42 protein-coding genes, 8 tRNA genes and 1 riboswitch (1 of these 51 only partly in view) are annotated in these 53,397 nt (G+C 71.9%); of the genes, 23 read left to right on the forward strand and 27 right to left on the reverse strand.

The features are described 5' to 3' along the window. The 6 genes from ACIPPM_RS24350 to ACIPPM_RS24375 form a co-directional block, all read right to left on the reverse strand. Positions 1–368, reverse strand: the 5' end (the start) of a protein-coding gene (locus ACIPPM_RS24350; protein ID WP_401451363.1) for a histidine kinase. Its footprint begins 913 nt before the window's first position; 368 of the gene's 1,281 nt are visible here — the first part of the coding sequence; its start codon is at positions 366–368; its stop codon lies beyond the left edge, outside the window. A 41-nt stretch (positions 369–409) separates the two neighbouring features. Beyond that, positions 410–1,216 carry an ABC transporter permease gene (locus ACIPPM_RS24355; RefSeq protein WP_401451365.1) on the reverse strand — a complete coding sequence of 269 codons (807 nt, stop codon included), beginning with the start codon at positions 1,214–1,216 and terminating at the stop codon, positions 410–412. Further along, the gene (locus ACIPPM_RS24360; RefSeq protein ID WP_401451519.1) at positions 1,213–2,169 is read right to left on the reverse strand and encodes an ABC transporter ATP-binding protein; all 957 of its coding nucleotides are present in this window, start codon (positions 2,167–2,169) and stop codon (positions 1,213–1,215) included. Before ACIPPM_RS24360 ends, ACIPPM_RS24355 begins: the two co-directional genes overlap by 4 nt. A gap of 135 nt (positions 2,170–2,304) precedes the next feature. Then, positions 2,305–2,377: transfer RNA gene (locus ACIPPM_RS24365), tRNA-Gly, on the reverse strand. A 79-nt stretch (positions 2,378–2,456) separates the two neighbouring features. Next, positions 2,457–2,528, reverse strand: a tRNA-Gly gene (locus ACIPPM_RS24370). A 156-nt stretch (positions 2,529–2,684) separates the two neighbouring features. After that, positions 2,685–3,002 (reverse strand): Lsr2 family protein, encoded by a 318-nt coding sequence (locus ACIPPM_RS24375; RefSeq protein ID WP_389003337.1) that lies wholly within the window; start codon positions 3,000–3,002, stop codon positions 2,685–2,687. A 269-nt stretch (positions 3,003–3,271) separates the two neighbouring features. Here ACIPPM_RS24375 and purS point away from each other — a divergent pair, with 269 nt between their 5' ends. The 3 genes from purS to purL are packed head-to-tail and all read left to right on the forward strand — an operon-like array spanning position 3,272 to position 6,467. Next, on the forward strand, positions 3,272–3,535 hold the full coding sequence (gene purS / locus ACIPPM_RS24380; protein ID WP_401451367.1) for a phosphoribosylformylglycinamidine synthase subunit PurS: 264 nt from the start codon (positions 3,272–3,274) through the stop codon (positions 3,533–3,535). Further along, positions 3,532–4,212, forward strand: coding sequence for a phosphoribosylformylglycinamidine synthase subunit PurQ (gene purQ, locus ACIPPM_RS24385; RefSeq protein ID WP_401451369.1), 681 nt, complete (start codon positions 3,532–3,534; stop codon positions 4,210–4,212). Before purS ends, purQ begins: the two co-directional genes overlap by 4 nt. Continuing rightward, positions 4,209–6,467 (forward strand): phosphoribosylformylglycinamidine synthase subunit PurL, encoded by a 2,259-nt coding sequence (purL, locus tag ACIPPM_RS24390; RefSeq protein WP_401451371.1) that lies wholly within the window; start codon positions 4,209–4,211, stop codon positions 6,465–6,467. The genes purQ and purL overlap by 4 nt, the downstream gene beginning before the upstream one ends. 67 nt (positions 6,468–6,534) lie before the next feature. Here the strand turns inward: purL and ACIPPM_RS24395 are convergent, their stop codons facing one another. Continuing rightward, on the reverse strand, positions 6,535–8,001 hold the full coding sequence (locus tag ACIPPM_RS24395) for an MFS transporter (protein WP_401451373.1): 1,467 nt from the start codon (positions 7,999–8,001) through the stop codon (positions 6,535–6,537). A 96-nt stretch (positions 8,002–8,097) separates the two neighbouring features. On the opposite strand from ACIPPM_RS24395, the gene ACIPPM_RS24400 reads away from it, so the two are divergent. From ACIPPM_RS24400 to purM, 5 genes are all read left to right on the forward strand, one after another. Further along, positions 8,098–8,757: a TetR family transcriptional regulator gene (locus ACIPPM_RS24400; protein ID WP_401451375.1), complete on the forward strand. Its 660-nt coding sequence runs from the start codon at positions 8,098–8,100 to the stop codon at positions 8,755–8,757. Positions 8,758–8,767: 10 nt separating this feature from the next. Further along, entirely contained in the window at positions 8,768–9,523 is a 756-nt protein-coding gene (locus ACIPPM_RS24405) for a sterol carrier family protein (RefSeq protein ID WP_401451378.1), read from the forward strand. Positions 9,524–9,581: 58 nt separating this feature from the next. Continuing rightward, positions 9,582–10,022: an META domain-containing protein gene (locus tag ACIPPM_RS24410; RefSeq protein WP_401451381.1), complete on the forward strand. Its 441-nt coding sequence runs from the start codon at positions 9,582–9,584 to the stop codon at positions 10,020–10,022. A gap of 200 nt (positions 10,023–10,222) precedes the next feature. After that, complete coding sequence (gene purF / locus ACIPPM_RS24415; RefSeq protein WP_389003313.1) at positions 10,223–11,752, forward strand: amidophosphoribosyltransferase; 1,530 nt, start codon at positions 10,223–10,225, stop codon at positions 11,750–11,752. A gap of 44 nt (positions 11,753–11,796) precedes the next feature. Next, positions 11,797–12,867 (forward strand): phosphoribosylformylglycinamidine cyclo-ligase, encoded by a 1,071-nt coding sequence (gene purM, locus ACIPPM_RS24420; RefSeq protein ID WP_401451383.1) that lies wholly within the window; start codon positions 11,797–11,799, stop codon positions 12,865–12,867. A gap of 119 nt (positions 12,868–12,986) precedes the next feature. On the opposite strand, the gene ACIPPM_RS24425 is transcribed toward purM, so the two are convergent. Together ACIPPM_RS24425 and ACIPPM_RS24430 are read right to left on the reverse strand one after the other, a co-directional pair. Continuing rightward, entirely contained in the window at positions 12,987–13,235 is a 249-nt protein-coding gene (locus ACIPPM_RS24425; protein ID WP_389003307.1) for a DUF3073 domain-containing protein, read from the reverse strand. Between the two features lie 345 nt (positions 13,236–13,580). Then, a complete protein-coding gene (locus ACIPPM_RS24430; RefSeq protein WP_401451385.1) occupies positions 13,581–14,675 on the reverse strand; it encodes a Leu/Phe/Val dehydrogenase in 1,095 nt (364 codons plus the stop codon). A gap of 247 nt (positions 14,676–14,922) precedes the next feature. On the opposite strand from ACIPPM_RS24430, the gene ACIPPM_RS24435 reads away from it, so the two are divergent. Further along, positions 14,923–15,765, forward strand: coding sequence for a hypothetical protein (locus tag ACIPPM_RS24435; RefSeq protein WP_401451388.1), 843 nt, complete (start codon positions 14,923–14,925; stop codon positions 15,763–15,765). Between the two features lie 531 nt (positions 15,766–16,296). Beyond that, a complete protein-coding gene (gene bldC, locus ACIPPM_RS24440) occupies positions 16,297–16,503 on the forward strand; it encodes a developmental transcriptional regulator BldC (protein WP_003949541.1) in 207 nt (68 codons plus the stop codon). A 680-nt stretch (positions 16,504–17,183) separates the two neighbouring features. Here bldC and ACIPPM_RS24445 read toward each other — a convergent pair. From ACIPPM_RS24445 to ACIPPM_RS24480, 8 genes are all read right to left on the reverse strand, one after another. Continuing rightward, positions 17,184–17,258: transfer RNA gene (locus ACIPPM_RS24445), tRNA-Asp, on the reverse strand. 95 nt (positions 17,259–17,353) lie between these two features. Beyond that, positions 17,354–21,298 (reverse strand): ATP-dependent RNA helicase HrpA, encoded by a 3,945-nt coding sequence (gene hrpA / locus ACIPPM_RS24450; RefSeq protein ID WP_401451391.1) that lies wholly within the window; start codon positions 21,296–21,298, stop codon positions 17,354–17,356. Positions 21,299–21,400: 102 nt separating this feature from the next. After that, a complete protein-coding gene (locus ACIPPM_RS24455; protein WP_401451394.1) occupies positions 21,401–21,766 on the reverse strand; it encodes a hypothetical protein in 366 nt (121 codons plus the stop codon). Between the two features lie 145 nt (positions 21,767–21,911). After that, positions 21,912–21,985 (reverse strand) — tRNA-Phe (locus tag ACIPPM_RS24460). 24 nt (positions 21,986–22,009) lie between these two features. Further along, positions 22,010–22,084: transfer RNA gene (locus tag ACIPPM_RS24465), tRNA-Asp, on the reverse strand. 218 nt (positions 22,085–22,302) lie between these two features. Then, positions 22,303–22,378: transfer RNA gene (locus ACIPPM_RS24470), tRNA-Glu, on the reverse strand. Positions 22,379–22,501: 123 nt separating this feature from the next. Beyond that, complete coding sequence (locus ACIPPM_RS24475; protein WP_401451396.1) at positions 22,502–23,971, reverse strand: metallophosphoesterase; 1,470 nt, start codon at positions 23,969–23,971, stop codon at positions 22,502–22,504. 129 nt (positions 23,972–24,100) lie between these two features. Next, positions 24,101–24,451: a metallopeptidase family protein gene (locus ACIPPM_RS24480; protein WP_401451398.1), complete on the reverse strand. Its 351-nt coding sequence runs from the start codon at positions 24,449–24,451 to the stop codon at positions 24,101–24,103. A 132-nt stretch (positions 24,452–24,583) separates the two neighbouring features. On the opposite strand from ACIPPM_RS24480, the gene ACIPPM_RS24485 reads away from it, so the two are divergent. From ACIPPM_RS24485 to ACIPPM_RS24505, 5 genes are all read left to right on the forward strand, one after another. After that, positions 24,584–25,105, forward strand: coding sequence for a hypothetical protein (locus tag ACIPPM_RS24485; RefSeq protein ID WP_401451401.1), 522 nt, complete (start codon positions 24,584–24,586; stop codon positions 25,103–25,105). Positions 25,106–25,332: 227 nt separating this feature from the next. Beyond that, positions 25,333–27,438: a DEAD/DEAH box helicase gene (locus tag ACIPPM_RS24490; protein WP_401451404.1), complete on the forward strand. Its 2,106-nt coding sequence runs from the start codon at positions 25,333–25,335 to the stop codon at positions 27,436–27,438. Positions 27,439–27,573: 135 nt separating this feature from the next. Continuing rightward, positions 27,574–29,058, forward strand: a complete 1,485-nt coding sequence (locus ACIPPM_RS24495) for an amino acid permease (protein ID WP_401451406.1) — start codon at positions 27,574–27,576, stop codon at positions 29,056–29,058. A gap of 77 nt (positions 29,059–29,135) precedes the next feature. Next, positions 29,136–29,211, forward strand: a tRNA-Lys gene (locus ACIPPM_RS24500). 253 nt (positions 29,212–29,464) lie between these two features. Next, positions 29,465–29,605: a hypothetical protein gene (locus tag ACIPPM_RS24505; RefSeq protein ID WP_401451409.1), complete on the forward strand. Its 141-nt coding sequence runs from the start codon at positions 29,465–29,467 to the stop codon at positions 29,603–29,605. A gap of 22 nt (positions 29,606–29,627) precedes the next feature. Here the strand turns inward: ACIPPM_RS24505 and ACIPPM_RS24510 are convergent, their stop codons facing one another. Beyond that, a complete protein-coding gene (locus tag ACIPPM_RS24510) occupies positions 29,628–31,964 on the reverse strand; it encodes an N-acetylmuramoyl-L-alanine amidase (protein WP_401451411.1) in 2,337 nt (778 codons plus the stop codon). A gap of 171 nt (positions 31,965–32,135) precedes the next feature. Next, entirely contained in the window at positions 32,136–32,759 is a 624-nt protein-coding gene (locus ACIPPM_RS24515) for an SCO4225 family membrane protein (protein ID WP_401451413.1), read from the reverse strand. 156 nt (positions 32,760–32,915) lie between these two features. Between ACIPPM_RS24515 and ACIPPM_RS24520 the strand changes: the two genes are divergently transcribed. The 4 genes from ACIPPM_RS24520 (at position 32,916) to ACIPPM_RS24535 (ending at position 36,669) form a co-directional block, all read left to right on the forward strand. Then, on the forward strand, positions 32,916–34,049 hold the full coding sequence (locus ACIPPM_RS24520; RefSeq protein WP_401451416.1) for a dihydrofolate reductase family protein: 1,134 nt from the start codon (positions 32,916–32,918) through the stop codon (positions 34,047–34,049). Between the two features lie 65 nt (positions 34,050–34,114). After that, positions 34,115–34,188 (forward strand) — tRNA-Met (locus tag ACIPPM_RS24525). A 260-nt stretch (positions 34,189–34,448) separates the two neighbouring features. Continuing rightward, a riboswitch (cyclic di-AMP (ydaO/yuaA leader) is annotated at positions 34,449–34,617 on the forward strand. A 9-nt stretch (positions 34,618–34,626) separates the two neighbouring features. After that, complete coding sequence (locus tag ACIPPM_RS24530; RefSeq protein ID WP_401451418.1) at positions 34,627–35,652, forward strand: M23 family metallopeptidase; 1,026 nt, start codon at positions 34,627–34,629, stop codon at positions 35,650–35,652. A 69-nt stretch (positions 35,653–35,721) separates the two neighbouring features. Next, a complete protein-coding gene (locus ACIPPM_RS24535; RefSeq protein ID WP_401451420.1) occupies positions 35,722–36,669 on the forward strand; it encodes an aldo/keto reductase in 948 nt (315 codons plus the stop codon). A gap of 19 nt (positions 36,670–36,688) precedes the next feature. Here ACIPPM_RS24535 and ACIPPM_RS24540 read toward each other — a convergent pair whose 3' ends face one another. The 4 genes from ACIPPM_RS24540 to ACIPPM_RS24555 all read right to left on the reverse strand — a co-directional run bounded on the left by ACIPPM_RS24540 (position 36,689) and on the right by ACIPPM_RS24555 (position 41,675). Then, complete coding sequence (locus ACIPPM_RS24540; RefSeq protein WP_401451423.1) at positions 36,689–37,981, reverse strand: PrsW family intramembrane metalloprotease; 1,293 nt, start codon at positions 37,979–37,981, stop codon at positions 36,689–36,691. Positions 37,982–38,038: 57 nt separating this feature from the next. Then, positions 38,039–38,878 carry a tRNA (guanosine(46)-N7)-methyltransferase TrmB gene (gene trmB, locus ACIPPM_RS24545; protein ID WP_401451426.1) on the reverse strand — a complete coding sequence of 280 codons (840 nt, stop codon included), beginning with the start codon at positions 38,876–38,878 and terminating at the stop codon, positions 38,039–38,041. Positions 38,879–38,962: 84 nt separating this feature from the next. Next, positions 38,963–40,180 (reverse strand): L-2-hydroxyglutarate oxidase, encoded by a 1,218-nt coding sequence (gene lhgO / locus ACIPPM_RS24550; RefSeq protein ID WP_401451429.1) that lies wholly within the window; start codon positions 40,178–40,180, stop codon positions 38,963–38,965. Between the two features lie 70 nt (positions 40,181–40,250). After that, entirely contained in the window at positions 40,251–41,675 is a 1,425-nt protein-coding gene (locus ACIPPM_RS24555; RefSeq protein WP_393605280.1) for an MFS transporter, read from the reverse strand. A gap of 757 nt (positions 41,676–42,432) precedes the next feature. On the opposite strand from ACIPPM_RS24555, the gene ACIPPM_RS24560 reads away from it, so the two are divergent. Beyond that, positions 42,433–44,523, forward strand: coding sequence for an asparagine synthase-related protein (locus ACIPPM_RS24560; protein WP_401451432.1), 2,091 nt, complete (start codon positions 42,433–42,435; stop codon positions 44,521–44,523). Here ACIPPM_RS24560 and ACIPPM_RS24565 read toward each other — a convergent pair. Then, positions 44,520–46,487, reverse strand: a complete 1,968-nt coding sequence (locus ACIPPM_RS24565) for a sigma-70 family RNA polymerase sigma factor (protein WP_401451435.1) — start codon at positions 46,485–46,487, stop codon at positions 44,520–44,522. The genes ACIPPM_RS24560 and ACIPPM_RS24565 overlap by 4 nt on opposite strands. Before the next feature lie 181 nt (positions 46,488–46,668). Beyond that, positions 46,669–47,427 (reverse strand): TetR/AcrR family transcriptional regulator, encoded by a 759-nt coding sequence (locus tag ACIPPM_RS24570; protein ID WP_401451438.1) that lies wholly within the window; start codon positions 47,425–47,427, stop codon positions 46,669–46,671. A 317-nt stretch (positions 47,428–47,744) separates the two neighbouring features. Between ACIPPM_RS24570 and ACIPPM_RS24575 the strand changes: the two genes are divergently transcribed. Continuing rightward, positions 47,745–49,124 (forward strand): NAD(P)/FAD-dependent oxidoreductase, encoded by a 1,380-nt coding sequence (locus tag ACIPPM_RS24575; protein WP_401451441.1) that lies wholly within the window; start codon positions 47,745–47,747, stop codon positions 49,122–49,124. Positions 49,125–49,254: 130 nt separating this feature from the next. After that, positions 49,255–50,883, forward strand: coding sequence for a SpoIIE family protein phosphatase (locus tag ACIPPM_RS24580; RefSeq protein WP_401451443.1), 1,629 nt, complete (start codon positions 49,255–49,257; stop codon positions 50,881–50,883). A gap of 76 nt (positions 50,884–50,959) precedes the next feature. On the opposite strand, the gene ACIPPM_RS24585 is transcribed toward ACIPPM_RS24580, so the two are convergent. Beyond that, positions 50,960–52,222, reverse strand: a complete 1,263-nt coding sequence (locus tag ACIPPM_RS24585; RefSeq protein WP_401451521.1) for an MFS transporter — start codon at positions 52,220–52,222, stop codon at positions 50,960–50,962. Between the two features lie 135 nt (positions 52,223–52,357). On the opposite strand from ACIPPM_RS24585, the gene ACIPPM_RS24590 reads away from it, so the two are divergent. After that, on the forward strand, positions 52,358–52,906 hold the full coding sequence (locus ACIPPM_RS24590; RefSeq protein ID WP_389003213.1) for a MarR family winged helix-turn-helix transcriptional regulator: 549 nt from the start codon (positions 52,358–52,360) through the stop codon (positions 52,904–52,906). A gap of 299 nt (positions 52,907–53,205) precedes the next feature. On the opposite strand, the gene ACIPPM_RS24595 is transcribed toward ACIPPM_RS24590, so the two are convergent. After that, positions 53,206–53,397, reverse strand: a 192-nt coding sequence (locus ACIPPM_RS24595; RefSeq protein ID WP_401451445.1) for a hypothetical protein, incomplete at its 5' end; no start/stop codon positions are given.

Here is a 53,397-nt window from a genome sequence, read left to right on the forward strand (position 1 = left end):
GAGCCCGCGAAGAGCGTTCCCGTCCCCGTCGACGCGGCGTCGCCGTGCGGGCCGTGCTGGGCGACGGCGACGCTGGTCACCGCGACGGCGGCGGTGACGGCGGCCAGCGTCCACAGCAGCCGTACCGGCTGGGGGCGCAGGCCGCGCGTCCAGTCCAGTGACCGGGCCGCGGTCGCCGCGCAGACGGCGGCGTGCAGGCACACGAGCAGGACCAGCCAGGCTCCCTGGGCGCCCGGCAGATGCGAGAGGAGGGGAAGCCCGACCGACGCGACCTCGAGCACGGCGAAGACGTGGAACGACCACCGTGTGTACGTCTCGACCTTGGCCGGAGTGCTCTTCCGGCGCCACCAGCCGACCGGCCCGCGCATGTCCCGCCCCCCTTCGCCGGGCACCGTCGGCCCCGGCCGGTTCAGCGCCGTGGCTCCCACCGGAACCACCGCCGTACAGCAAACACGGCGACGCCCGTCCAGACCAGTGCGACGGTCACGGCCCGTAGGGCTTCGCCCGCGCCGAGGTCGCCGGTCCAGCCCGCGCGCACCAGGGTGATCACCGGGGTGAGCGGCAGCAGTTCGCAGAGGCGGGCCAGCCGGTCGGGGAAGAGTTCCAGCGGGATGGTGACACCGGAGCCGAGTGCCGAGAGGAGCACCAGGGGGACCGTGGTGAGCTGGGCGCTCTCGGCGGTCCGGGTCCAGACGGCGGTGAGCGCGGCGAGCGCGCCGCACATCACCATCCCCACGCCCACGCCGACCAGGGCGAGTTGGGGAGCGCGCGGGGCGGGGACGTGCAGCAGGGCCGTGCACGCGGCCGTCAGGACCGCGCACTGCGCGAGAGCGACACAGACGGCGGGCAGCGCGGCACCGGCGAGGATCTCGGCGTCCCGCGGCTCGCCGGTGCGCAGCCGCTTGAAGACGAGCTGTTCGCGCCGGGCGACGAACACGCCGACGAGGGTGGAGTAGACGGCGAACAGCAGCGAGAAGCCGATGGACGCGGGCACCATGACCAGGCCGACGGTGAGTCCCGCGTCCTTCAGGTCCATCTGCCCGACCCCCGAGCGCACGCTGAACGGCAGGACCAGCGGCACGAGCACGGTGGCGGCCAGGGTGCCCCGGTTCCGCGCGAACGAGGACAGCTCGGCGCGGGCGAGCGCGGCCATGCGGCCCGGCGAGGTGGTGCGTTCCGCGGCTGCGGTGCGCGAGGTGAGGTGCGTGCCGCTCATCGGGCGTACTCCTTCCGACCGGACCCGGAGGTCTCGCGTGCGATCTCGAGGAACGCCTCCTCGAGCGAGGCGGACCGGGCGTCCAGCCCGCGCAGTTCCACCCCCGCCCCGCGGGCCCACAGCAGCAACTCGGTGGTGGTGCGCTGCAGTTCGTGGGTGCGTAGCCGGATGGTCCGGGCGTCGACGTCGTGGCCGCAGGCGCCCATCTCGTGGAGCGGGGGCAGGTCGCCGGGGAACCAGCCCTCGGGCAGCCGGAAAGAGATGCTGGACGGGCGGTCCGCGGTCACCTCGGCCGGTGTGCCGGTGACGGCGATGGACCCCTCGTGCAGGATGGCGAGCCGGTCGGCGAGCCCTTCCGCCTCCTCCAGATAGTGCGTCGTGAGCAGCACGGTCGTGCCCGCGTCCCGCAGCGAGCGCACCAACTCCCAGGTGTCCCGGCGCCCTTCGGCGTCCAGTCCGGTCGTCGGCTCGTCCAGGAACAGCACCTCGGGGTCGCCGAGCAGCGCGAGTGCCAGGTCGAGCCGTCGCCGCTCGCCGCCGGACAGCTGCTTGACGCGTACGCCGCTCTTCCCGGCCAGGCCGACCCGCTCCAGCACCTCCGCTCCGGGCCGGGCCCCGCTGGTGCACCCCGCCCACATGCGGGCGGTCTCCGTGACGGTGAGGTCGGCCGGGAAGCCGCCCTCCTGGAGCATGACCCCGGTACGGGGGCGTACGGCGGCGCGCTCGCGGTGGGGATCGTGGCCGAACACCCGGACCCGGCCGCCCGCCGGACGGGCCAGCCCCTCCAGCAGCTCGACGGTCGACGTCTTGCCCGCGCCGTTGGTGCCGAGCAGGGCGAAGACCTCCCCGCGGGCCACGGAGAAGGTGATGCCCCGCACGGCCTCGAACCCGGTGCCGTAGACGCGCCACAGGTCGGTGACCTGGATCACGTGCTCTTGCTCGTCGCTGTCCATGCTGTCCATGAAGCCAGCGTCCCGGCGGCCCGGCCGGTCCGGCAGTGCGCGGTGTCATCGGTCGGCATGACAAATGTCAGCCCGGCGAGCGGGCATGAAAAAGGCCCCGGTCCGAAGACCGGGGCCTTTTCTCTGAGCGGACGACGAGGCTCGAACTCGCGACCTCAACCTTGGCAAGGTTGCGCTCTACCAACTGAGCTACGTCCGCACTGCTCCCGACCGGCTCCCACCGATCGGTGCGAGCACCAGCCTACCTGATCCAAAAGGATGGTCATGACCGGTGCCAGAGCGGGTGACAGGAATCGCACACTGCGCCTCCCCCCTGGAAGGGGGGTGTTCTACTACTGAACTACACCCGCACGCTCCGTGGGTTTCGGCCTTTCGGCCTCGCCCCTCGGCGTGTGCCAGACATTAGCCGATCAGCAGGGGGGTTGCGCAAGTCGGTTCCCCCCGAGGACAGGTGAACGACTCTCAGGGCCCGGGCTCCGGGGCCCTGAGGGGTCCGCCGTGCGGGCTCAGCGGGCCTCGCTGAACGCCTCGTAGACCTTCTTCGGGATACGGCCGCGCGCGGGGACCTCCATCTTGTTCGCCTGGGCCCAGGCGCGGATCGCCGCCGGGTCGGGGGCGACCTCGGTCTGCTTGTACGCCTTCCCGGACCGGGCGCGTTTGCGGCCGGCCTCCACGTAGGGCGCGAGCGCCTTGCGCAGTTTCTTGGCGTTGGTTTCGTTCAGGTCGATCTCGTACGACTTGCCGTCCAGTCCGAAGGCGATCGTTTCCGCCGCTTCCGAGCCGTCGATGTCGTCGAAGAGCGTGACCACGACTTTTTGCGCCACGGATATCGGTCCTTTCGTATCGGCTATCGCCAATTCATTTGTACAGTGCCCGGCAATAAAATGGGAAGCCCTACTGAATACGTCCGCGTGTCCCGGCTCAATAGGCATCACGGGTGGACCGCAGAACTTTCCCAGAAATTTTCATCACGGCAGGTGTTCGACACCCGATCGTGATGCGGGTCACGTAGAAACCTCCAACTCTACTCGCGTAGAAATTTTGTACGGGTAGTCTGAAGGAACCTGCTCAGCACCACACATCGGGAGTGCCAGTGGCACGCGTCGTAGTCGACGTCATGCTCAAGCCGGAGATCCTCGACCCCCAGGGCCAGGCGGTCCAGCGTGCGCTGCCGCGCCTGGGTTTCGCAGGGATCTCGGACGTCCGTCAGGGAAAGCGATTCGAGCTGGAAGTGGAGGGGCCGGTCGACGAGGCCGCCCTCGCCCGCATCCGTGATCTGGCGGAATCCTTCCTCGCCAACACCGTGATCGAAGACTTCACCGTGAAGGTGGAGGAAGTAGCGGGGGCCGCCGAGTGACCGCTCGTATTGGTGTCGTCACATTTCCGGGAAGCCTCGACGACCGTGACACCCGGCGCGCGATCACCCTCGCGGGCGCCGAACCGGTGGCTCTCTGGCACAAGGACAAGGACCTGAAGCAGGTCGACGCCGTGGTGCTGCCCGGCGGTTTCTCCTACGGCGACTATCTGCGCGCCGGGGCGATCTCCCGCTTCTCGCCCGTGATGGAGACCGTCATCGAGCAGGCGAAGGCCGGCCTTCCGGTCCTCGGTATCTGCAACGGCTTCCAGGTCCTCACTGAGGCGCATCTGCTGCCCGGCGGGATGCTCGGCAACGACCACCTCCACTTCATCTGCCGCGACCAGAAGCTGCGGGTGGAGAACGCGGAGACCTCCTGGACCGGCGACTACCGCCAGGGCCAGGAGATCCACATCCCGCTGAAGAACATGGACGGCCGGTACGTCGCCGACGCGTACACGCTCGACGAGCTGGAGGCGGAGGGCCGGGTGGTCTTCCGCTACCTGGACGTGAACCCCAACGGCTCGCTGCGCGACATCGCCGGCATCACCAACGAGGCCGGGAACGTCGTCGGCCTCATGCCGCACCCCGAGCACGCCGTCGAGCCGCTGATCGGAACCGGCCGCACCGACGGCCTCCCGTTCTTCACCTCGATCCTGAAGAAGCTGGTCAACGCATGAGCCGGACGCCTCTGGACACGGTCGACAACGCGGCCGCGACCCCCGACGTCGAGCTTCCCTGGGCCGAACTCGGCCTGAAGAAGGACGAGTACGAGCGCGTGGTCGAGATCCTCGGCCGCCGCCCGACCGGTGCCGAGCTCGCCATGTACTCGGTGATGTGGTCCGAGCACTGCTCGTACAAGTCCTCCAAGGTCCACCTGCGCCAGTTCGGCGAGAAGGCGCCCCACTCGGACGCCATGCTCGTCGGCATCGGTGAGAACGCCGGTGTGGTGGACGTCGGCCAGGGCTACGCCGTCACCTTCAAGGTCGAGTCGCACAACCACCCCTCCTACGTCGAGCCCTACCAGGGCGCGGCCACGGGCGTGGGCGGCATCGTGCGCGACATCATCGCCATGGGCGCCCGCCCGGTCGCGGTCGTGGACCCGCTGCGCTTCGGCGCCGCCGACCACCCCGACACCAAGCGGGTGCTGCCCGGCGTGGTCGCGGGCATCGGCGGCTACGGCAACTGTCTGGGCCTGCCCAACATCGGCGGCGAGGTCGTCTTCGACGCCTGCTACCAGGGCAACCCGCTGGTGAACGCCGGTGCCATCGGCGTCATGCGACACGAGGACATCCACCTCGCGAAGGCCTCCGGCACCGGCAACAAGGTCATCCTCTACGGCGCCCGGACCGGCGGCGACGGCATCGGCGGCGCCTCGATCCTGGCCTCCGAGACCTTCGACGACGCCAAGCCCTCCAAGCGCCCCGCGGTGCAGGTCGGCGACCCCTTCCAGGAGAAGCTCCTCATCGAGTGCACCCTGGAGGCGTTCAAGGAGAAGCTCGTCGTCGGCATCCAGGACCTCGGCGCGGCGGGCCTGTCCTGCGCGACGAGCGAGCTGGCCTCCAACGGCTCCGGCGGCATGCGCGTCACGCTCGACGACGTACCGCTGCGCGACTCCACGCTCTCGCCGGAGGAGATCCTCATGAGCGAGTCGCAGGAACGCATGTGCGCGGTGGTCGAGCCGGAGAAGGTCGACCGCTTCCTGGAGATCTGCGAGAAGTGGGACGTCATCGCCACCGTCATCGGTGAGGTCACCGACGGCGACCGGCTGGAGATCTTCTGGCACGGGGAGAAGATCGTCGACGTCGACCCGCGCACCGTCGCCCACGACGGCCCGGTCTACGAGCGTCCCTACGCCCGCCCCGACTGGCAGGACGCCCTCCAGGCCGACGACGCCAACAAGCTGCCCCGCCCGGCCACGCCCGAGGAACTGCGCGAGCAGGTCCTGAAGCTGGTCGCGTCGCCCAACCAGGCGTCGAAGAAGTGGATCACCTCGCAGTACGACCACTTCGTGCAGGGCAACACCGTCCTCGCGCAGCCGGAGGACTCCGGCATGATCCGCGTGGACGAGGAGACCGGCCTCGGCGTCGCCATCGCCACCGACGGTAACGGCCGCTACGCCAAGCTCGACCCGTACACGGGTGCGCAGCTGGCGCTGGCGGAGGCGTACCGGAACGTGGCCACGACCGGCGCGAAGCCCCTTGCGGTCTCCGACTGCCTGAACTTCGGTTCGCCCGAGGACCCGGCCGTGATGTGGCAGTTCGCGGAGGCCGTGCGCGGTCTGGCGGACGGCTGCCTCCAGCTCGGTACCCCGGTGACCGGCGGCAACGTCTCGCTGTACAACCAGACCGGCGAGGCGGCGATCCACCCGACCCCGGTGGTCGCGGTGCTCGGCGTCATCGACGACGTGGCCCGGCGCACCCCGGTCGCCTTCCAGGAGGAGGGCCAGCTCCTCTACCTGCTGGGCGACACCTCCGAGGAGTTCGGCGGCTCGGCCTGGTCGCAGGTCGTCCACGACCACCTCGGCGGGCTGCCCCCGAAGGTCGACCTGGAGCGGGAGCGGCTGCTCGCCGAGATCCTGATCTCCGCCTCCCGTGACGGCATGATCGACTCCGCGCACGACCTCTCCGACGGCGGTCTGATCCAGGCCGTGGTCGAGTCGGCGCTGCTCGGGGAGAAGGGCGCGCGGCTGATCGTCCCGGACGGTCTGGACGCGTTCACCTTCCTCCTCTCGGAGTCGGCGGGCCGCGCCCTCGTCGCCGTACCCCGCTCGGAGGAGCTGCGCTTCACCGACATGTGCGGCGCGCGGGGCCTCCCGGCCACCCGGATCGGTGTCGTCGACGGTGACTCGGTCGACATCCAGGGCGCGTTCACCCTGCCCCTGGCCGAGCTGCGCGAGGCGCACGAGAACACCATCCCGGCGCTGCTGGCATAGGCACCGGATGTGACGGACGAGGCCCCCCGCTTCCCGAGCGGGGGGCCTCGTGCTGCCCATGCCCTCGCTATGCCGGAACCGGCTCCCGCAGCACCGGCTCGCCCGGAACGGCCCGCCGCCTCGGCAGCCGCAGCGCCAGCAGCAGGCACACCAGCATGATCCCGGCGCCGCACAGGAACACCGTGTCGGTGGCGGAGACGTACGCGGTCATGCCCCGCACCCGGTCCGTACCCCGCAGCGCGGCCAGGGAGCCGACGTCGCCGGGGCCGTCGTAGAGGCGGCTGATCAGCGAGCCGAAGAGTGCGGCGCCGAGCGCGGTGCCGAGGGTCTGGAAGAAGCGGACGGCGGTGGTGGCCACCCCGAGCTGCCGCGCCGGGGCGGCGGCCTGCACCAGCTGGATGAGCTGGCCGAGGAGTTGCCCGAACCCGGCGCCGAGCAGCAGCAGGGCGCCGCGCACCTGCCAGAGCGAGGTGGTGGTGCCGGTGTCGGCCAGCAGGAGGAACGCGGCCAGGGTGACGGTCGCGCCGCTGATCACGAACGTCCGCTCGGACCAGCCGCGTGCGGTGAGCCGACCGGTGAGCAGGCCGACGGTCATGATGCCCACCGCCATCGGCACCAGGAACAGCCCCGCGGCGGAGCTGGGGACGGCGCGGACGAGCTGGAGGTAGATCAGCACGTAGTACGTCGCACCGGTCATGGCCAGCCCGATCAGGCCCTGGATGGCGAAGCCGAGGCGGAGTTCGGGCACCCGGAACATCGGCAGCGGCAGGATCGGCTCGGCCGCGCGGGCCTGGCGGACGAGCAGCAGCACGAGCGCGGCGACGCAGCCCAGGACCAGGCCGATGATCTGCGGCGAGGCCCACGCGTACTGCTTGCCGCCCCACTCGGTGGCCAGCAGCAGGGTGGTCGCGAAGCCCGCGGCGAGGGCGGCGCCGGGGAAGTCGATGGCGTGCGAGCGGGTGCCGCGCGGGAGCCTGAGGACGATCACGGCGGTGACCAGCGCGGCGACGCCGAGGGGCAGGTTGATGAGGAAGGCCCACCGCCAGCTCGCGTGCTGGGCGAGGAAGCCGCCGAGCCAGGGCCCGACCGCCATGCCGCCGCCCGCGACCACCCCGCCCGTGCCCGCGCCCTTGTTCCGCTCCGCGCCGGGCTCCCTGAGCTGCGCGATCACCACCATGGTGACGCTCATCAGGCCGCCCGCGCCGACGCCCTGCACCGCGCGGGACGCGATCAGCCAGCCCAGCGAAGGGGCCGCGCCGCACAGCGCCGAGCCGGTCAGGAAGGCGCCGAGCGCGCCGAGGAAGACGGGCTTGGCGCCGAGCGTGTCGCAGAGCTTTCCGTAGAGCGGCAGCATCGCGGCGGAGGCCAGGGAGAACGCGCTGACCAGCCAGGGAATCCTGGCGATGCCATGGGCCGGATCGAGGTCCCGGACGATCGGGACGGTCGCGGCGGACACGATCTGCAGGTCGAGGACGGCCAGGACGATCGTGACCAGGCAGACGAGCGTGGCGAGGCGGCGCTGGGTCGCAGTCATGAGCGACACCATGCCCGCTATTCATATACCGAGTCAATGTTTTATCTCGGCTCAAAGTTCATCTTGGCCTAAAGTTGGGCGCGGTAAGTTGGGCGCATGGCTGAGGCGATGGGGCTGCGCGAGCGCAAGAAGCTGCAGACGGGGCGACGAATCCACCGGGCCGCGATCGACCTGTTCGTGGAGCGGGGTTTCGAGAGCGTGTCCGTGCAGGAGATCGCGGATGCCGCCGAGGTCTCCAAGATGACCGTCTTCAACTACTTCCCCACCAAGGAAGACCTGGTCTTCAAGCCGATGGAGGAGCACTTCGCGGACGCCGCCCGCGCCGTGCGCGACCGGGCACCGGGCGAGTCGGCCGTGGCCGCCGTACGCAGGCAGTTCCTGGAGATGGTCGAGAACCGCGACCCCGCGATCGGCCTCAACCCCGAGCCGTTCGCCCGCCAGATCCGCCAACTGGTGCTCGCCACCCCGGTGCTGACCGAGCGCGCCCTCCTCGCCGCCCAGCGCGGTGCCCGGGAACTCACCGCGCTGCTGGCCGCCGAGACCGGCGACCTGATGCGGGCCACCGTCGCCGCCGCCACCCTCAGCGCCGCCCGCAACGCGCTGATCGAGGAGCACCACCGCCGGGTGGCCGAGGGCGAGAGCCTGGATCTGATCGTCGCCGAGGCGCCCGAGCGCGCCCGAGCCGCCTTCGACCTGATCGAGAGCGGCCTGCGGGGTTACGCCGTCCGGGAGTCCGGCGGTGCCGAGGGCGCATAGGCTCACCGCCATGCCCCCGGCCAAGAAGCGCCCCCGCAAGTACGACCCGCTCCGGACCCGTGCCGCCGTGCTCGCGCAGCTCGGGGCGGTGCGGGAGGCCGTGGAGGGCCTCGCCCCCGATCAACTCGCGCTGCCCACGCGGCGGGAGGGGATGACCGTGCGGGAGCTGGCCGCGCACGTCGCCGCGTCCGTCGTCGCCGTCCGGCAGGCGGTCGAGCGGCCGGCGAAGTTCAAGCAGACGTTGCCGCTCGCGGAGTGGCCGCTGCGCAGGGCCGTCGCCTTCACGCCGGTCCCGCTCGATCTCGGTGGCGCCGAGGACGATCTGCGCGCCCTGCTGGCCGACCACCCCGGCAGCCCGCTGGTGGACACCGGGGCCGGGGTGCTGCCGCTCAACGAGTACCTGGTCACCCGGGCCGTCGAGCTGGTCCTCGCCGCCGACGACCTGTCCGACGCCGTGCCCGGACTCGACGTGCCGCTGGACCGGCACGCGCTCGCCGCCGCGACCCGGCTGCTCGCGGACGCCCTCGCCGTGAAGGCGCCCGGCGGCTCCACCGAGGTACGGGTGCCGCCGTACGCGGTGGTGCAGTGCGTGGAGGGGGTCCGACACACACGGGGGACACCGCCCAACGTGGTCGAGACCGGCCCGCTCACCTGGGTCCGCCTCGCCACCGGCCGTCTGACCTGGGCGGACGCCGTCGAGCAGGCCGAGGTGAGCGCGAGCGGGGAACGCGCCGACCTCTCCGGACTGCTGCCACTCGGCCGATAGCGGGGAACCCCGGCGGTACCGCGCACGTCGAACCGGCATGGACCGGCACACGCAGCGCATGACACTGACCGTGGCCGCCGCGCTCGTACCGCTCGCGGTGGCCTGTGGGAACGACACCGCCGACCCCGGCAGCGGCTCGGTGGCCCCGCCGCCCAAGCTCACCGGCACCGACTGGCGGGTGGACAGCGTCACCGAGGGCGGCACCACGCACCGCGCCCCCGCGGCGGCCCGTATCCGCATCGGCGACGACGGCCGGGCGACCGGCAACCTCGGCTGCAACACGTTCTCCGCGCCCACCACCATCGACGACGGCCGGATCGACTTCGGCACCCTGCGCACGACCCGGATGGCGTGCGACGAACCCCGGATGACCTTCGAACGTGCCCTCACCCGCGCCCTGAACTCCGGCGCGCTCACGGCACGCACCGACGACGGCACCCTCACCCTCACCGCGGAGAAGGGAGCGCGCGTCCAGCTCACGCCGAGCGCCGCCAAATGATGTGCGACACCTCACTCGGGGCCGGGCCCCAGCGGCCCCACAAGCGTCGCCTGAGCCCCACGCACCCGCGACCCGCCTGACGCTCACCTCTCTGACCTGCACAAACGCAGAATCCACCAAAGTGATCGCGAGTCCGAGTTCGGCGAGGGCCACATATCCCCAATTCGGCCCAGCGGTCGGCCTCGCCTACACTCGACAACGTGCCACGTGGTGACGGTCGACTCAATCACGATCTGCTTCCCGGCGAAAAAGGCCCCCAGGACGCTTGCGGCGTCTTCGGGGTCTGGGCGCCCGGCGAAGAGGTCGCAAAGCTCGCGTACTTCGGGCTCTACGCCCTCCAGCACCGGGGCCAGGAATCCGCGGGTATCGCGGTCAGCAACGGCTCCCAGATCCTCGTCTTCAAGGACATGGGCCTGGTCTCCCAGGTCTTCGACGAAACCTCACTCGGTTCGCTCCAGGGTCATATCGCGGTCGGACACGCCCGCTACTCGACCACCGGCGCCTCCGTGTGGGAGAACGCCCAGCCGACGTTCCGCGCCACCGCGCACGGTTCGATCGCGCTCGGCCACAACGGCAACCTGGTCAACACCGCCCAGCTGGCGGAGATGGTCGCCGACCTGCCCAAGGACACCAACGGCCGCTCCACCCGCGTCGCGGCCACCAACGACACCGACCTGCTGACGGCACTCCTCGCCGCCCAGGTCGACGAGGACGGCAAGCCGCTGACCATCGAGGAGGCCGCGCACGCGGTGCTCCCGAAGGTCCAGGGCGCGTTCAGCCTCGTCTTCATGGACGAGCACACCCTCTACGCCGCCCGCGACCCGCAGGGCATCCGCCCGCTGGTCCTCGGCCGGCTGGAGCGCGGCTGGGTGGTCGCCTCCGAGTCCGCGGCCCTCGACATCTGCGGCGCGTCCTACGTCCGGGAGATCGAGCCGGGCGAGTTCATCGCCATCGACGAGAACGGCCTGCGCAGCTCCCGGTTCGCGGAAGCGAAGCCCAAGGGCTGTGTCTTCGAGTACGTGTACCTGGCCCGCCCGGACACCGACATCGCGGGCCGGAACGTCTACCTGTCCCGGGTGGAGATGGGCCGCCGCCTCGCCAAGGAGGCGCCCGCCGAGGCCGACCTGGTCATAGCGACCCCGGAGTCCGGCACCCCGGCCGCGATCGGCTACGCCGAGGCGTCCGGCATCCCCTTCGGCAACGGCCTGGTGAAGAACGCCTACGTCGGCCGGACCTTCATCCAGCCCTCGCAGACGATCCGCCAGCTCGGCATCCGGCTGAAGCTGAACCCGCTCAAGGAAGTCATCAAGGGCAAGCGCCTGGTCGTCGTGGACGACTCGATCGTGCGCGGCAACACCCAGCGGGCCCTGGTCCGCATGCTGCGCGAGGCGGGCGCCGCCGAGGTCCACATCCGGATCTCCTCGCCCCCGGTGAAGTGGCCCTGCTTCTTCGGCATCGACTTCGCCACCCGCGCCGAGCTGATCGCCAACGGCATGACGATCGAGGAGATCGGCACCAGCCTGGGCGCCGACTCGCTCGCGTACATCTCTATCGACGGCATGATCGAGGCGACCACCATCGCCAAGCCGAACCTGTGCCGGGCCTGCTTCGACGGCGAGTACCCGATGGACCTGCCCGACCCGGAGCTGCTCGGCAAGCAGCTGCTGGAGACCGAGCTGGCGGCCGGGACCGCCGCCACCGCCGCGGCCGACGCCATCCGGCGTCCCTGAGCCGCGCCGACCGAGCCGTACGACAGGAAAGTTGTCTTACAGTCATGTCCTCTGAGACCACGGGTGCCAGCTACGCGAGCGCGGGCGTCGACATCGAGGCGGGCGACCGCGCCGTCGAGCTGATGAAGGAATGGGTGCGCAAGACGCGCCGCCCCGAGGTCCTCGGCGGCATCGGCGGCTTCGCCGGCCTCTTCGACGCCTCCGCCCTCAAGCGCTACGAGCGCCCGCTGCTCGCCTCCGCCACGGACGGCGTCGGCACCAAGGTCGACATCGCGCGCCGCCTCGGCGTGTACGACACCATCGGGCACGACCTGGTCGCCATGGTCATGGACGACATCGTGGTGTGCGGCGCCGAGCCGCTGTTCATGACCGACTACATCTGCGTCGGCAAGGTCCACCCCGAGCGGGTCGCCGCGATCGTCAAGGGCATCGCGGAGGGCTGCGTGCTCGCCGGGTGCGCCCTGGTGGGCGGCGAGACCGCCGAGCACCCCGGCCTGCTCGGCCCGGACGACTTCGACGTCGCCGGTGCCGGTACCGGCGTGGTGGAGGCCGACCGGCTGCTGGGCCCCGACCGCATCCGCTCCGGCGACGTGGTGATCGCCATGGCGTCCTCCGGGCTTCACTCCAACGGGTACTCCCTGGTCCGTCACGTCCTGCTGGAGCGGGCCGGGCTGGCGCTGGAGAGCGAGATCGCGGAGCTGGGCCGGACGCTCGGCGAGGAGCTGCTGGAGCCCACGAAGATCTACTCGCTGGACTGCCTGGCGCTGACCCGCACCACCGAGGTGCACGCCTTCTCGCACATCACCGGCGGCGGCCTCGCGGCCAACCTGGCCCGGGTGATCCCGGACGGGCTGTACGCCACCGTGGACCGCTCCACCTGGACGCCGGGCGCGATCTTCGACCTGGTCGGCCGGACGGGCGACGTCGAGCGCCTGGAGCTGGAGAAGACCCTGAACATGGGCGTCGGCATGATGGCCGTCGTCCCGGCCGAGTCCGCCGAGGCGGCGCTGACCACGCTGGCCGACCGGGGCGTCGACGCCTGGGTGGCCGGCACGATCGCCGAGCGCGGCGAGCAGGAGACCGCGGCCGGGCTCGTCGGCGACTATCTGGTCTAAGCGGTGTCCAGCGGGGCCCAGCGGCGGGGGCCGCTCGGCCCCGGACAGCACAGAAGCCGGTCGGTGGCAGTGCCACCGACCGGTCTTCGGCTGCTCAATGCGACATGCTCAGTGCAAGGTCAAGCGCCGCGACGGTGCTGTGAGGGACCGTCGTCCTCGTCCTCGTCGTCCTCATAGAGGTCGGCGTAACGGGAGTAGAGGTCTTCCTCGTCGCCCTCATCGTCCTCGAACGGCTCGCTGTTCGGCGGCTCGTTCGAAGTCGATGCGCCCAGTTCACTGGCCAGACGCGACAGATCAGTCCCACCGCTGTTGTACTTCAGCTGGCGGGCGACCTTCGTCTGCTTGGCCTTGGCCCGGCCGCGCCCCATGGCTCGACCCCCTCGGTGACGGGGCTCAACGGCCCCAGAGTCTGACACGCGTTCATGATCCGAAACGGACTCCCCGTAGAGAGGCCGGTCCGTAGGGCTTCCACGGTACCTGAGCCCGCGCCCATACGGTACGTCGCCCGCAGCACGCGCGTGTGCACAGGACCCGCGAGGTGCCCTGTCCTCGCTGGTCAATGGCGATTTTAACCACTTATCGGGGTACGACCCGCCGACGGAAGTGACAGTTCTCTCCAAGTTGCCCCCGGCGGGTACCGCCGGGGGCCTCGGGCGCCCACCCGGACGCGGGGCGGGCAAGATCGCCGGGTCCATGTCTCCCCGGCGTGTCGGTCAGTGTGCGGCGCGCGCGTCGGCCATCCGCTGCTCGGCGATCCGGTCGGCCGCCGCGGCGGGCGGAACCCCGTCCGCCTTCGCACGTGCGAAGATCGCCAGCGTGGTGTCGAAGATCTTCGCGGCCTTCGCCCGGCACCGCTCGAAGTCGAAGCCGTGCAGCTCGTCGGCGACCTGGATGACCCCGCCCGCGTTCACCACGTAGTCCGGCGCGTAGAGGATGCCCCGGTCCTGGAGGTCCTTCTCCACCCCGGGGTGGGCGAGCTGGTTGTTGGCCGCGCCGCACACCACGGAGGCGGTCAGCACCGGCACCGTGTGGTCGTCCAGCGCCCCGCCCAGCGCGCAGGGAGCGTAGATGTCGAGCTCCTCCAGGCGGATCAGCGTCTCGGTGTCCGCGACCCGGCGCACGGCGGGGTGGGCCGCGACGATCCCGTCCACGGCCGCCGCGCGCACGTCGGTCACCACGACCTGGGCGCCCTCCGCCAGCAGGTGCCCGACCAGATGCCGGCCGACCTTGCCGACGCCCGCGATGCCGACCACGCGGTCCCGCAGCGAGGGGTCGCCCCACAGGTGCTGGGCCGAGGCACGCATGCCCTGGTAGACGCCGAACGCGGTGAGCACCGAGGAGTCGCCCGCGCCGCCCTGCTCCGGCGAGCGCCCGGTGGTCCAGCGGCACTCGCGGGCCACCACGTCCATGTCGGCGACATAGGTGCCGACGTCGCACGCGGTGACGTAGCGGCCGCCGAGCGAGGCGACCATGCGGCCGTAGGCGAGCAGCAGCTCCTCGGTGCGGTCCCGCGCCGGGTCGCCGATGATCACGGCCTTGCCGCCGCCGTGGTCGAGCCCGGCCATGGCGTTCTTGTACGACATCCCGCGCGCGAGCTGGAGGGCGTCGGCCACGGCCTCGGCCTCGCTCGGGTACGGGTGGAAGCGCGTGCCGCCGAGCGCGGGGCCCAGCGCGGTGGAGTGGATGGCGATGACGGCCTTCAGGCCGGTGGCGCGGTCCTGGCAGAGCACGACCTGCTCATGGCCGCCCTGGTCCGAGCGGAACAGGGTGTGCAGGACATCTGCGGTGACGCCGGTTACCTCGGTCACTGTGGTGACTCCTGTGTAAGAAGCGGCGGGCGGGGCCGGAGCCCCTGGGGTGCCCCCACACTTTTGGTGGCGGGGGAGGGTGGCGGGATGCTGCCACGCGGCCGTTGGGCCGCAAGGCTGAGAGTAGAGCCTGCGCCCGGCCCAGGACCGGCACCCGCCGAGGATCACCCGCAGGTGCGACGCGCTGGTGCGGCCGTGGCACGATTCGCGGTGGTTTCGAGGCGATCGGGATGGGGAGTGAGCAGGCGTGCCCAAGGTGTCCTCCGTGGTCGTCCCCTATGCCGCGTACCTGCGCGTGTACGAGCCGCTGGCCGCCTTCCCGGAGCCGGAGCGCGACCACTGGACCCGCTACGCCCGCCGCTCCGACCGCCCCACCTACCAGGACGAGCTGCGTCGCTCGCTGGCCGATCTGCTGCCCACCCCGCCGGTGCCGGTCCCGGTGCACGAGAGCGCCGACGCGTTCGTGCTGGAGCGGGACGGCGTGGTGTGCGTCTGCCCCTGGCGGACCCGGCTGCGCGGCTGGCAGGCGCTGGCGGGCCTCGGTGAGGAACTGCCCACCCCGGTGCTGGACGCGGTCCTCCCGCCCCTGGTGCGCGACCAGGCCGCCCAGGACTACGAGCGCTGGCTCGGGCACAACCCCGGCGCCCGCGCCTGGATTCGCGGCGCGACCTGGCAGATCCCGCTGAACTGGTTCGTGCTGGTCGCCGACGAGGAGCGACGCTTCGAGCCGCGCAGCGGCGAGACCCCGGCGATGCTGCGCTACCGCACGCCGATGGTGCAGGCCCGGCGCCGGGTGGCGCGGTCGCTGCGCACCCTCAGGGACACCGTCGAGGAGAGCCCGCTGATCGACGGCGTGCTGGACGTCGGCCGCTGGCTGGAGGAGTTTCACCCGCGCTCGGTGGTCGAGCTGGACTACGGCGGCCTGGTGCACGCGGTGCCGGGCCGGACGCTGGAGGAGGACCACTCCGCGGCGGACGTGGCCGAGGGCATCGACGCGCTGCGCCGGGGCGACGGAAGCGCCGCGAGCCTGGCCTACGGGCGGCTGGCGGCCCGCTGGCGGTCGGTGCGGGACCTGCGCTCGGCGAACTGAACCCCGCCCGAGTGACGCACGTCACGGTCGAAATGGGCTCGAACAGCGTACGGTCTACGGAACTTGGGTCGTTTGGCGGGGCGTTCGCCTCGAACCGGGCTTTTGCCTCATTGGGTGATGGACGGCACTTACACGGCCCTTGCGTCTCTTGCCACTCCTCGTGCCAAAATAGGACAAGGAGTCCGGGGAGGACTCTGTCTGCCCATCTGTGCTCCATTATGGGCGGATTCTCCGCATTGCACGCTTTGGTGGGTCTTGTGGCTCCCGATCGCCATGTGACTGATCGTCACGTCGGCGTGACTGTCCGCTATGGCATGGTCCATCGGCTTCCGTCGTGGATGAACACCTGGGAGGGCAATTCCATCGGTTTGGCCGACGCGGCTGGACAGATGGTGTAGTTGTAGTGCCGAGGACAAGCCGTTCGTCCTATAACCGACTCGACTCGCGTCCGCCATTTCGGGCAACGCGGGTCAAGGTGCAGAATTTAGAGGAAAGAACCGAGAAGGTTCGGTTCTCCCGAGGAGGCCGCTCATGACCGCTCGCACCCCTGATGCCGAGCCGCTGCTGACCCCGGCTGAGGTCGCCACCATGTTCCGTGTCGACCCCAAGACGGTCACGCGGTGGGCGAAGGCCGGCAAGCTCACGTCGATCCGCACGCTCGGCGGGCACCGCCGCTACCGCGAGGCGGAGGTCCGCGCACTGCTCGCGGGCATCCCGCAGCAGCGCAGCGAGGCCTGAACAACTGAATAACCGGGCAAAACGACCGGCCCCCCAACCGGCCGAAACGCCCAACCCCTAGCTCCACAACGACGCGGGCCTGCCCCAACAGGCCCCACGCCCACGCCGGACACGGTCCGGAGGCACGTGGCACCGAGTGCGTCTTAGGTCGCGCTGGACTCCGCCGGGTCCAGCGCGACCTTTTTTGTGCGCTCACGGGCGCCCGCGAGCCCCGCGTGAGCGGCCTTGTCGAAGTCCTTGTCGGAGTCTGGGGAGGGCTGTGGGAAGCCCCCCGCACCTGCTCCGGAAGCCCGGCGGGACGCCCTCGGGGAGAGTGCAATTGCACATATTAAATTGACCTGTTGTAGGTCGGCGGTAAAAACCTGAGTTCCAAAAACTCATGCCGTGACTCCCGTCACACCGCGAGACGCTTGTTGTCCCGCGCACAGGTGCGCTATTGGCGCTCTCCCGTCTCACCGTCCCCTGGGGGAACGGGTGTTGGGGCGGCGAACGGATGCGGTGCCGGCGGGGCGGGGCGGCCCTCAGGCGGGCGCTCAGGGGCGTACGCGTCCCACGCCGGGCCGATGGCCGCGTGCGCCGCCTCCGCAGGTCGCACAGGGCGCACGGGGCGCCCGCGGGTGCCTGCCGGTGCCTGGGAACGAGGAAGGGCCCCCGGAATCCGGGGGCCCTTCTCTTTACTGCGGTCCTGACGGGATTTGAACCCGCGGCCTCCACCTTGACAGGGTGGCGAGCACTCCAAACTGCTCCACAGGACCATCTGCTGCGGCGCTTCGTTTCTGCGTTGCGCTGCGAGAAGGACTGTACAGGAGTCCGGGTGTCCTGGTCGAACTCACCCAGCGCGTCCGCTCCGCTACGGTGCGGCGGCGTCGATCGCCTTCACGATCCGCTTGTCGGAGACCGGGTACGCCGTGCCCAGGGCGTGGGCGAAATAGCTGACCCGCAGCTCCTCCAGCATCCAGCGGATGTCCAGCACCGGCCGGGGCACCGGGCGTCCCTGGGGCAGCTGCTCCAGCAGCCAGGCGTACTCGTCCCGCATCTCGTGCACCTTCTGCATGCGGGTGGTGTCCCGCTGGACGCTGGTCGGCATCTGTTGCAGGCGCCGGTCGGCGGCCACCAGGTAGCGCATCAGATGCGGCAGCCGCGCGATGCCCGCCCACGTCACGAAGCCGGGCTTCACCAACGCGTCCAACTGCTGCCGTACGTCCGTCAGATTGGCCAGCAGCGTCGGGCTGGTGACCGACTTCAGCCGCCGTTCGCACGCCTGCCAGGCGGCCAGCACCTGCTGCGTCTGGCCCACCGCGCGCACGGTGGTGTCCACGATGTCGGCCCGCACCTTGTCGTAGAGCTTCCGGTACGACTCCTCGTCCCACACCGGGCCGCCGAAGTCCGCGATCAGCTTGTCGGCCGCCGCCATCGCGCAGTCGTCGAACAGCGCCTGCACCGAACCGTGCGGATTGGCGGACAGCGCGAGCTTCTGCGCGTTCGTCAGCTTCTCGGACGCGAACTTCGCCGGGTTCACCGGGATGTTGCGCAGGATCAGCCGTCGCACGCCCTTCCACATCGCCTCGGCCTGCTCCTCCTCGGTGTCGAAGAGCCGGACCGAGACCGTGTCGCCGTCGTCCACCAGCGCCGGGTACGCCTTCACCGGCTGCCCGGCCCGACGGGTCTCGAAGACCCGGCTGAGGGTGCCGATGCTCCAGTCGGTCAGGCCCGAGCGCTCCAGCGAGGGCCCGCCCTGCCGGGACGCGGTGGCGGCGGCCGCCTGCGAGATGGCCTCGCGGGCCTTCGGACGCAGCCGGAGCTTGAGCGCCTCCAGGTCCTTGTCCTCGGCCAGCTTGCGGCGCCGCTCGTCCACGATCCGGAAGGTGACCTTCAGATGGTCCGGCACCCTCGACCAGTCGAAGTCCTCGGCCTCGAAGGGCACGCCCACCATGCGCTTCAGCTCGCGCGCCATGGTCGTCGTCAGCGGCTCCTGGAGGGGCACCGCCCGCTGGAGGAACTTCTTGGCGTAGTTCGGCGCCGGGACGTAGTTGCGGCGGATCGGCTTGGGCAGCGAGCGGATCAGCTCGGTGACGACGTCCTCGCGCAGACCGGGGATCTGCCACTCGAAGCCCTCGTCGGTGACCTGGTTGAGCACCTGGAGCGGGATGTGCACGGTCACCCCGTCGGCGTCCGCACCCGGCTCGAACTGGTAGGTCACCCGGAACTTCAGCTCGCCCTGGCGCCAACTGTCGGGATAGTCGGCCTTGGTGACCGCCTCCGCCGACTCCCGGATGAGCATCTCCCGCTCGAAGTCCAGGTATTCCGGCTGCTCGTGCCGCTTGTGCTTCCACCAGGAGTCGAAGTGGGCGCCGGAGACGACGTGTTCGGGCACCCGCTGGTCGTAGAAGTCGAACAGCGTCTCGTCGTCCACGACGATGTCCCGGCGCCGCGCCCGGTGCTCCAGCTCCTCGACCTCGCTGAGCAGCTTGCGGTTGTCGGCGAAGAACTTGTGATGGGTGCGCCAGTCGCCCTCGACCAGGGCGTTGCGGATGAACAGCTCGCGGGAGATCTCGGGGTCGATCCGCCCGTAGTTCACCTTGCGCTGGGCGACGATCGGCACGCCGTACAGCGTCACCTTCTCGTACGCCATCACGGCCGCCTGGTCCTTCTCCCAGTGCGGCTCGCTGTACGTGCGCTTCAGCAGGTGCTCCGCGAGCGGCTCGACCCACTCGGGCTCGATCTTGGCGTTGACGCGGGCCCAGAGCCGGGAGGTCTCCACCAGCTCGGCGGACATCAGGAACTTCGGCTGCTTCTTGAACAGCGAGGAGCCGGGGAACACCGCGAACTTGGCGTTGCGGGCGCCCAGGTACTCGTTCTTGTTGCCGTCCTTCACGTCCTTCATCCCGACGTGGGAGAGCAGGCCCGCGAGGAGCGAGACATGGACGCGGTCGGCCGGGGCGTCCTCGTCGTTGAGGTGGATGTCCATCTGCTTGGCGACCGTGCGCAGCTGGAGGTAGATGTCCTGCCACTCGCGCACCCGCAGGAAGTTCAGGTACTCCTGCTTGCACATCCGGCGGAACGAGGAGGAGCCGCGCTCCTTCTGCTGCTCGCGCAGGTACCGCCACAGGTTGAGGTAGGCGAGGAAGTCGCTGGTCTCGTCGCGGAAGCGGGCGTGCTGCTGGTCGGCCTGGGTCTGCTTGTCGGCCGGGCGCTCGCGCGGGTCCTGGATGGAGAGCGCGGCGGCGATGACCATGACCTCGCGGACACAGCCGTTCTTGGCGGCCTCCAGCACCATCCGGGCCAGGCGCGGGTCGACGGGGAGCTGGGCGAGCTTGCGGCCGGTGTCGGTGAGCCGCCTGCGGGGGTCCTTCTGCGCGGGATCGAGGGCGTTGAGTTCCTGGAGGAGCTGGACGCCGTCGCGGATGTTGCGGTGGTCCGGCGGGTCGATGAAGGGGAACTTCTCGATCTCGCCGAGGCCGGCCGCGGTCATCTGCAGGATGACGGAGGCGAGGTTGGTGCGCAGGATCTCGGCGTCGGTGAACTCCGGCCGGGCGAGGAAGTCGTCCTCGCTGTACAGCCGGATGCAGATGCCGTCGGAGGTACGGCCGCAGCGGCCCTTGCGCTGGTTGGCGCTGGCCTGCGAGACCGGCTCGATGGGCAGCCGCTGGACCTTGGTGCGGTGGCTGTAGCGGCTGATCCGGGCGAAGCCGGGGTCGATCACGTACTTGATGCCGGGCACGGTCAGCGAGGTCTCGGCGACGTTGGTCGCCAGCACGATCCGGCGCCCGGTGTGCTGCTGGAACACCCGGTGCTGCTCGGCGTGCGAGAGGCGCGCGTACAGCGGCAGCACCTCGGTCGAGCGGAACTTCTTCTTCTCCAGCGCGTCCGCGGTGTCCCGGATCTCCCGCTCGCCGGAGAGGAAGACGAGGACGTCGCCGGGGCCCTCGGCCATCAGTTCCTCGACGGCGTCGGTGATCGCGGTGATCTGGTCCCGGTCGGCGTCGGTGGAGTCCTCCTCCAGCAGCGGCCGGTAGCGCACCTCCACCGGGTAGGTCCGTCCGCTGACCTCGATGATCGGGGCGTCGCCGAAGTGCCGGGAGAAGCGCTCCGGGTCGATGGTCGCCGAGGTGATGACGACCTTCAGGTCCGGCCGCTTGGGCAGCAGCTGGGCGAGGTAGCCGAGCAGGAAGTCGATGTTGAGGGACCGCTCGTGGGCCTCGTCGATGATGATCGTGTCGTAGGCCCGCAGCTCGCGGTCGTTCTGGATCTCCGCGAGCAGGATGCCGTCCGTCATCAGCTTGATGAAGGTGGCGTCCGGGTTCACCTGGTCGGTGAAGCGGACCTTCCAGCCGACGGTCTCGCCGAGCGGGGTCCGCAGCTCGTCGGCGACCCGCTCCGCGACGGTACGGGCGGCGATCCGGCGGGGCTGGGTGTGCCCGATCATCCCGCGCAGGCCCCGGCCCAGCTCCACGCAGATCTTCGGGATCTGCGTGGTCTTCCCGGACCCGGTCTCACCGGCCACGATGACGACCTGATGATCGCGGATGGCGGCCGCGATCTCGTCCTTCTTCTGGCTGACCGGGAGCTGCTGGGGATAGCTGACCGAGGGCACCCGGGAGCGCCGTTCGGTCATCCGGGACGCGGCCTTGTCGACCTCGCCCTCCAGCTCGGCCAGGACGGCGGCACGCGCCTCCGGCTTGCGGATCTTGCGTGCGCCTTCGAGCCTGCGCCCGAGCCGGTGCGCGTCACGCAGCGACAGCTCGGTCAGACGGGAGGCGAGAGACCCCAAGGCGGGGGCGGGATGCGTAGACATACGCGATCCAGGATCTCACCTCGGGGAAATACCGCGCGAACGAATTGACGGTGAGGGCGTCCTCGGCGGGCGGTTCCCTCACCGTCACACCTCGCCCGGTGTTCAGCAGGCGTTCTGTCCGGACCGGAATCCGGACCGGAAACCGCTCTTGAAGCCCTGCTGGTAGTCGCGGCGCGGGTCCTTCTTCACGTGCTCGTGGTGCGGGAACTGCCGCTGGCCGCCCCGGTTGTCATCGTCGTCGCAGCGGTTGCGGCCGTCGCGGAACCCTGCCTTGAAGCCGTCCCGGAACCCCCTCTGAAAGTCCTTGGGGGAAGACGGAGCTGAGGAGGGAGCCTTCGTCGTGCTCACCTGGCTCGGGACGGGTGCCGCTGAAGCGGTCTGCGAGAAGGCGACCGGTGCGAGGACGACGGCGGCGGCCATGAGGACCGAACTGAGGGCGGTCGTCCGTTTTCTGTTCTTGGCGCGCATTTGCGCCCCCTTGGGGTTAAATTCCCACGAATGGACCCGTTTAACTTTAGTCGCGGCCCTGACAGCCGCAACCGCGCGCAGGTCACACGAAAGCACCCCCTCCGAATGAATTCGAAGGGGGTGTCTGCCCTGGTGGGGGCGGTTGTGGCTGGGGCCGGGGTCGAACCGGCGACCTATCGCTTTTCAGGCGATCGCTCGTACCAACTGAGCTACCCAGCCACGAGGTTTCACGTGAAACCTCAGCGGTCCTGACGGGATTTGAACCCGCGGCCTCCACCTTGACAGGGTGGCGAGCACTCCAAACTGCTCCACAGGACCTTGCGCTGTACGACAGTGTCGCACAAGGTTGCGGGTCCTCCCAACGCGTTTCCCACCGGGGGTGAGGTGCGCATCTGTTGGGCTGACGTCGCTCGAGAAGCGTATCAGAGCAGGGGCGGTGCTCCGTACCGCGCTTCTCGACGGCGACCGGTGCCCCGACATGGGGAAACGCGAAAGCCCGCCCTGGATCAGGGCGGGCTTTCGCGACAAGTCTGTTGTGGTGCCCCCAACGGGATTCGAACCCGTGCTACCGCCTTGAAAGGGCGGCGTCCTAGGCCGCTAGACGATGAGGGCTATCGGCCCGCCTGGGCGCTTCGCAGCGCGTCGGGGACGTGTGAAGCATAGGGGATCGCGAGCGGTATGGGCAAAACCCTTCGCCGTGGACTCTTCGCCGCGGCGCGGGCGCCGGGCCGGGGTTCAGTGCTTCACCAGGTGCCGGCTGACCTCCGCCGTGGTCCGTCCGAGCCCGCCCAGCTTGATCGCGTCCCATGCCTGGAGCCGCCGGGTGTCCCGGTCCAGGTAGAGCACCGACGCCTCGATCGGCGCCGGGTACTGGCCTTCCACCGCGCGCAGTCCGCTGCCGCCGGTCGAGCCCTCGCGGCGCAGCCGGGTGCCCAGCGGAAGGATCTTCGTGCCCTGGGTGTGCAGATGGCCGCAGAGCACCAGCGGCACCGTGCCGTCGGTCCCGGCGGCGGCCACCGGCTCGTGCGCCACAGCGATGTCCACCGGCGTGCCCTTCGCCTTCTGGTCGCGCAGCGCAGAGGCGAGCCGGGCGCCCGCGAGCCGTTCCGCCGCGTCCCCGCCGGTCGCCTGGGAGCGGTCGGGGGTGAACTGGGGGTCGCCGGTGCCCGCGAAGCGCACCCCGGCGATCGTCTCGGCCCGGCCCTCGTCCAGCACGTGCGCGTTCTTGACGCCCTCCAGATAGCGCTGGGTGGCGCGCGAGTCGTGGTTGCCCCGGACCCACACGTACGGCACGCCGAGGTCCTTCACCGGATCGAGGAAGCCGTTCTCCGCCGAGGTGCCGTGGTCCATGGTGTCGCCGGAGTCGACGATCACATCGACCTTGTACTGGTCCACCAGCGAGCCGATGATCTTCCACGCGGCCGGGTTCAGGTGGATGTCGGAGACGTGCAGGACCCGGATCGTGGTCGGGTCGGGCTGGTAGGCGGGGAGCGTGGAGGCGACGTCGTACAGCTTGGTCACGTTGGTCACCAGCCGGGCCAGCTCCCGCTGGTAGACGTCGAAGTCGGTGACGATGCTGCGGGCGTTGCCCACCACGGACGGCGCCGAGGAGAGCAGCCCGGAGAACTTCGGCTCCAGTACCGACTTCGGGTTCCAGGTGGCCCACGCCGACACCCCGGAGGCCGCGAGCAGCGCCAGCGCGAGACCGCCCGCCGCCAGCGCGGGGCGCGGACGACGGTAGACGGCGAGGCCGAGCGCGGTCGCGCCGGTGACGACGGCCACGCAGGAGCGCACCGCGAGGTCGAGCGTGCCCCGCCGGACGTCACGGGCCACCTCGTCCTGGAGCCCGGACAGCCGCTCGGGGTGGTCGACCAGCGCCTGCGCGCGGGCCGGGTCGAGCTGGTCCACGTCGACGTCCAGCCGGACGGGTGAGACATGGCTGTCCAGGGTCAGCGCGCCGAGCGGGGAGACGTTGATCTTGGTGCCGCCGCTGAGCGAGGGCCGCAGGGCCATCGTGGTGTCCATCGGGCCGACCGGGGCCCGGACGTTGCCGACGACCAGCAGCCCCAGCCACGCCCCGACGAGCACGACACCCGTCAGGCCCAACGCCCGGAGCCACCGGCCGCCGCCCGTCCGGTGCGGCAGACGCCACCACTTCCGGTCGCGGGTCGGGTCCGGCACGGGAGCGGCGGGGAGTTCGGGCATTGGGGCCGTATGCCCGTACGAACGCCGGACCATGCGGGGCGCAGGGCCATGCGGGGCGCTCGACCATGCGGGCGCAGGGCCATGCGGGGCGCTCGACCATGCGGGCGCAGGGCCGTGCGGCGCCCCGGATCAGCCCCAGCCCAGTTCGTGCAGCCGGGCGTCCTCGATGCCGAAGTGGTGGGCGACCTCGTGGACGACGGTGACGGCCACCTCGTGGACCACCTCCTCGGCGGTCTCGCAGTACCGCAGGGTGGGGCCCATGTAGATGCTGATGCGGTCGGGGAGGACCCCGGCGTACCACTCGCCGCGCTCGGTGAGCGGGGTGCCCTCGTACAGGCCGAGCAGTTCGGGGTCGTCGGCGGCGGGCTCGTCCTCCACGAAGACGGCCACGTTGTCCATGACCCGCGTCAGTTCCGGCGGGATTCTGTCGAGGGCCTCGCTCACCAGCTCTTCGAACCTGTCGCGTGTCATCTGCAGCACACGGCCATTGTCGGGGACCGGCGCCCGGCAGGGGAGGTGTACGCGCGGGCGGGCCCGACGGGCGGCGTGTCCTCTTGCGGGCGCCGGGAGTTGGGCAGGGCGTTTCCGTTCCCCGCTTCGGAGGTGGCCGTCGTGCGCCGCTTGTACGTACCCGTCCGTCTGGTCGTCGCGGTGCTGGCCGTGGCCGCCGCCTCCGGCTGTGTGCGCGTCGGCGACGACGCGGGACCCGCCCGTACCCCGCACTCCGCCGCCCAGCGGGAGGGGGCGGACTCCGGGGGCGGGCCGGTGTCCGGGGGCGGTGGGGCCGGGGCGGACGAGGAGGACGAGGGCGGCGACGGCAAGCACGGGCACGGCGGCAAGAAGAAGCGGCACGGCGAGTCGGCCTCCGCCTCGGCGGACGAACGCGAGCCGGGCGAGAAGGGTTCGGCGGCACCGTCCGAGCCGGGGCAGACGGTGCGGCCCGGTGAGCCGGTGCCCTCGGGCGAGCCGACGCCGCCCCCGGTGACGTCCGAGCCGCCCGCGCCGCCCGCGTCGACCCCGCCGCCGCCGGCCACCGAGCCGCCGTCGGCCGAGCCGTCGTCGTCGGCCCACGAGGACCCCGCCCCGCAGCTCGGCGGACGGGTTCCGGTGCCCGCCGTACGGGTCGCGGTGTGAGGTCCCGGAGGGCGCCGGACCGGGGCTGACGAGCTGGTTTGCCTTGAGGGGTGGGGGGTGCGTATGGTGGTAGATCGTTTGATCCCATTTGCCCGGCGCCATCGCAGAGCGCGCCGTGTGGCGCGTACTCTCCTTTGCCGTGACGGACCGCATTGAGGCGGTTGTGTTGTGCGAATCACGGAGTTGACGGGCGCGTGCCGAGAGACTCCGGAAGGTTTCGCATTCGCATGTCCGTTTCCAGTTCTGACCAGTTCGTCGTGCCCGAGAGCCCCGAGGACGAGGTCGCTCTCGTCGACGAGACGAACGAGGTCACCGCTGTCGTCGAGGCCGACGACACCCCCCAGATCACCTTCGCCGACCTCGGTCTGCCCGAGGGCATCGTGCGCAAGCTCGCGCAGAACGGTGTCACCACCCCGTTCCCGATCCAGGCCGCGACCATCCCGGACGCCCTGGCCGGCAAGGACATCCTCGGCCGTGGCCGCACCGGCTCCGGCAAGACCCTCTCCTTCGGTCTGCCCACCCTGGCCACGCTGGCCGGTGGCCGCACCGAGAAGAAGCGCCCGCGCGCCATCATCCTGACGCCGACCCGCGAGCTGGCGATGCAGGTCGCCGACGCCCTCCAGCCCTACGGTGACGTGCTCGGCCTGAAGATGAAGGTCGTCTGCGGCGGCACCTCGATGGGCAACCAGATCTACGCCCTCGAGCGCGGCGTCGACATCCTCGTCGCCACCCCGGGCCGCCTGCGCGACATCATCAACCGCGGCGCCTGCTCGCTGGAGGACGTCCAGATCGCGGTCCTCGACGAGGCCGACCAGATGTCCGACCTGGGCTTCCTGCCCGAGGTCACCGAGCTGCTCGACCAGGTCCCGTCGGGCGGCCAGCGCATGCTGTTCTCCGCGACCATGGAGAACGAGATCTCCACGCTGGTCAAGCGCTACCTGAACAACCCGGTGACGCACGAGGTCGACAGCGCCCAGGGCAACGTCACGACCATGTCGCACCACATCCTCATCGTGAAGCCCAAGGACAAGGCGCCGGTCACCGCCGCGATCGCCTCCCGCAAGGGCCGCACGATCATCTTCGTCCGCACCCAGCTGGGCGCCGACCGCATCGCCGAGCAGCTCCGCGAGTCCGGCGTGAAGGCCGACGCGCTGCACGGCGGCATGACCCAGGGCGCCCGTACCCGGACGCTGGCCGACTTCAAGGACGGCTACGTCAACGCGCTCGTCGCCACCGACGTCGCCGCGCGCGGCATCCACGTCGACGGCATCGACCTGGTCCTCAACGTCGACCCGGCGGGCGACCACAAGGACTACCTGCACCGTTCCGGCCGTACCGCCCGCGCGGGCCGCTCCGGCACGGTCGTCTCGCTGTCCCTGCCGCACCAGCGCCGCCAGATCTTCCGGCTGATGGAGGACGCGGGCGTCGACGCCGCGCGCCACATCATCCAGGGGGCCGGCGCCTTCGAGCCGGAGGTCGCCGAGATCACCGGCGCCCGCTCCATGACCGAGGTGCAGGCCGAGTCCGCGGGCAACGCCGCGCAGCAGGCCGAGCGTGAGGTCGCCCAGCTGGTCAAGGAGCTGGAGCGCGCCCAGCGCCGCGCCGGTGAGCTGCGCGAGGACGCCGACCGCCTGGTGGCGCGGGTCGCCCGCGAGCGTGGCGAGGACCCCGAGGCCGCCGTGGCCGAGGCCCAGGCCGTGGCCGAGCAGGCCGTGGCCGAGGCGGCCGCCGAGACGGAGCGTCCGGCGGCCCGTGAGCCCGAGCGCGACGAGCGCCCGGCGGGCCGGGAGCGCCGCTCCTTCGACCGCGACCGTGGCGACCGCCGTGACGACCGTGGCGGTCGTAACTTCGAGCGTCGTGACGACCGTGGTGGCCGCTCCTTCGAGCGCCGCGACGACCGTGGCGGTTTCCGCCGTGACGACCGTGGTGGCGAGCGCCGTGACGACCGTGGTGGCCGTGGCTTCGAGCGTCGCGATGACCGCGGTGGCCGTGGCTTCGAGCGTCGTGACGACCGCGGTGGCCGTTCTTTCGAGCGTCGTGACGACCGTGGCGGCGAGCGCCGTGACGACCGTGGTGGCCGTGGCTTCGAGCGTCGTGACGACCGCGGTGGCCGCTCCTTCGAGCGCCGTGACGACCGCGGTGGCTTCCGCCGTGACGACCGTGGCGGTCACCGGGGCAGCGACCGTCCCTTCAACCGTGAGCGCCGCGACGACCGTCCGGGCTTCCGCTCCGGCGGCCATGACCGTCCCTCCGGCCGCCGTGACGACCACCGCGGCAACGGCTCCTCCTTCGGCCGCCGCGAGGACAAGCCCCGCTGGAAGCACAACGGCTGACCCCAGGTGAGCTGACGAAGGGCCCGTACGGAGTTGTCCGTACGGGCCCTTCCCGTATCCGACGCCTTCGCGCCCGGTGCTTTTCGGCCGCCGAGTGGCGCATGTCACGTCTGCGCCCAGGGAATTGCTGGGGGCATGACAGACGACACGAAAGCGAGCGCCGCCGGGCCCGTCCTGTCGGACGAGGAGCGGCTCGCCGAACTCGGTTACACCCAGGTCCTGGCCCGCCGGATGTCGGCGTTCTCCAACTACGCCGTCTCCTTCACGATCATCTCGGTGCTGTCCGGCTGCCTCACGCTGTACCTCTTCGGCATGGTCACCGGCGGCCCCGCCGTCATCACCTGGGGCTGGGTCGCGGTCGGCCTGATGACGCTGCTCGTCGGCCTGTCGATGGCCGAGATCTGCTCCGCCTACCCCACCTCGGCGGGCCTGTACTTCTGGGCGCACCGGCTGGCGCCCCCGCGCTCGGCGGCGGCCTGGGCGTGGTTCACCGGGTGGTTCAACGTGCTCGGCCAGGTGGCCGTGACGGCGGGCATCGACTTCGGCGCGGCGTCCTTCCTCGGCGCCTGGCTGAACCTCCAGTTCGGCTTCCGGGTGACGCCCGGCCGCACGGTCCTGCTCTTCGCCGCGATCCTGCTGCTGCACGGCCTGCTGAACACCTTCGGCGTGCGCATCGTCGCCCTGCTGAACAGCGTGAGCGTGTGGTGGCACGTGGGCGGTGTCGCCGTCATCGTCGGCGCGCTCGCCCTCCTGCCCGACCACCACCAGTCGGCGTCCTTCGTGTTCACCCACTTCGTCAACGAGACGGGCTGGGGCAGCGGCTTCTACGTCGTCCTGCTCGGCCTGCTCATGGCGCAGTACACCTTCACCGGGTACGACGCCTCCGCCCACATGACCGAGGAGACCCACGACGCGGCGACCGCGGGCCCCAAGGGCATCGTCCGCTCCATCTGGACCTCCTGGATCGCGGGCTTCGTCCTGCTGCTGGGCTTCACCTTCGCCATCCAGTCGTACGACGGCGCGCTGAACTCCCCGACCGGCGCGCCCCCGGCCCAGATCCTGCTGGACGCGCTCGGCGCCACCACCGGCAAGCTGCTCCTGCTCGTGGTGATCGGCGCCCAGCTCTTCTGCGGAATGGCCTCGGTGACGGCCAACAGCCGCATGATCTACGCCTTCTCGCGGGACGGCGCGCTCCCCTTCTCCCGCGTCTGGCACACGGTCAGCCCGCGCACCCGCACCCCGGTCGCGGCGGTCTGGCTGGCCGCCCTCGGCGCGCTCGCCCTGGGCCTGCCGTACCTCATCAACTCCACGGCGTACGCGGCCGTGACGTCCATCGCGGTGATCGGGCTCTACATCGCCTACGTCATCCCGACCCTGCTGCGCGTCCGCAAGGGCGCGGCCTTCCAGCGGGGGCCGTGGCATCTGGGCCGCTGGTCGCTCCCGATCGGCGTGGTCTCGGTCGCCTGGGTCGGCCTGATCACGGTGCTCTTCATGCTTCCCCAGGTCTCGCCGGTCACCTGGGAGACCTTCAACTACGCCCCGGTCGCCGTCCTCGTCGTCCTCGGCTCCGCCGCCACCTGGTGGCTCGCCTCCGCCCGCCACTGGTTCCTCCGCGACTGACCGACGCGGCCGTGTCCCCGATACCCGATCGGAGACACGGCCACCGCCAGCTATGCTCGGACAGGCAACACCGCCCCGGGCCCTTAGCTCAATTGGCAGAGCAGTGGACTTTTAATCCATTGGTTGTGGGTTCGAGTCCCACAGGGCCTACCAGAAGGACCTCAGCTCAACGCAGAGTCGAGCTGGGGTCCTTCCCGTTTTCTCCGGGCTCTTGATCGTCTGCCGGCCCGCTGCTGGCCCGCTGGCTCAACCGAAGCTCAACCGAAGTGCGGACCGAGTCGAGTCCATGAACGGGGTGTCGACTATGCCCGGCTGGAAGCCCTGCTCCGGCAGCGGATCCCGGAGGAGTTCGTCCGGGTTCGTCCTCTGGCTTCGGGACGAGGTGGTCCCGGCGGGGTCCGGCGTCGTGTTCAACACGGAGTGGGGGCTGGAGGCCGGGTTGGCGGACGCGGTCGTCCCCAATGCCACCCGGCCGCGTATCGCCGCAGCTTTCGTCGCGCACTTGGAGGAGACCGGGCAGCTGGACGGTCCCGCCTCATCCGAGTGACGGAGGAGGCGGGACCGATGGGCTACTTCAGGTACACGATCCCGTCCGTCGTGATCGTCGGGCGGCCCGTCGTCGCGCGGACCACGATCTTCAGGGTGTGCTTCGCGCTGGTGGGCCAGGTCTTGGTCCAGAGGGCGTTGCGGTAGGCCGTGGTGGTGGACTTGAGGTCGGCGGTGGTGACCTTCGTGCCGTCGACGTAGATGTCCGCCTGGCCGGAGGTCGAGGCCCGGGAGACCACCCAGGCGACGGAACGGCCGGTGAACGTCCAGGTCAGCGAGGCGTTCCGGGTGCTGCTGCCGAGGGATTTGCCGCCGAGGTAGCTGGACGAGGACTTGGTGGTCCACGTGCCGCTCTTCGTCGCCGAGGTCTCCTGGAGGATCACCGGGGTGCCCGAGACGGAGGCGGTGGCGGAGTTGCCGATGGTGTCGTACGCCCGCAGCGTCCAGGCCGTCGCCGTACCGGACTTGGCGGTCTGGGCCGCGCTGGTGACCGTCGGGCCGTAGGTCTGGGCAAGGGGCGCGGTGAGGCGGGTCTCCTTCAGGGCGACGTTGTCCGCGGCCTTCCAGCCGAGGGTGAGCGGGACGCCGGTGGTGTTGACCGTGCCGGTCCGCAGGGAGAGGTTCGGCTTGGTGGTGAAGGTGGGCGCAGTGGTGTCGGCGACGACCGTCCGCGCGGTGCTGATAGCCGTACGGCCGGACTGGTGCACCGCCTTGACCTGCACCTGGTGCTTCCCCGCCGCCAGGGTCAGCTTCGCGGAGGTCGCGCTGCCCGTGGTCTTCACGGCCGTCTTGCCGTCGACGAGCACCTCGTACGACGAGATCAGCGCGGCCGGGGTGGTGGCGGACCAGCTCACCGTGAGCGGGCCGTTGGTGTACGGGGTGGTGCCGACGACGGCCGTGCCGGTGACCGTGCCGAGGGTGAGGCCGGTGACGGGGCCCGCGGCCAGGGTGCGGACGGTGCCGAGCGCGTCGTAGAACGCGTCACCGGGGCACAGGGTGTTGTAGCCGTCGCGGTGGCCGTGGATCGCGGGGAGGGTCAGTTCCTCGCCCGGCTCCCAGGTCCGGCCCTTCAGGTTCTGCCCGCTGAGCGCGGTGGTGAGCTTGACGGTCGCGTCCGGCTGGACCCCGTACTGGCCCAGCTTCCACGCGGCGAGGCGCGCGACCGAGGCCATCGCCGCCATCGGGGGCGGGGCGTCCATGTAGGTACCGAGGACGGCGATGCCGGTGGTCTGCGAGTTGAAGCCGTACGCGTGCGCGCCCACGACCGGCAGGTCCACCCCGCCCTTGCGGCCCTCGTAGATCGTCCCGCACTTGTCGACGACGAAGTTGTAGCCGAGGTCCTTCCAGCCCAGCCCCGTCACGTCGTACGTGTAGACCTGGTTGATGATCGACGGCGCCTCGGCGCAGGTGTAGTCGTTGGTCGAGGCGGTGTGGTGGACCACCACCGCCTTGATCTTCCCGTCGATGTACGTCGGCGCCTCCGGGCTGATGGTCTCGTCCGCGTGCCACCCCGAGCGGGGGGTGATCGGCGGCCGGGGAACCGTGGAGGGCGGTGCGGTGGGGACGGTGACCGAGGGGGAGGGCGAGGCGGAGTCCGAGGGGGACGCCGAATCGGTGGACCCGGTGCTCTCGGACGCCGAGGGCGACTCGGCCGGCGGCTCCGAGGTCTCCTCCGGGGACGACTCGGACGCCGAGGGCCCGGCGCTGGTCTCCTCAGGCGACTCAGGCGACTCAGGCGACTCAGGCGACTCCGGCGGCGCGGGCTCGGTGGTGGTGGCCTCGGGCGGCTCCGGCGACTCGGCCGGGGGATCGGTCTCGGCCGAGTCCGCGGTGTCGTCGGGGTCGTCCACGGCGTAGGCGGCGGGCTCGGCGTCGGCGCCGGTGCTCTTCCCGCCCGAGGTGACCATGTCGAGGCGGAGCCCGGCGGGCAGCTTCGACGTGGTCCTGCCGTTGATCCGCGCCTCGACGCCGTCGGATAGCCCGACCCACGCGGGCTCGGTGCCGCCCCGCGAGGCGTTCTGCTCGCCCGCGCCCCGGTCGCTGTCCAGCAGCAGCCAGTCGGACCACTTACCGGACTTCACGGCCCGCGACCGCACCTCCACCTTGCCGACCAGCTTGGCGGAGGGCTTCTCCCAGCTGACCCCCAGCATGCTGAACGGCTCGGCGTCCCGCCGGGCGAGCGTGGCGGCCGTCCCGTCCCCCCGGACGTCCAGCGCGGCCGACCGCACCCGGTCCCGTATCGGGGCGGCGGCGTTCTTCTGGTCGTGCCCGGAGTTCCCGCCGCTCACCCCCTGGACGACCAGCGTCCCGCACACGGCCGCCGCGACGACCGCGCCCGTCCCCCACCAACGTGCTCTCATACCGGTTCGGATGCCTTTCCCTGCGGTGACTGGTCGCCGGATACTTCACCACTCCCCCCTCCCCAGGGGGATTTGGTGAAGAAGATGACCAAAGAGGCACCGTATCTGAAGCGGTCATGCCATCCCGTGGCTTATACAGTTTTTTCCTTGGTCCAAACCATTCCGTGGGTTTCAGCGCCGCAGGGCGCGCGCCAGCCGGCCGAGCAGCACGGCGTTGCCGAGACCGGCCAGGGCGGTACCGGCGGTGAAGACCACCAGGCTCGGCCAGCCGCTCTCCATGGGCCCCGACACCGTGATGGCGACGATGCTGAGCGGTGCCGTGGTCATGAGCGGCCAGATCCCGGCGAAACCGGGGTCGGGCGACAGGCACACGGCGTAGAGGAAGAAGCCGATCGCCGCCGCGACCACGGCGAGGTACCCGCGCGCGAGCCAGTTGTCCACGGCGGGCGCCAGCAGGGTCCGTACCCGCCGCCGGTCGGGCGCGCCGGCGGATCTGGAGGCGAGGGCGCCGAGGGCGGCCGCGTTCCCGAGGGCGCCCAGCAGGAGCAGCCCGACCCAGAACCCGGTGGCCAGCACCTCCACCACCAGGCCGCCCTCGGTGCCGGGACCGAAGGGGAACGCCATGCCCAGGAAGGAGAGCGGCGCGGTGAGCGTCATCGGGTCCAGTCCGAACTGGCCCTCGGGGAAGGCGAACATGGCCACGGCGGAGGCGGCGAGCACCGCGAGATAGCCCCGCGAGAGCCAGTTGCCGGTGGCGAGGGTGAAGAGGCGGCGGGGGCGGACGGCGTGCGGCATCGAGGTCTCCTTCTGTTCGGTGACCTCCACAGTGCGGCCGGGCCGCGCGCCCGGGGATGAGTAGCCGTACTCAACCGGCCTGGGCAGGGTGTACACCGGTACGGAGTACAAAGGGGCGCACGCCCGCAGAGCCAAGAGTCCGGAGAGAGCGCGTCGATGCCCTACCCCCATGTCCTGCTGTCCGCCGCCGTCTCGCTCGACGGGTACCTGGACGACACCGGCCCCGAGCGGCTGCTGCTGTCCAGCCCCGCCGATTTCGACCGGGTGGACGAGGTGCGGGCGTCGGTGGACGCGATCCTCGTGGGGGCCGGGACGATCCGGGCCGACAACCCCCGCCTCCTGGTCAACTCGCCCGAGCGGCGGGTCGCGCGCGTGGCCGGGGGGAAGGCGGAGTACCCGCTGAAGGTGACCGTGACCGGCTCCGGCGACCTCGACCCGGCCGCCAACTTCTGGCACACCGGCGGGGAGAAGGCCGTCTACACGACGGACGAGGGGGCGAAGCGCGCCGCGGGCCTCCTCGGGGACACCGCCGACGTCGTGCCGCTCGGCCCCGGCCTCGACTGGCGGGCGCTGCTGGCGCATCTGCACGACGTGCGCGGCGTACGGCGGCTGATGGTCGAGGGCGGCGGCACCGTGCACACCCAGCTCCTCCAGCAGGGCCTGGCCGACGAACTCCAGCTGGTCCTCGCCCCGCTCTTCGTCGGCGACCCGGCCGCCCCCCGCCTCTTCGGCCCCGGCGCCTACCAGGGCGGCCGACTGCGGCTGACCGACAGCCGCCGGATCGAGGACGTCGTCCTGATGCGCTACGAGCCCACCGCCCCCGGCACCGGCCCGCTGGACACCGCCGCCGACCGGCACTGGCTGCGCACCGCCTGCGAGCTGGCCGCGCTCTGCCCGCCGTCGGCCACGGCCTTCAGCGTCGGCGCGGTGGTCGTCGCGGCGGACGGCACCGAGCTGGCGCGCGGACACTCCCGTGAGGGCGGCGACCCGGTGGTCCACGCCGAGGAGGCGGCCCTCGCCAAGCTGGACCCCGCCGACCCACGGCTGCCCGGCGCCACCGTCTACAGCAGCCTGGAGCCCTGCGCCCACCGCGCCTCCCGGCCCGTACCGTGCGCCGGGCTGATCCTCGCGGCCGGGGTACGCCGGGTGGTCACCGCCTGGCGCGAGCCGGACACCTTCGTCACCGCGGCCGACGGCGCCGGAGTGCTCGGCGCCGGGGGCGTGGAGGTGGTGACCGTGCCCGAGTACGCCGCTCTCGCACAGTCGCCGAACGCTCACCTCGTGCTCTGAGGCCCACGTCACGGCAGCGTGTGTGCATCGGACCCCGCGGATGACGTATGCTTGAGACACAACGACGCGGGGTGGAGCAGCTCGGTAGCTCGCTGGGCTCATAACCCAGAGGTCGCAGGTTCAAATCCTGTCCCCGCTACTGAAGACTCAGGGCCGGAATCCAGTAAACGGATTCCGGCCCTGAGTGTTTTCCGGGACGGCTGGTGTTCGTGAGTCACCAGCAAAACTCCTGTGACTCCTGAAGCGTGGTCAACTCGCCCTGTTCGGGCCGTTCCTGACCGATACGCACCCCGCCAGATCGTCAAACGATCAAGCTGAACGGGCTTGGAATCCAGTGTGCGTGTCTATTAACGTTCGATAACGCAGTGCGGTCGTTACAGCCGTCAGCAGAGACGGCGCCGTGCGCACACGTCGAATCCCGCAAGGGAACCGGGGACCCACCATCATGGGGTGAATCGCGCCCCGATCCGCCGTGCACCACCCTCGGAGCACGTCGGGTTTACGCGCGTAGGAGACCTTCCTGCTCCGAACCCGTCAGCTAACCCGGTAGACGGAGGAGGGAAAGGAGTGCGCCCGCGTGGCGTCCAACCGGCCTGCCCCACAAGCCCCGTTCGCGCCGGACGCGAGTGAGCCCTTCGCCTATGGCGCCCCCCGTGCCGAGGACGGCGCGTGGGAGGAGTGGAACCCCACCGAGGAGTCCCTGCCAGCGGTACGCGGCCGTCACCGGGTGGCCAAGCAGCGCGGCGGCGGACTCGCCCGCAGCTCCACCGTCCTCGGCGTCGGCGTCATCGCCGCCGTCGGCGCGGGTGGCATGGCGAGCGCCAACACCGGCAAGCCGCCCGTGTCCATCGCCATGCCCGACCTGCCCTCCGTGGGCTCCCTGATCGACGGGCACCACGCGGAGGCGCCCGCCGCCTCCCTCGCCGGTGTCGCCACCGCCACGGCCACCGCCACCGACGACTCCACCGCCGACGCGGGCGAGGCGCTGCGCAGCCGGATCATGGCGCAGGCCGAGCGGCAGCAGAGCAAGGCCGACAGCCGGGCCACCGCGGCCGCCGTCGCCAAGGCCGACCAGCAGGCCGCCGAGGCCGCCGCCAAGGCCGCGAAGGAAGCCTCCGTGAAGGCCGCCGAGGCCAAGAAGAAGGCCGAGGCCGACGCGGAGAAGAAGGCCGAGGCGGCCCGACTGGCCACGCTGGCCAAGCAGTACACCCTGCCGACCTCCTCGTACACGATCACCTCGACCTTCGGGCAGGCCGGTTCGATGTGGTCCTCCGGGTACCACACCGGGCTCGACTTCGCCGCGCCCACCGGCACGCTGATCAAGGCGATCCACGGCGGCACCATCACCGAGGCCGGCTGGGCCGGGGCGTACGGCTACCGCACGATCCTCACCCTGGACGACGGCACCGAGCTCTGGTTCTGCCACCAGTCCTCGATCAGCGTCAGCGCCGGGCAGAAGGTCTCCACCGGCGAGGTCATCGGCCGCGTCGGCGCCACCGGCAACGTCACCGGGCCGCACCTCCACCTGGAGGTCCACCCCGACGGCCAGCCGACCGGCATCGACCCCGGCGCCTGGCTGCGCGGCAAGGGGCTCACTCCCTGAGCGGCACTCCCCCGAGCGAGTGACCCCGACCCGGAATGGACGGGGCCCGAGTGATCGTTGAGGAGAGACATGACTGCTTCTCCGCGCAAGCTCGGTTCCTCCACCCTCGAGGTCTTCCCGCTCGCCCTCGGCGGCAACGTCTTCGGCTGGACCGCCGACCGGGACACGTCCTTCGCCGTCCTCGACGCCTACCGCGCCGCGGGCGGCAACTTCATCGACACCGCCGACTCCTACTCGTCCTGGGCCGAGGGCAACAAGGGCGGCGAGTCCGAGACCCTCATCGGCGAGTGGACCAAGGCCCGCGGCAACCGCGACCAGGTCGTCATCGCCACCAAGGTCAGTCAGCACCCCGACTACCAGGGTCTGGGCGCCGCCAACATCAAGGCCGCCGCCGACGCCTCCCTGCGCCGCCTGGGCACCGACCACATCGACCTCTACTACACCCACTTCGACCAGCCCGAGGTGCCGGTCGAGGAGATCATCGGCGCGCTGGACGAGCTGGTGCGGGCGGGCAAGGTCCGCTACATCGGCGCCTCCAACATCAGCGCCGAGCGGCTGAAGGAGTCCCTGGACTTCTCCGACCGCGCGGGCCTGGCCCGCTACGTCGCCCTCCAGCCGCACTACAACCTGGTCTCCCGCGACACCTACGAGGGCCCGCTCCAGGACGTCGCCGCCCGCGAGGGCCTGTCGGCCGTCCCGTACTTCGCGCTCGCCTCCGGCTTCCTCACCGGCAAGTACCGGCCCGGTACGACCGTCGACAGCGCCCGCGCCGGTTCGGCCGCCAAGCACCTCGACTCCGAGCGCGGGCAGAAGGTGCTGGCGGCCCTGGACGAGGTCGCCGCCGCCCATGACACCGCCGTCGCCACCGTCGCCCTGGCCTGGCTCGCCGCCCAGCCCACGGTCGCCGCGCCCATCGCCTCGGCCCGCACGGTCGACCAGCTCCCGGCCCTGGTGGACGTCGCCGAGCTGACGCTGACCCCGGCGGAACTGGACCGGCTGACGGCCGCTTCGGCCTGACCCGGCCGCCGATCCCGCCCTACGTGCGGTACGGGTTGTACCCCGCGTAGGGCGGCGCCGGATGCCCGTACCGCTGCCAGTACGGGACCGGGGCGGGCGGCGGGGCCGTGACGCGGGCCGCGTACTCCAGGGCCGGGCGGGAGGAGTCCCGGCGCTGCCACAGCGCGGCCAGCAGTTCGCGTTCCCGCGCGGCGAACTCGGTGCCCACGCGGCCCGCGCGGGCGCGGTGGCGCAGCAGCGCCAGTTCGGTGGCGTCGGACTCGTAGCGGACCACGGCGCGCGCGGCCGGGCGGCCGCCGAAGCAGCGGCGGGCGTGGTCGCGGGCCAGCCGACGGGCGCGCAGCGAGCCCAGGGCGAACGGCTCGGCGGGGCCCAGCCACCCGGCGTACACGTAGACGGGCAGTTCCTCGCGGGCCACCCGCAGTTCGCGCTGCCGGGACCGGATCAGCAGCCAGGCCAGCAGACCGAAGGCGGGGGCCATGAAACCGCCGTACACGACGAGGAAGCCGAACTGGCCGAAGGCGGCCGAGCCGTTCCACAGGGCGTGCAGGCCCATGGCGAGGAGCAGCCCGCCCACCGGGAACAGCACCCGGAGCACCGGCCGCCGCCGTCGGCCGGGCAGCGCGGCCAGGCCGAAGCCGATGCCCGTGCACACGGTGAACAGGGGATGCGCGAACGGCGACATCACGGCGCGCACGAAGAAGGTCGCGGCGGTCACGGAGACGAACCCCGAGGTGCCGATGGACTGGTCGGTGCCGAAGGCGTTGCCCAGATAGAGGATGTTCTCGGTGAACGCGAACCCGGTCGCGGTCACCCCGGCTATCGCGGCCCCGCCGACCGGCCCGGTGAAGTCCCGTCTGCGGAAGACGAACACCAGCAGGACGGCGGCGGCCTTCGCGGACTCCTCCACCACCGGCGCGATCACCGTCGCGCCGAGCGTGTCGGCGCCGGAGGGGTTCGCGGTGGTGGTGGCGATCCATTGGGTGGCGAAGCTGTTGGCGACGATGGCGATCAGTGCCGCCGCACAGGCGCCCCACGCGAACGCGAAGAGCAGGTTCCGCCAGGGCCCGGGGCGTACCCGGTCCAGCCAGCGGAACGCGGCTATCAGCCAGGGCACCGGCACCACGGCGAGCCCCAGCCCGACGAGGAAACCCTCCGTACCGGTCTGCCTGCGCACCAGCGCCAGGATCACCAGCCCGGACAGCGCCAGCAGCGCGATCAGCGACCCGTGCCGCACCCACTGCCGCCGCCACCAGGGCGGCCGGGGGCCTTCGCCGGTGGGGTGGGGCGGGTACGCGGAACTGATGGCCACAGCATCGACCCTAACGGTGACCGGGCCGGACGGCCTCGGGCTTTACGCCCCGCTGAGCTACGGGTTCTCGTGCGGTACGCGGCGGAACAGCAGGTCGTTCACCACATGGCCCTTGTCCAGGCCCTGGCCCTCGAACCGGGTCAGCGGCCGGAACGCGGGGCGCGGGGCGAACCCGCCGTCCGCGTGGGTGTTCGCGAAGTCCGGGTGCGCGTCGAGCACCTCGAGCATCTGCTCGGCGTACGGCTCCCAGTCGGTCGCGCAGTGCACGGTCGCGCCGGGCGCCAGCCGGGTCGCGGCCAGGGTCAGGAACTCGGGCTGGATCAGCCGCCGCTTGTGGTGCCGCTTCTTCGGCCAGGGGTCGGGGAAGTAGACGCGGAGCCCGTCGAGGGAGTCGGGGGTGAGCATCTCCCGCAGCAGGATGATCGCGTCGCCGTTGCCGACCCGGACGTTGGACAGTCCGCCCTGCTCGGCGAGGTTCAGCAGATTGCCCTGGCCGGGGGTGTGCACGTCCACGGCGAGGATGTTGGTGTCCGGGTCGGCCGCCGCCATCTGCGCGGTGGCCTCGCCCATGCCGAAGCCGATCTCCAGCACGACCGGGTTGGCGTTGCCGAACAGCTCCGCCAGGTCGATGACCCGCTGCCCGTCGATGTCCAGCCCCCACTGCGCCCACAGCCGGGCCAGCGCGTCGGCCTGGCCGGTGGTGACCCGGCTGCGGCGGGGCTGGAAGCTGCGGATGCGCCGCTCGAAGTGCGATCCGGCCGGGTCGGGCCGCGGGCCGTCCGGGAACCGGGGCTCGCCCTTGCTCCGGGAGGTCCGGGCGGACGGTCCGGGCGCCGGGGTGTGCGGCGCGGCGTCGGCGGGCCGGGTGGCTTCGGGGGTGTTCACGGAGTCAGACACAGTGGCTCCGATTTTAGGCGCTCCGAGCAGCGGGCCCCTGCCGTGGACGGGGGTGCGCTCGGTCACGGGGGCCGGAAGCGACGCTCACAGCGCCCGCAGCATCTCCAGCGTGCGGCGGCTCACCTCGCGCCCGATCGGCAGGGACGCCGTGGCCGCCGGGGACGGGGCGTTGAGTACGTGCACCGCGCGGGCGCCCTCGCGGATGAGGAAGTCGTCGACCAGGGTGCCGTCCCGCGTCACCGCCTGCGCGCGCACTCCGGCCGGTGCCCGCACCAGGTCCCGCTCCTCCACACCGGGCACCAGACGGCGCACCGCGTCCAGGAAGGCGGGCTTGGACACCGACCGGCGCAGCTCGCCCGCGCCGTACCGCCAGTGTCTGCGGGCCAGGGCCCACGCGCCGGGCCAGCTCGCGGTGCCCGCCAGCTCGCGCGGGCGGACCACGCCCCAGCCGTACCCCTCGCGGGCGAGCGCCGGGACCGCGTTGGGGCCGACGTGCACGCCCCCGTCGAGGCCCTTGGTGAGGTGGACGCCGAGGAAGGGAAACGCCGGGTCGGGCACCGGATAGACCAGGCCGCGCACCAGCTCGGGGCGGGCCAGCTCGTAGTACTCGCCCCGGAACGGCACGATCCGTACGCCCGGCTCGTCGCCGGTGAGGCGGGCCAGGTCGTCGCAGTACAGCCCCGCGCAGTTCACCAGGACGCGGGCGCGGACCACCTGCCCGGCCGAGGTCAGCACCGCCACGCCGCGCTCGGGGCGCCGGTCCACCCGGACGACCCGCGAGCCGTACCGGATCTCGGCGCCCGAGGCGCGGGCCAGCTGCCGGGCGACGGCCGTGAAGTCGCAGACGCCGGTCGTGCCGACGTGGATCGCGGCCAGACCGCGCACCTCCGGCTCGTACTCGGCGATCTGGGCGCCGCCCAGCTCACGGACCGGGATGCCGTTCTCCCGGCCGCGCTGCACCAGGGCGTGCAGCCGGGGCAGCTCGGCGCGGTCGGTGGCGACGATCAGCTTGCCGGTGACGGAGTGGTCGATGCCGTACTCCGCGCAGAACTTGATCATCTCGGCGGCGCCGCGCACCGCGTACCGCGCCTTGAGCGAGCCCGGCCGGTAGTAGATGCCGCTGTGCACGACCCCGCTGTTGCGGCCCGTCTGGTGGCGGGCCGGGCCGGGCTCCTTCTCCAGCACGGTGACCCGCGTGCCGGGCGCGGCGCGCGTCAGGGCGTACGCCGTCGACAGCCCGACGATGCCGCCACCGACCACCAGCACATCGCAGTCGTACGCGTCCGCCCGCACCTGCACCACCTCCCGACCTCGATAGTGCACTGCGCCACTGACAACGCCTTCAAACCGCGCCAGCGAACCCTTGTGCCATCTAGGCGGGTGCCATCAGCAGCGGGCGGGCCCGTTCGCGGAGCTCCACCACCCGCGGCTCGTCGCCGTAGGGCTCCAGGCGGTGCAGGAGGTCCTTGACGTACTCGGTGGTGCGCGCGGAGGAGATGCGGCCCGCCACCTCGACCGCCCGTACGCCCTGCTCGCAGGCGGCGTCCAGGTTGCCCGACTCCAGCTCGGCCACCGCGGAGACCACCAGGCGCAGCCCGTGCGAGCGGACGAATTCCTCGGTCGGCTTGGACAGCGCCTGCTCGGTGAAGCGGCGGACCTGGCGGGGTGCCTTGAGGTCGCGGTAGCACTCGGCGGCGTCGGCGGCGAAGCGGTCGTAGCCGTAGAAGCCGAGCCAGGTCGGGTCGCTGTCGCCCTCGCGGGACCGCTCCAGCCAGCCCTCGGACGACTTCAGGGCGGCGCCCGCCGCGTGCGCGTCGCCCGCGCGCGCGTGGGCCCGCGCCTCGACCAGCCGGAAGAAGCTCATCGTGCGCGCGGTGGCCAGCCCCCGGTTCCGCTCCAGCGCCGCCTGCGCGAGGTCCACGCCCTCGTCGCCGAAGCCCCGGTAGGTCGCCTGGAGGGACATGGAGGCGAGGACGTAGCCGCCGAGCGGGACGTCGGCCGCCGCGCGGGCCAGCCGGAGCGCCTGGATGTAGTACCGCTGGGCCGCCTCCTGCTGGCCGGTGTCGAAGGCCATCCAGCCCGCCAGCCGGGTCAGTTCGGCCCCCGCGCCGAACAGGGCGCGGCCCACCTCGTCGGAGTAGGAGCCGAGCAGCAGCGGAGCCGCCTCCACCCGCAGGCACTCCGGCACCATGGACGAACGCCAGTCACCGCCCCCGTACTTGGAGTCCCAGCGCCGGGCGTCCTCGGCGGCCTCCCGGAGCTTCTGCACATCGCTGTGGCCGACTTTGATCGGTGCGGAGGCGCCCTCGGCGGAGTTCGCCTCCCGCTCGACCGAACTGTCGGCGGGGGTTATCAGCCATCGGGAAGCGGGCGTCGCGTAGGCGCTCACGGCGAACGACCCGGCCAGCGACTGCCAGATCCCGCCCGACCCGGCACGGCGTCCGGCGAGGTCCAGGCGGTACAGGTCGGTCGCCGAGCGCACCGCCTGCCCCACGTCGCGCGGGAAGGCGAGACCCACCTCGGGCGCGGGGTCGGCGTCGGCGAGGCCGATCTCGTGCAGCGGCACCGGCCGGCCGAGCTTCTGCCCGATCGCGGCCGCGATCAGATGCGGCGCCGCACCCTGCGGCACCATCCCCTTCGACACCCAGCGCGCGACCGAGGTCTTGTCGTAGCGAAGGGTCAGACCCCGTTGCGCGCCCAGGTCGTTGACCCGGCGCGCGAGGCCCGCGTTGCTGATTCCCGCGAGGGCGAGAACGGTGCCGAGTTTCTCGTTCGGCCCGCGTTGCTCCCTGGACATGCGCCACCCCTCGACACAGACGGCTGCCCCGCTGGCATAACCGCGCGGCATTCGTAAACACAGCGTAGTTCGCCGCATCCCAAGCGTTAAGGGGCATTGTTCCGGATGGCGTGATTGCGGTCCGTACGGGAGTACGGCCCTGTACGCACCGTGCACGGAGCGTCGCGGCGTGCCCCCACGCGTGTGGCCGTGCGCCTGTCCGTGCGCTCTTCTCCGGCCACCGGGGGAGCGGTTCCATGGCTCTGCGTGGGTCGGCCCGCTGTACTTGAGTCCAGTGGGCTGGGGGACGCCGCCGCCTACATCCCCGCGGGCGGCGGACCGGTCCGGGAGGCGACGCCCGCCTCCCGGGCCGTGCGCGCTCGCCGGGCCGCCGTGCGTTCCGCAGGGCCTGTACGGAGCGTGCTCAAATCCTGTGCCCTGTCGCCAATTTGGCCGAAAACAGCCGTCGTTCCGCTTCCGTCATTCCCGTTCCCACCACGGCACTTGAGGGCGCGAAGGGCGTTCCGGGGGAGTGAAGCGGGGCGCATTCGCATCGCTCCCGCTTCTCATCCGTCGTGGACGGCGCGGGAGTTCATCCTGCCCGCCGTACCCCGTCGTATCCCGGCGGCGCGTCGGGTCCTGCCGTGTTTCCTGCTGATTTCCCTCGATTTTCCCTCGATCGAAGGCGGCGCCACCACCCTTCCCCGGCGCGTTCTTCATGGCAGCATGGGTCCGGTTCGTGCGGTGCACTGGTGGTCCACAGCCTGTGGAGGCGTCGATGCGGTGGTTGGTGGGGTGGAGCAGCACCGCCGCGCGCGCCCTCGGCGCCGCCGACTCCGCGGGCGCCACCGGGTACGAGGGCGAGACCCTGCGCCCCGTCGGCTCCCACCTCCTGTGGGGCGACCCCGACCCGCTGTGGGCCGTCGGCGACTGGCGCCCCGACGAGGTCCGCGTGGTCCACGCCGACGCGCAGAACCGCATCGCCGTCCTCGGCATCTGCGGCGCCTCCGACGAGGAGCTGCGGCGCGGTCTGTTCACCGCCCGCGGCGGCGCCCTGCGCCATCTCACCGCCTGGCCGGGCAGCTACACCGCCGTCGTCCAGGCCGGCCGGCGCATCACGGTCTGCGGCGACCTCGCGGGCGCCCGCCCGGTCTTCCACGCTCCCTGGGACGGCGGCACCGCCTTCGCCACCGCCGCCCTCCCGCTCGCCGACCTCACCGAGGCCAACCTCGACTTCGGCCACCTCGCCGCCCTCCTCGCCGCCCCCGAGGTACCGGCCGCGCTGCGCGACACCACCCCCTACGAGGGCGTGCGCCGCGTCGCGCCGGGCCACGCGCTGGTGCTGCGCGCCGGAGCACGCGAGATCGTCGGCTACGAGCCGGTCGCCTCCCTCGCCGTCGCCGCGGCACCCGTCGACCCCGACCGCGCGGTGGACGCCGTACGGGACGCCCTGGTGGAAGCCGTACGGGTCCGGCTCGCCGCCCCCCGGCACGTCCCCGGACTCGACCCCGGCCCGGTGCCCGGCATGGGCCCGGCCGAACGGCGGGCGGCCCGCGGCATGCCGGTGCCCGGCATCGGCGCCGACCTCTCCGGCGGCCCCGCCTCCGGCACCCTGGCCCTGCTCGCCGCCGGACTCCCCGGCAGACCCGGCACCCTCCTCGGACACGGCACCGGCGCGGGCGAACGCCTCCTCGCCGTCACCTTCAACGACCTGGCCGTCGGCGGCCGCGAGGCCGAGGTCGAGCGCGCCGGAGCCCTCGCCGCCAACCCCCGCCTGCACCACGTGGTCGTCACCGGCGCCGAGGACACCCTCCCCTACGCCGACCTCGACGGCCCCCTCACCGACGAACCCGGCCCCTCCCTGATCACCGCCGCCCGGCACCGCGCCCGGCTCGCGGCGGGCAGCGCCGACCACTTCACCGGCCACGGCGCCCGCCAGGTGCTGGACGCCCACCCGGCCCGCCTGGCCGACCTGCTGCTGGACCGCCAGCGGCGCCACCTGGTCCGCCCGGTCGCCGCCCTCACCCGCGCCGACGGCTCGGTCCTGGTCCCCGCCCGGGTGTACGGCGCCGCCCGGCGACTGTCCCGTACCCCGTACCGCACCGGTCTGGAGGCGCTGGCCGAGCGGCTGATGCGGCGGCGGTTCGACGAGCCCAAGGGGCCGGTCGGTGCCTCGCTCGCCGCGCTGGCCTGGGCGAGACCCGGTCCGGCCGCCCGGTGGCTCACGGGGGAGGCGCTGGCCGAAGTGTCGGCTCTGCTCCAGACCGGCGCCGACCGGGCGGCCGGCGGGCCCGGACAGAGACCCGGCGAGTTCCGCGCCCGTACCGTCCTCGCCCGGCACGCGGCCGACCTCCGCGTCCTCGAACAGGCCGCCGAGGTCCGCTCCCAGCGGCTGCACGCCCCCTTCCTCGACAACCAGGTCGTCCGGGCCTGCCGCGACCTCCCCGAGGCCCTGCGCGTCAAACCCGGTGCCCGTTCCGCCGTCCTGCGCACGGTGCTGGAGGGCGCCGGGGTCACCGACCTCCCGCCCGGCTGGGGCACCCCGTCCCACGCCTCCTCGGCCGCCGCCGCCCGCGCGGGCCTGCGGCTGGCCGCCGACTCCCTGGTCGACCTCTTCGACACCCCGCTGCTCGCGGACGCCGGTCTGGTCGAGGCCCGCGTGGTCCGCAAGGCCCTGCGGGAAGCCGCCTCCGGCGAACCCCTCCCGCTGGACGGCCTCGCCGAACTCGTCTCCCTGGAGATCTGGCTGGGCCGCCTCCTGGCCCGCCGGGGCACCTGCTGGACCGGCACCCCGGCCCGCGCCCGCGCCGTCCCGTCGGGCATCGCCCCGCAGCGGGGGGCGCTGCGGGCGGGAGCCCGCCCCAGCTAACCGCAGCTGAAGCGGGACTTGGCCCAGTCCGCCAACGCGGTCTGGTCGAAGGCGGTGCCGCGGGGCTCCACCACCAGTCGTACCGTCTTCCGCCCGGCCAGGTTCACATGGACCGGTACCGCCGGGTCGCCGCCGGACACCGTGCCGGACCGCCAGAGGCGGACGCCGTCCGCGTACACCGCGAAGGCGACCTTGCCGAGGCCCAGCGTCATGTCGTCCACGCCGACCAGCGCGTCATAGGCGGTGCACTCGCGGTTGAGGTCGACGGTCACCGAGGAGTCGCCGCGCACCGTGACACCGGGGGAGTAGCGCTCCCCGCCGATCGACATGCCGTACCGCTGCCACACCCAGCTGCTCTCGCCGAGCCGGACCTCGGGCTCGGAGCCGTCGCCGGTGAGGTCGTAGCTCAGCTCGCTCAGCTCGTAGGACCGGGGCGGGGGCGGCGGAGGGGTGGGGGTCGGGGTCGGCGTGGGGGTCGGCTTCGGGGGTGTGGGGGTGGGCGTGGGCGTCGGGGTCGGCCTCGGCTTGGGCGTCGGCTTCGGGGCCGGAGTCGGGGTGGGCTTGGGGGGCGGCGTCGGCTTCGGCTTCGGTGCGGGCTTCTCCGCCACCGGGACGACGGGGGCGGGCGCGGGGGGAGCGGGCGGAGCGGGCGGCTTCGGCGCGGGCTCCTGCTTCTTGGCCGGTGGGGGCGCGGGCGGCGGGGTCTGCTGGATCACCGGGGCGGACGGGGAGGGCTCCGCGATCTCCTTGGCCGGTTGGCTGTCGTTCACCAGTGCCAGGGCCACCACGGCGGCGGCCACCGCGACCACACCGGTGGCGATCCCCGCCTTCACCGGCGCGCCCAGCCCCTCCGAGGCCGCGCCACCGCCCGCCGCACCGCCACCGGTGGACCCGGTCGCGGCAGCGGCGGCACCCGCGGCGCCCACGCCTGCGCCACCGGCGATGACACCGAGCGCCTTGGCGTACCCGGCGGCGCCGAACCAGCCGATGACCGCGATCGGAACGACGGCCGGGATGCCCCCGGCGACTTCCTCGATCTGCGCCGCCGCCAGACGGCACTTGGCGCACTCCTCCAGGTGCTTGCGCAGCCCGCGTTCCGCCCGGACGCGCAGCTTGCGACGCGCGTAGCTCCCGAGCTGGTCGGCGTAGCGCGCGCACTCCTCGTCGTTCACCAGGGTCGCGCTGACGTGCGCCTGGAGGTACGCCTGCTTCAGCCCCTCGCGCGCCCGACTGGCCAGCACCCGCGTGCCGTTGGCGTCGAGCCCGAACAGCACGGCCACCTCGCTGGGCGACTCGTCCTCCACCTCGGTGTGCCAGAGCACCGCCTGCCAGCGCTCGGGCAGCGAGCGGAACGCCTGCATCGCCAGGGTCTGCTCGGCCTCGTGCATCGCGCGTACGTCGGCCCCCAGATCGGCGCCGAAGGCACCCAGGGGTCCGGTGTCGTCGGCCACCTCGGCCGCCCTGGCCGCCTGCTGGGCGAACACCGCGAAGTCGTCGACGAGTTGCTCGCGCTTGGCGGACTGAGTCCAGTGCGCGGCGACCCGGCGCACCGAGGTCAGCAGATAGGCGCGCACCGCGTACTCGGGGCCCGAACCGCCGCGCACCGCCTGCAGCATGCGGGCGAACACCTCGGCGGTGAGGTCGTCGGCGGTGTGCCCGTCCCGGCAGCAGGTACGCGCGTAGCGTCGCACCGCGTCCGCGTGCCGCCGGTACAGCTCCTCGTATGCCGAGTCGTCCCCGGCGCGCATCCGCTCGATCAGCTCGCCGTCGGCGGGAGGCGCGTCCGGCGGGGGCGGCAGCGCACTGCCCTCGCGCTGGGCCGGGAGACTCGCCCCGGCCCGCTCACCGCCGCCGCCCGACGCACCCCGGCCGCCCTGGCTCGGCACCTGCGGAGAGGTCAGTCCCCCGGCCTCCGCGTCACCGCCACCGTCGGCGCGCGCGCCGTCCCACCCGTCAACGCCCATCGTGTAAAGCCCCCGACACCGGCACAGCCCAATCCTTTACGGGCTCAGCGTGCCATAGCCGTATTCATCACCGGTCCACTCGTCCGACCCGTCACTCATCCGAGCGGAAGTTTCACCAACCACCCGCAAACAGTTCCGAACAAGCGGCCCCAGTACGGGGGTTGAGCGTGCCGATGCTCCGCTACGCGGGCCGGGACCGCAGTCCCTCCAGCAGGATGTCCAGCAGCCGGGCGGAGGCGGCCGCCTGCTGCGCCGCGTCCGGCAGCGCGGGCGCCGCCGTGGCGATCACCAGCAGCACGTCCGACACCGACACGTCGGCCCGCAGCTCACCGGCCGCCCGCGCCCGCTCCACCAGCTGACCGACCACGTCCAGCAGCGCCGCCGTACCCGGCTCGCCGCCCGCGCGGTCCCCGTCCACCAGCCGCAGTTCCCCGGCACCCGCCTGGGAACGCTGCTGCGGCACCCGCGCCTCCTCGGCCACGGGGGCGACAGACGGCACGGAGGGCACGGAGGTGACGGGCGCGGGGCTCTCCTCCGCGACACCCACCCGCAGCACCTGCGGCGGCAGCAGCCGACCCGCGCCGGACGCCACCGAGGTGCGCAGGAAGCGGGAGAGCGCCGACCACGGCTCGTCCTCCTGCCCGAGCGCGGTCCGCGCCTGCTCGGTCAGCCGCGCGGTCTCCTCCTCGGCGATCCGCCGCACCAGCACGTCCTTGCTGGGGAACCGCCGGTACACCGTGCCCACACCGACCCGCGCCCGCCGCGCCACGTCCTCCATCGGCGCGCCGTACCCCAGCTCGCCGAACACCTCACGCGCCGCCCTCAGCACGTGCTCCAGATTGCGCTGCGCGTCCACCCGCAGCGGCGCCGCGCGCCCGCCGCCCGTCCGTCCGGCCGACGCGAGGGGCGCCGCTGACCAGTGCGTGTCCTGAACATGCATGTCTTCCCCCGGTAATGACGTCTCCCCCCGGAGACTCCCCGCCATTGATTCCGAAAGCGCGGAAACTGGCGCCGGTCCTGAGCGGGCCCCCATCCGGCGGCCCTCTCGACGACCCTCCCGCACCCCGTCGACACAGCAACATAGTTGAGCGGGAGTCAATTCAGAAGGGGTAGGTTCCGCACAGTGCGCCCCTCGATCGGAGTACGAGCCATTTATGTCCGGATTCCGCGCCCCCGCCCCTCCCGCGTCCAGCCCCGCCTCCGGTCACACAAATTGCCGAGGCTGTGGACAAACAACAGCGCCGGGTGCGTCATGGGATGGTGAAGGAACGCGCGCGCATCCTGGTCGTCGGCGGGGGCCACGTCGGCATGTACACCGCCCTGCGTCTCCAGCGGAAACTGAAACGGCAGCTCAGACAGGGTGACGTCGAGATCACCGTGGTCAGCCCCGACCCCTATATGACGTATCAGCCGTTCCTTCCCGAGGCGGCCGCCGGCTCGATCTCCCCGCGCCATGTCGTCGTACCCCTGCGCCGCGTCCTGCCCGACTGCCGCGTCGTCATCGGTGAGATCACCGCCGTCGACCACGCCGTACGCACCGCCGCCGTCACCACCCTCGCCACCGAGCGGCACGGCCGCGCCGCCGAACTCATCGGCTACGACGAACTCGTCCTCGCCCCCGGCTCCGTCTCCCGCACCCTGCCCGTCCCCGGCCTCGCCGAGCACGCCATCGGCTTCAAGACCGTCGAGGAGGCCATCGGACTGCGCAACCACGTCATCGAGCAGATGGACATCGCCTCCTCCACCCGCGACCCCGCCCTGCGCGACGCCGCCCTCACCTTCGTCTTCGTCGGCGGCGGCTACGCCGGGGTGGAGGCCCTCGGCGAACTCGAGGACATGGCCCGCTACGCCGCCCGCTACTACCCCAACCTCCGCGCCGAGGACATGAAGTGGGTCCTGGTCGAGGCCACCGACCGCGTCCTCCCCGAGGTCGGCCCCGAGCTGGGCCGCCACACCGTCACCCAGCTCCGCCGCCGCAACATCCAGGTGCTGCTGAACACCCGCCTGGAATCCTGCGCCGACCGCGTCGCCGTCCTCAGCGACGGCCGCCGCTTCCCCACCCGCACCGTCGTCTGGACCGCGGGCGTCAAACCCCACCCGGTGCTCGCCGCCACCGACCTCCCCCTCGACCCGCGCGGCAGGCTCCGCTGCACCGCCGAACTCGCCGTCGAGGGCACCGAGCACGCCTGGGCCGCGGGCGACGCCGCCGCCGTACCCGACGTCACCGCCACCGGGCCCGGCGCCACCACCGCGCCCAACGCCCAGCACGCGCTGCGCCAGGCCAGGGTCCTCGGCGACAACATCGTGCACACCCTGCGCGGCGAACCCCTGCGCACCTACGCCCACCGGCAGCTCGGCTCCGTCGCCTCCCTCGGCCTGCACCAAGGCGTCGCCCAGGTGTACGGGCGCAGGCTCACCGGCCGCCCCGCCTGGCTGCTGCACCGCGCCTACCACCTCAGCCGCCTGCCCACCGTCAACCGCAAGGCCCGCGTCCTCGCCGAATGGACCCTCGCCGGACTCTTCAAACGGGAGATCGTCTCCCTCGGGTCACTCGAACACCCACGGGCCGAGTTCGAACTCGCGGCCGGTGGAAAGCCCCCACGGCGGCACCCGGACCCCCCGAAGGGGTCGTCCTGACCGGAGCCGGGAACTCCCCGGCCCGTACGGGCGTCTGACGGATGTCGCCGCGGACGGCCACCTGCCAGACTGCTCCACATCCTCGGACGGGCAACAGCCCGCCCTCAGCACACGCGAGGCTTTCCCCACTGTGAACTTCACGCGCTGGAGCGCCCGGCTCCCCGGAACGCAGCGCCGCGCCGCAGCGCGGACCGAGCAGCCGGTCCCCCCGGACCGGCGGAGCGAGAACCCGGTGCCCGCCGCCCGCGCCGGACACCCCGCCTCCGCCGTCGACGAACTGCCCGCCCGCGAGGTCCTCGACCGCGTCCCGGCCCTCGTCGCCCTGGTCCACGGCCCCGACCACCGCCTCGCCCACGTCAACACCGCCTACGCCGCCGCCTTCGGCCCCCGCGCCCCCGGCACCCCGGCCCGCGACACCCTCCCCGAACTCGCCGAGCTTGGCCTCCTCCCCCTCCTCGACCAGGTGCTGCGCAGCGGCAGACCCCGCACCCTGAAGTCCCGCAAGGCCGTCGACGGCCGCTCCTACACCTTCACCTGCACCCCGGTCACCGGCCACGGCGACCGCGACGCGGGCGTACTCGTCTTCGCCACCGACGTCACCGACCACGCCGAGGCCGCCGAACGCCTGCGCGCCAGCGAACGCACCCAGCGCCAGACCGCCGTCACCCTCCAGCGCTCCCTGCTCCCCCAGGACCTCGAGGAACCCGACGACCTGCGCGTGGCCGCCACCTACCAGCCCGGCGGCACCGAGGCCGCGGTCGGCGGCGACTGGTACGACGTCATCACCCTCGGCGGCGGCCGCACCGCCCTCGTCATCGGCGACGTCATGGGCCGGGGCGTGCGCGCCGCCGCCGTCATGGGCCAGCTCCGCACCGCCGTCCGCGCCTACGCCCGCCTCGACCTCCCCCCGCACGAGGTCCTCCAGCTCCTCGACGGCCTCGCCGTGGAGATCGACGCCAACCAGATCGCCACCTGCGTCTACGCCGTCCACGACCCCAACGAGGGCCGCCTCGTCTACGCCTCCGCCGGACATCTGCCGATCCTCGTCCGCGACGAGAACGGCGAGGTCCTGCGCGCCGACGAACCCACCGGCCCCCCGCTGGGCACCGGCGGCTGGGTCCACTCCTCCGGCTCCGTCCCCCTCGGCCCCGGCGCCACCGCCGTCCTCTACACGGACGGCCTGGTCGAACGGCGCGACCAGGACCTGGACGAGGGCATCGCCGCCCTGGCCCGCGCCCTCTCCGGTGCCACCGGCACCCCGCAGGTCGTCTGCGACCGCCTGGTCCGCTCGGCAGGCGTCACCGCCGACCACGACGACGACGTGGCCGTCCTCGTCCTCCAGCACCCCCACCGCACCGGCCCCGCCGCCGACCTCTTCCGCAACGCGGCCCTGGACCTCCTCGGCGGCGTCGAGGCGGCCCCGCGCGCCCGCGCCTTCGCCTCCGGCGTGCTCACCAGCTGGCGCTTCCCCACCGAACTGCACGACCTCGGCGTCCTGGCCACCAGCGAGCTGGTCGCCAACTCCCTCCAGCACGGCACCCCGCCCATGCGACTGAGGCTGCGCCGCACCGACCGCCGCCTGACCATCGAGGTCACCGACGGCGACGACCACCTGCCGCGCCGCCGCCGCGCCGACCCGGCCGACGAGTCCGGCCGCGGCATCGACATCGTCGCCACCATCGCCTCCAACTGGGGCTCCCGCCGTACACCGGGCGGCGGCAAGGCGGTCTGGTGCGAGTTCCTGCTCCCGAAGCGCTAGCTCTCCGTACACACGGAACATACGGAAGGGCCGGAAGCACGATGTGCTCCCGGCCCTTCTGCCGTGTACGTCCTTCTTATGCGCTGACCGACTCCGCCGGAGCACCGCCCCGCGCCACGACCCGGCTCTTGGCCTGCGCGGCCCACGGGTGGTCCTGCGCGGGCGTGAGCCGTCGGCCCAGCCGCACCGCCAGCACACTGATCGCCACCGAGAACAGCGCGAACGTCACGATGTACGGCCCGTGCAGCGAAGCCCCGAGCGGCCCGCCGATGGCCGGCCCGACCGCCAGCGCCAGCTGCTTGACCAGTGCGAACGCGGAGTTGTACTGCCCGGCCATGCCCTCCGGCGCCAGATCGGCGACCAGCGGCGCCACGGTCGGCGACAGCATCGCCTCCCCCAGCCCGAACAGCGCGTACGTCGATACGAACGCGGCCGTGGCCATCTCCTGGCTGCCGTGCCCGAGCCCGGCGTACCCCGCCGCCAGCCAGGCGACGGTCCAGATCAGACCGACCACCGCGATCACCCGGGACCGGCGCCGCCGCTCGACCAGCTTCAGCACGGCGAACTGCGCCACGACGATCATCATCGTGTTGGCGGCGAGCGCGGTGCCCAGCGTGGACGTGGATATCCCGGCGGCCTCGACGCCGTACGCGCTCAGACCGGACTCGAACTGGCCGTAGCAGGCGAAGAACAGCACGAAGCCCAGCACGCAGAGCTGGACCATCGCCCGGTTCTGAACGAGCTGTCGCCAGCCGCCCTTGGCCGCGCCGGAGGGCAGGTCGGTGATGCGCGGGGCGCGCGGCATCTTCACCGTCGCCATCAGCACGGCGAGCAGCACGAAGATCGTGGCCTCGATGGTGAACAGCACGGTGAAGGAGGAGGCGCGGCTCGTGTCGACCAGGTGGCCGCCTATGAGCCCGCCGACGCCCAGACCGAGGTTCTGCAGGAAGAACTGCATGGCGAACGCCCGCGACCGGGTCGCGGAGGTCGAGCAGTCCACGATCATCGTCGCCAGCGCGGGCTGCATCACCGCCTGCCCGGCACCGAGTGCGGCGGCGGTCAGCAGCACGGACACCGCACTGCCCGCCAGCCCCAGGCCCAGGGCGCCGAGCGCGGACAGGACCAGGGCGACGAGCAGGACGGGCAACGGACCGCGCCGGACGATCGCCCGCCCGGCGAACGGCAGCGCGATGAGCGCCGCCACGGCGAAGACGGCGAGCACGAGTCCCGCCGTCATGGCCCCCAGCCCTCGCACCTGCGCCACATAGACGTACAGATACGGGACCGTGAAGCCGAGTCCGAACGCGCTGAGCGCGTTGCCCACGTGGATGCGGGGCATCGCCGCCCCCATCGCCCTGGTCACGTTCACCTCTTCCACAAGTTAGGAGTGAAGACTTCAAAGCTAAAGTTCGAAGCTAAAGACTACATGTCGAAGGACTTCAAGGCAAAGATTCCCCGTGCCATACTCCTTGCCATGGCCGACAACGCCGGCGTGCCGGAGCCGACACTCGAAGAACAGATCGCCGCCTACCAGCGCGAGTTCCAGGACCTCGACCCCCAGGTCGAGGAGATCGTGTCGGCGCTGTCCCGGCTGAACCGCCGGATGAACGTGGCCTACGGCCGCCAGACCGCCGAGCTGGGCATCAGCAACGCGGAGTGGGAAGTACTGAAGGCCCTGGTGCTTTCCGGTGCCCCCTACCGGATGGGCCCCGGCGAGCTGGCCAAGCGGCTCGGCCTCACCCCCGCCGCCATGACCCACCGGATCGACCGCATGGTCACCGAGGGCCTGGTCACCCGCGAGCGCGACGAGTCCAACCGCGTCCGTGTCATCGTGGAGCTGACCACCGAGGGCCGGGAGAAATGGCTCGAGGCGATGCGCATGGCGACGGTCTTCGAGGAGGACCTGCTCCAGGACCTCACCTCCGGGGAACGCTCCGTACTGGGAGAGGTGCTCGCCAGGCTCCTCCGCCGCGTGGAGCACGCCCAGCCAGACGCCGAGGGCCGGCTCTCCGACCTGGACTGATGGCCCGACCAGGGCCGCTGGAAAAAATCTTGACAGGGGGGCTTGACCCGCCCCTGGCGAGTCCGTAGAGTTCTTCGGGTTGCACGGAGCCGTAACGGTTCTCCGCAACACCTCGCCGCCTGGTGCGGCACCTCAAACCAACCAGTACGACCATCCCCCTGGGATTGCTTTCGGCACGTCCGAATTCAATTCGAATGGGAACCAGCAGCCCGATTAGGAACTGCCAGGGTTGATCGGCTAGAGTTTGAGACGTCGGAACGGCCCAGCGGGCCGGGAAGACAACCCCCTCTGACTGGGAATCAGACGCCGAAAGGATCTGATAGAGTCGGAACCGCCGGAAAGGGAAACGCGAAAGCGAAGAACTGGAAAGCACCGAGGAAATCGGAACGGAAACGGTCTGATAGAGTCGGAAACACCGAAGGGAAGCCCGGAGGAAAGCCCGAGAGGGTGAGTACAAAGGAAGCGACCGTTCCTTGAGAACTCAACAGCGT

The sequence above is a fragment of the Streptomyces sp. NPDC090119 genome, assembly GCF_044747085.1.
Lineage (GTDB): Bacteria > Actinomycetota > Actinomycetes > Streptomycetales > Streptomycetaceae > Streptomyces.

Bases quoted from the DNA above. Each gene is read 5' to 3' on its own strand.
- ACIPPM_RS24355 (WP_401451365.1), bottom strand. From the start codon at position 1,216: ATGAGCGGCACGCACCTCACCTCGCGCACCGCAGCCGCGGAACGCACC.
- ACIPPM_RS24360 (WP_401451519.1), bottom strand. From the start codon at position 2,169: ATGGACAGCGACGAGCAAGAGCACGTGATCCAGGTCACCGACCTGTGG.
- purL (WP_401451371.1), top strand. From the start codon at position 4,209: ATGAGCCGGACGCCTCTGGACACGGTCGACAACGCGGCCGCGACCCCC.
- ACIPPM_RS24395 (WP_401451373.1), bottom strand. From the start codon at position 8,001: ATGACTGCGACCCAGCGCCGCCTCGCCACGCTCGTCTGCCTGGTCACG.
- ACIPPM_RS24400 (WP_401451375.1), top strand. From the start codon at position 8,098: ATGGCTGAGGCGATGGGGCTGCGCGAGCGCAAGAAGCTGCAGACGGGG.
- ACIPPM_RS24405 (WP_401451378.1), top strand. From the start codon at position 8,768: ATGCCCCCGGCCAAGAAGCGCCCCCGCAAGTACGACCCGCTCCGGACC.
- ACIPPM_RS24410 (WP_401451381.1), top strand. From the start codon at position 9,582: ATGACACTGACCGTGGCCGCCGCGCTCGTACCGCTCGCGGTGGCCTGT.
- purM (WP_401451383.1), top strand. From the start codon at position 11,797: ATGTCCTCTGAGACCACGGGTGCCAGCTACGCGAGCGCGGGCGTCGAC.
- ACIPPM_RS24425 (WP_389003307.1), bottom strand. From the start codon at position 13,235: ATGGGGCGCGGCCGGGCCAAGGCCAAGCAGACGAAGGTCGCCCGCCAG.
- bldC (WP_003949541.1), top strand. From the start codon at position 16,297: ATGACCGCTCGCACCCCTGATGCCGAGCCGCTGCTGACCCCGGCTGAG.
- hrpA (WP_401451391.1), bottom strand. From the start codon at position 21,298: ATGTCTACGCATCCCGCCCCCGCCTTGGGGTCTCTCGCCTCCCGTCTG.
- ACIPPM_RS24455 (WP_401451394.1), bottom strand. From the start codon at position 21,766: ATGCGCGCCAAGAACAGAAAACGGACGACCGCCCTCAGTTCGGTCCTC.
- ACIPPM_RS24475 (WP_401451396.1), bottom strand. From the start codon at position 23,971: ATGCCCGAACTCCCCGCCGCTCCCGTGCCGGACCCGACCCGCGACCGG.
- ACIPPM_RS24490 (WP_401451404.1), top strand. From the start codon at position 25,333: ATGTCCGTTTCCAGTTCTGACCAGTTCGTCGTGCCCGAGAGCCCCGAG.
- ACIPPM_RS24495 (WP_401451406.1), top strand. From the start codon at position 27,574: ATGACAGACGACACGAAAGCGAGCGCCGCCGGGCCCGTCCTGTCGGAC.
- ACIPPM_RS24510 (WP_401451411.1), bottom strand. From the start codon at position 31,964: ATGAGAGCACGTTGGTGGGGGACGGGCGCGGTCGTCGCGGCGGCCGTG.
- ACIPPM_RS24515 (WP_401451413.1), bottom strand. From the start codon at position 32,759: ATGCCGCACGCCGTCCGCCCCCGCCGCCTCTTCACCCTCGCCACCGGC.
- ACIPPM_RS24520 (WP_401451416.1), top strand. From the start codon at position 32,916: ATGCCCTACCCCCATGTCCTGCTGTCCGCCGCCGTCTCGCTCGACGGG.
- ACIPPM_RS24535 (WP_401451420.1), top strand. From the start codon at position 35,722: ATGACTGCTTCTCCGCGCAAGCTCGGTTCCTCCACCCTCGAGGTCTTC.
- ACIPPM_RS24555 (WP_393605280.1), bottom strand. From the start codon at position 41,675: ATGTCCAGGGAGCAACGCGGGCCGAACGAGAAACTCGGCACCGTTCTC.
- ACIPPM_RS24560 (WP_401451432.1), top strand. From the start codon at position 42,433: ATGCGGTGGTTGGTGGGGTGGAGCAGCACCGCCGCGCGCGCCCTCGGC.
- ACIPPM_RS24565 (WP_401451435.1), bottom strand. From the start codon at position 46,487: ATGGGCGTTGACGGGTGGGACGGCGCGCGCGCCGACGGTGGCGGTGAC.
- ACIPPM_RS24570 (WP_401451438.1), bottom strand. From the start codon at position 47,427: ATGCATGTTCAGGACACGCACTGGTCAGCGGCGCCCCTCGCGTCGGCC.
- ACIPPM_RS24575 (WP_401451441.1), top strand. From the start codon at position 47,745: ATGGTGAAGGAACGCGCGCGCATCCTGGTCGTCGGCGGGGGCCACGTC.
- ACIPPM_RS24585 (WP_401451521.1), bottom strand. From the start codon at position 52,222: ATGCCCCGCATCCACGTGGGCAACGCGCTCAGCGCGTTCGGACTCGGC.
- ACIPPM_RS24590 (WP_389003213.1), top strand. From the start codon at position 52,358: ATGGCCGACAACGCCGGCGTGCCGGAGCCGACACTCGAAGAACAGATC.